Below are 56414 nucleotides of genomic sequence, written 5' to 3'. Positions count from 1 at the left end.
GGTATTCCGCAGTCCATCGCCAGTTTCGCCGCCTCGTTCGGCGCGACGATTGGCCAGAATGGCTGTGCCGGTCTGTACCCGGCGATGTTGGCGGTGATGGTTGCGCCGACTGTCGGCATCAACCCGCTGGACCCTTTGTGGATCGCGACGCTGGTGGCGATTGTGACGCTGAGTTCGGCCGGTGTGGCTGGCGTGGGCGGTGGCGCGACGTTTGCTGCGTTGATCGTGTTGCCGGCGATGGGCTTGCCGGTGTCACTGGTGGCGTTGCTGATTTCGGTTGAGCCGCTGATTGATATGGGCCGTACGGCGTTGAACGTGAGTGGTTCGATAACGGCCGGTGCGATCACCAGCCAGATCATGCAGCAGACCGATAAAGAACGGCTGGATGCGGACGAACATGCGGAGTTGGCTCATGCTTAAATTTTTTAGCGTCTGATCTGGCCTCATCGCCAGCAGGCTGGCTCCTACAGGGGTTTTGCGTGTTCACACAATCCGTGTTTCACCTCAAACTGTGGGAGCCAGCCTGCTGGCGATGCTTTTAGGCCTTTTCCCAAACTTCAAAGTTGTACGCTGGTTTGTCGCCTTCCGCCGGATTCGGCACGTTCGACACCAACGTCCACTCTTTCAAATCAAACTCCGGAAACCACGCATCCCCTTCCGGGCTCAGCGCCACGCGCGTCAAATACAGCCGATCAGCCTGCGCCATCCCCTGCGCATACAATTGCGCGCCGCCAATCAGCATCAGCTCATCGACGCCCTGTTCCCGCGCCCACTCTTCAGCGCGAACAATGGCAGCCTCCAGCGACGGATAAACCTCCGCACCTTCCAACAGCAGATCCGTCTGACGGCTGACCACGATGTTCAAGCGGCCCGGCAACGGGCGACCGAGGGAATCCCAGGTCTTGCGACCCATGATGATCGGCTTGCCGAGGGTGGTGGCCTTGAAGTATTTGAAGTCCCCCGGCAAGTGCCAGGGCATGCTGTTGTCGACGCCGATCACACGGTTTTCACCGAGGGCTGCAATCAGGCTGAGGGGGAGTGATTTAGTCATGCCGGCGAGGATACCAGAGCCTCCCGTACCCCGATAAGCGCCACAGCGGTTATGCTCACCGTTCAATTGAGCGACGGGATGCCGCGTGACTGAACTGACTCCACTGCAAAACCTCTGGCTGACCGAGACGGTGCGCCTGCGTGAAGAACACGCCGGCCCCCTGGATGATCTGGAAGCCAACCGACTGGCCCGCAGCGCCGGTGGTGATCTGCCGACACGCATTCAACGCCGTGCTCTGTGGCTGGCCGAGCGCGACGGGCTGACCAGCGCCCTCAAACATTGGCTGCAAGGTGCGCGGCTGGCGCTGTTGGTGCTGGCTGTTCTCGCCGTCGCCAGCGGCGCCGGCCTGGCGATCGCCGCAATGGGCGACGGACAAACCCCGGTGAATGTGTTCTGGGCCTTGGGCAGTCTGCTCGGGTTGAACCTGATTCTGCTGCTGAGTTGGGCGCTGGGCCTGGTGTTTGCCGGTGAACACGGCACCACCCTCGGCCGCTTATGGTTATGGCTCAGCGAAAAACTCGCTCGCGATGCCAAAGCCGCACAACTGGCCCCAGCCCTGCTGCTTTTGCTGCAACGACAGAAACTCAATCGCTGGGCGGTCGGCGTACTGGTCAACGGTTTGTGGTTGCTGGCGATGCTCAGCGCTCTGGTGATGCTCTTGATACTGATGGCGACCCGGCGTTACGGCTTCGTCTGGGAAACCACACTCCTGGGCGGCGATACCTTCGTCGCCATGACCCAGGCCCTCGGCGCCCTGCCGGCCATGCTGGGTTTCAACGTTCCGACCGTGGAAATGATCCGCGCCAGCGGCGATGCCGCGCTCAACATCGAAAGCGCCCGTCAGGCCTGGGCTACATGGCTGGTCGGCGTGCTGGTGGTCTACGGCGTGTTGCCGCGACTGTTGCTGGCGCTGTTTTGCCTGTGGCGCTGGAAAACCGGGCAAGCGGCATTGCGTCTGGATTTGAACCTGCCCGGTTACGCTCAACTGCGCGAACGGCTGATGCCGACCAGTGAACGCCTGGGCATCAGCGACGCGGCGCCAGAGCAATTGCATCGTATTGAAAGCGGTGTCAGCGACCTGCAAAGCGATGGCGCGTTGTTGGTCGCCATCGAGCTGGACGATCAACGCCCCTGGCCGCCGCAATTACCGAAAACCGTGGGCAACGCCGGGATCCTCGACAGTCGCGAATCGCGGCACAAACTCCTCGAACAGCTGAGCCGTTTCCCCCCGGCCCGACTGGCCATCGCTTGCGATCCGCGACGTTCGCCGGACCGCGGCAGTCTGGCACTGATCGCCGAACTGGCGCGCAACGCCAGCGCCACCCGCGTGTGGCTGCTGCAAGCTCCGCCGGGTGAAGCGCTGGATGCCGAAAGGCTGGGCGACTGGCACGTGGCGCTGCAACAGCTGGACCTGCCGTTCGCCGATTGCGCGCCATTGAACTGGCTGGAGAGCGGTCATGACTAATTCCTGGAAAGCGCCGTTGAAGCTCGCGGTAGTCGGCCACACCAACGTCGGCAAAACCTCGTTGCTGCGAACGCTGACCCGCGATGTCGGTTTCGGTGAGGTGTCCCATCGCCCCAGCACCACACGACACGTCGAAGGCGCACGGTTGTCGGTGGACGGCGAGCCGTTGCTCGATCTCTACGACACCCCCGGTCTGGAAGACGCGATCGCCCTGCTCGACTACCTCGAGCGTCTGGAACGCCCCGGCGAACGCCTTGACGGTCCGGCGCGTCTGGCGCGCTTTCTTGAGGGCAGCGAAGCCCGGCAGCGTTTCGAACAGGAAGCCAAGGTGCTGCGGCAACTGCTGACCTGCGACGCCGGTCTCTATGTGATCGACGCCCGGGAACCGGTGCTGGCCAAGTACCGCGACGAACTGGAAGTGTTGGCCAGCTGCGGCAAACCGCTGCTGCCGGTGCTGAATTTCGTCAGCAGCGCCAACCACCGCGAGCCGGATTGGCGCGAAGCGTTGGCACGTCTGGGTTTGCATGCGCTGGTGCGCTTCGACAGCGTCGCGCCGCCGGAAGATGGCGAACGGCGACTCTATGAGAGCCTCGCGCTGCTGCTGGAAAACGCCCGCCCGCAACTGGAACGCCTGATCGCCGATCAGCAAGCCCAACGCCAGGCCCGGCAACAGAGTGCGGCGCGGCTGATTGCCGAATTATTGATCGACTGCGCCGCGTGCCGACGCAGCGTGGTCAGCGAAGCCGAGCAAGAACAGCAAGCCATCAACGAACTGCGCAAAGCGGTTCGACAACGGGAACAACGCTGCGTCGAAGCGCTGCTCAAGCTCTATGCCTTCCGTCCACAGGACGCGGCGGCCAGTGATCTGCCGCTGCTCGATGGCCGCTGGGGTGACGACCTGTTCAACCCGGAAACCCTGAAACAGCTCGGCGTGCGAGTCGGTGGCGGTATCGCGGCCGGTGCGGCAGCCGGGGCCGGGGTCGACTTGTTGGTGGGCGGGCTGACCCTTGGCGCTGCGGCGCTCGCCGGCGCAATTGCCGGCGGCGCCCTGCAAACCGCGCGCAGTTATGGCAGCCGCTTGCTGGGCAAGATCAAAGGCCAGCGAGAGCTGACCGTCGATGACAGCGTGCTGCGGCTATTGGCATTGCGTCAGCGGCAACTGCTGCAAGCGCTCAATGCGCGTGGACATGCGGCGATGGACAGCATTCAGGTCGCCACACCCCAGGACAAATCCTGGCGCGAAGGCAAACTGCCCGAGGCACTGAACAAGGCTCGGGCGCATCCGCAGTGGTCGTCGCTTAATCCGCATCCGAAGTTGAATCAGGCGGAACGGCAGGAGCAGGTTGAGGTGTTGGCGCAGCAGCTCTGAACCTGATTGTTCCCACTCTCCCGCGTGGGAACGATCAAAAGCCGAGCTTCAAAAATTCTCGCACCAGCGACGCGACTCGTCGCCGATCCGTGCGATCAGCACGCCCGTCGTTGTCCACATCCGAACTCAATATCAGCTCGAAATCCCCATCGTTATCAAGATCACGGGCAGCTGCTTTATAGGCAATCGTCTGCCCTTCATGAAAATGCAGTCGCACCGTTTCCGGCGTGCCATCACCGCCTGGATTTTCCGAGAAGATCCGTAAGTGGCGCTCCTCGCCTTGCCCCTCGTTGTACCAGGCACACTTCAAATACGTCTTGCCGAAGATCTTGAGCCACCGAAGTTCAGCGTCCGTTGCCTCACGCTGTAAATGATCACCTTCAGAAAACCGGTAACGCACGATTCCGTCCTGCCCTGGACCGATCGGCGCTTGGGCGATCACGTTCAAGTAACGCGTCCTCGCGCTCACTTCCATTTGAACTTCAGGTAAGTGGCGCTCAGCAACGACACCAAACCACGGTCCAGTGCATCAATATCGCCATCGTTATCCACATCAAAGTGGATCGACCAGTCCAGAGTGCCGTTGTTATCCGTGTCGTAGGCAGACGCGGTGTAAGCCAGCGTCTTGTCAGTCGGTTTCCCATTGCCTTCGTGAAAGTGCAGACGCACGGTATCCGGGCTGCCATCTTCGGCAAAATCCTCGGCGAAGATCTTCAGATAGCGTTTTGTGGAAGCACCGGGATTGAACCAGTTGAGTTTGAGACAGGCATTGGCGAAGGTTTTCAGCAGACGCTGGTCCACACTGTTTTCCCTGCCGTCATTGGTGACATCGCCCATTTTGTAATCGACGTTGCCATCGGCGTCGAAATCCAGTGCAAAGGCTTTGTTGACCAGGACATCTTCGCCAGGCGTACAAGCAGATTCATAGAACTGCAGCAAAACAGAATCCGGCCGACCGTTGCCGACCCGATCCTGAACGGTAACTTTCAAATAGCGCATGAGCATTCCTTGGCAATTAAAGAAGCTCAAACACTAGCGGCTCGAAAACCTCGTAGCCATGGCTCGACTTCGCCGTGACGAGTAAGGAATTTCGCTAAGCATCCGTCGCAAAAGACGTCTCCGTTGCAGGAGACTTGCTCTTGGCCAACACCGTCGATGCTTTTGCCTTCAACACTTGAAGGTCGATCACCGGCACCCACATGTCCTTCGCCTGCTCATCCCACTGGCGCATCCGCAAACTGACCGCACACAACGGATCCTTCTCGAAGGCTTCAGCCTCGGCTGCGGTCATCACCCCGCCCTGATACTCCAGAGTGCGGCGACTGGCTTCACTCAAGCGCTCGTAGTACCCAGGCTCTTTCAGCGTCAGGTAGCGCTTGGCCTGAACGTGATATTCCACCAGCCGCGCCATGCGTTCGCTGAAACCTGCGCACCGCAAATAGTCGGCGCCCAACCGCTCGTGACTGACCACGCCGAAGCCGCCCATGTTCTCGGCGCTCTCTGCACAGATATGTCCGATGTCATGGAAGAACGCGGCCAGCACCACTTCGTCATCGAAGCCCTCGGCCATGGCCAGTTCGGCGGCCTGGGACATGTGCTCGATTTGCGACACCGGTTCGCCGATGTAATCGCTGTCGCCAAAGCGCTCGTACAGACCGAACACCTCGGCGATCACTTGCTCAGTGCGGTCCATCAACGCTCTCCCAACAACGTCGCCACGTTGCGTTCAGCCATCGCCGGCCCGACGCTCATGCCGACACCGGTGTGCATCAGTGCCACGCTCACACCCGGCATCGGACGCAGGAACGAGAACGGCGCCGGTCCCCGTGAACCATAGACGCCCTGCCAGCGTTCGACCACTTGCACCTTGCAGCCCAACGTCTGCTCGGCCAGTTCAATCATCCAGTTGTCCACTTGCTCGGCATTGAACGGCGACGGGTCGCGGCCGTAATGGTGTGAGTCGCCGATGATCAATTCACCGTGAGGCGTTGGGCTGATCAGCAGGTGAATGCCGTTTTCGTGCAGATGAGGTTCATCAAGCAGAATCTGCGCCTGCACCGCCGCGGCTTCCGGCAGATCGGAGAACGCGCCGTAGTGCACGCAGCTCAAACCGGTGAGCAACGCGTGTTGCAGGTTGAGGTTGATTTGCGGTCGAGCGCGGAGCATTTGCAGGCGGCAGATTTGCGGGTTGAGTTCGGCAATCGGCTCGGCCAGCAAGGTCTGATAGTCGTGACCGGAACAGACCATGATCTGCCCGGCACTGAAGGATCCCGCGGTGCTGTGCAAGCGGCCAGGCTCGATGTCGCGCACGAGTGTGGAGAAGTGAAACGCGACGCCGAGCTCGCGGCGCAGGTAGTCGATCAACGCCGGAATCGCTTCGCGGGAATACAGCTGCTGATCGTCCATGCCGTGCAACGCGGCGCGGTGATGGCTGAATTGGCCGCGGTACAAATCGCGCAATGCAGCGCCGCGTAGCAGGTCGACGCGGTAACCGTGTTCCACGGCGCGACCGGCGCAGAAGGCTTCCAGCAGCTGTTCTTCGGCTTCGGTGCGGGCAAACAGGTACGAGCCGTTGCGCTTGAGTTGCAGGCCGGCGAGTTGTGCCCATTGGCCCCATATTTCGCGACTGGCTTTGGCCAGTTCGAGCATCGGGCCCGGTGGTTGGCCGGTGACCAATGCCTGACCGAAGTTGCGTACCGATGCGCCTAAGGGCGTTTCGCTGCGCTCGAAAACGGTGACTTTCAGACCGCGCTTGGCGGCGGCATAAGCGTGGGACAGGCCGAGGATGCCGGCGCCGACGATCAGCATGTCGTTGTGGTGTGTCATTGAGTTTTGTCCTGAACTCTGTGGCGAGGGGATTTATCCCCGTTGGGCTGCGAAGCGGCCCCAAAACCTGCAACCGAGGTGTATCAGGTACACCGAAGACAACGGTTTTGCGACTGCTTCGCAGCCGAACGGGGATAAATCCCCTCGCCACAAGGTGTGAGTCAGTTACTTGGCGGCCACTTTCTCGGACTTGCCGTCATAGCGCTTGCGCCACTCGGTCAGGATTTCATCGCGATTCTTCGATGCCCAGGCGAAGTCGTTCTTGATCAAACGCTGCTCATAATCTGCCGGCAATTCAGTCTGCGGCTTGGCGATACCCGGTTGCGCGAGCACGGCGAAGTTCTCTTTATAAAGCTCCATCGCCGCCGGGCTGGCGGAGAAGTCAGCCAGTTTCTTCGCGGCCTCTTCGTGCGGCGTGCCCTTGATCACAGCCGTCGCTTCGATCTCCCAGCCCAGGCCTTCTTTCGGCAAGATGATGTCCAGCGGCGCGCCCTGGCGTTTCAACTGAACGGCCGGGTATTCAAAGGAAATGCCGATCGGGAATTCGCCGGCCGCCGCCAATTTGCACGGCTTGGAACCGGAGTGAACGTACTGGCCGATGTTTTGGTGCAGGTCGTCCATGTACTGCCAGCCCTGCTTCTCGCCGAAGGTTTGCAGCCAGGCGCTGACGTCGAGGAAACCGGTGCCGGACGAGGCCGGGTTGGGCATGACGATCTTGCCTTTGTACTCAGGCTTGGTCAGGTCCTGCCAGCTCACGGGCTTGCTCAGGCCCTGCTTTTCGGCTTCGACGGTGTTGAAGCAAATGGTCGCGGCCCAGACGTCCATGCCGACCCAGGCTGGCGGGTTAGCGGCGTCGCGGTAGTTGCCGCCGATCTTGCCCAGGTCCTTCGGCGCGTAGCTTTGCAGCATGCCTTGCTGATCAAGAATTGCCAGGCTCGAGGCCGCCAGACCCCAGACCGCATCAGCCTGCGGGCGGGCTTTTTCGGCCAGCAGTTTGGCGGTGATGATGCCGGTGGAATCGCGCACCCACTTGATCTCGACGTCCGGGTTGGCCTTTTCGAAGGCTTCTTTATAGGTCTTGAGTTGTTCGGCTTCGAGGGCGGTGTACACCATCAACTCGGTTTTCGCCGCGAAGGCGTTCAGGCTGAAAGCGGTGAGGACAGCAGCGGCCAGGGCCAGGGGCTTGAACATGATCTTTTCCTGTTTTGAGTTGAGGGGCTTTCGGTTTTAGGAGCAGCGAATCAATTGCCAGGCGCGGTCTGCCGCCAGGCCTGGGAGCGACGCAGCAAACCGCGCGAGGCCCAGGCCAGCAGCAGGGACACGCCCGCCGAGGTGAACAGAATCAGGGTCGACATCGCTGCCGCGCCGCCGACGTTGCCGGCGTCGTCCATGTTCAGCACTGCCACCGCCGCGAGGATGGTGTCGGGGCTGTAGAGGAAGATCGCCGCCGAAACGGTGGTCATGGCCGAGACGAACAGGTAGCGCACGATGTCCAGCAGCGCCGGCAGGCAGATCGGCACGGTGACGCGCAGGTAATGCCGATACAGCGGCGCCTTGAGCGACAGCGCGGCGGCTTCGAACTCGGCGTCGAGTTGCCGCAGTGCGGTGGTCGCGGTCATTTGCGCGGTGGTCAAATAGTGAGCAATGGTGCAGACCACCAGCAGGGTCATGGTCCCGTAGAGCACATGCAGCGGGTTGCCGGTGAGGTTGAAGAAGAAGACGTAACCCAGGCCCAGCACCAGACCCGGCACCGCCATCGGTACGAAACTGAGCATGCGCAGTGTCAGATTCAGCCCGCGCTGGCCCTTGGTTTTTTCCATCAGGTACGCGCCGGTGAAGATCAGCACGCTGCCGATCAACGCCGTGCACAACGCCATCTTCACGCTGTTGCCATAGGCCAGCCAGCCGCCGCCCGCCGTGTCGTTGAACTGGTAATGGTTGAGCGAGAGCGACAGGTTGTACGGCCAGAACTTCACTAATGACGAATACACCGCCATGCCGAACACCAGCAGCAACACCGCGCAGATCAGCAGCACGATCGCCAGGTAGCAGCCGTCTCGCAATTTCGACGGCACCGGTTGAAACACTTGCGCCCGACCGCTCATGGAGTCGCCTTGACGCCGACGCAGCCAAGCGTCGACACCGAAGCTGAACAGCGCTGGCAGCAGCAGGACCATGCCGATCAACGCGCCGCGACCGAATTGTTGCTGGCCAACCACGGCTTTGTAGGCTTCCAGCGCCAGCACTTGATAATCGCCACCGACCACCACGGGCACGCCGAAGTCGGTGATGGTCAAAGTGAACACCAGACAGAACGCCGCGAACACAGCCTGACGGGTTGCCGGCCAAGTGATGCTGCGAAAGGCCTTCGCCGGACTCGCGCCCATGCTGGAGGCCGCATCGAACAGTCGCGCATCCGCCAGGGACAGCGCCGACAGCAGAATCATCAAGGCGTGTGGGAAGGTGTAGATGACCTCACCGAGAACAATCCCCCAGAAGCCGTAGATATTGTCCGAGAGCAAACCGCGCAGCATGCCTTGGTTGCCGAACAGATAAACCAGCGCAATACCCGGCAACATTGATGGCGCCATCAGTGGCAACAGCGACATGCCGCGCCAGATGCCTTTGCCTGGAATCAATGTGCGTTGCAGGGCGTAGGCAAACAGGTAGGCCAGCGGTACGACAATCGCTGCGACGCTGAGGGAAACCTTCAGGCTGTTGCCGAGCAACCAGTGGAAATTGGCACTGGTCACCAATTCACGGGCGGCCACCAGACCGCCGCCCTGCCCGGCTTCCGAGCTGAAACCGCGCCAGAAGATCGCCAGCAACGGCATCAGTACCGCGACGCCGAGCAACACCAGCAACAGGACCTTGCCGCCGACCACGAACACCCGGTCGCCGATTTCGGCACGGGAGGTCTGCCGAACCTGCTTGTGCGGTATCGGCAGCGCGAGGTTCGCGCTCATCAGGCAAACACCTGCAGGCTGCGCGGCGGCAAGGCGACCATGATCTGCTGGGCGCCGAGGCGCGGCATGGCTTCCGGTGCCAGTTCCGCGAGCAATGCGTGGCCTGGCAGTTGATCGAGTTCGAAGCTCATGCGGCAACGGTTGCCGAGGAAGGTGATTTCACGAACCTTGGCCGGGAACAGGTTTTCTTCATGCACGGGCGGATTGACGTTGATCGCTTCCGGGCGGCAGAACAAACGTCCGGACGCGGTTTTGGCGCTGCCGTCGGCCAGGCGCATGTTCATCCCGCCAACTTGAGCATGGCTGTCGCTGCTGCGCTGGAATGGCAGCCAGTTTCCCTGGCCGACGAACTCCGCCACAAACGGTGTCGCCGGGCGGTCGTAGATCTCCTGTGGCGTGGCGTATTGCTCGACCTTGCCGTTGTTCATCACGGCGATGCGGTCGGCCATCAGCATGGCTTCGTCCTGATTGTGGGTGACCATCAGGGTGGTGATGCCGAGGTTGCGCTGCAGTTGGCGCAGTTCGGTGCACAGATGCTCGCGAACCCGGGCGTCGAGGGCCGACATCGGTTCGTCCAGCAGCAGCAACGAAGGCGCCGGCGCCAGGGCCCGAGCCAGTGCGACGCGCTGCTGTTGGCCGCCGGACAATTGGCCGGGGTACTTTTTCTCACTGCCGATCAGGCCGACAAGCTCCAGCATCTGACCGACACGCTTGCGCACTTCATCGCGACCACTGCCGGCGAGGCCGTAGGCGATGTTCGCTTCGACGGTGAGATTGGGAAACAGCGCGTAGGACTGGAACAGAATGCCGTAGTCCCGAGCCTGGGGCGCCAGGTTGGAAACATCGCGATCACCGAGGTACAACTCGCCGCTGTCCTGTTTCTCAAGACCGGCGATACAGCGCAGCAAGGTGGTTTTGCCACAACCCGACGGACCCAGCAAACACACCAGTTCACCGGCCGCCACGTCGAGGGAAACGTTATCCAGCGCGGTAAAGGCGCCGAAGCGTTTCTGCACGCCGCGCACTTTCATCGGGGCGCCGGGGTTGGTCAGGGCAGTTGCGATCGAGTGGTTCATGGACAGGCCTCATCAAGCAGATGAAGGCCATCCTGGACTTGTAATGCGTCCGTCATGTGGCAGTGAGGCAAAAACGGCTGATAGTGGTATTCAGGGATTTTGGTTGAAGTCATGCGGTGCCTGAACTGACGCCATCGCGGGCAAGCCTTGCTCCTACAGTTGACCGCATTCCCCTGTGGGAGCGAGCCTGCTCGCGATGAAGCCAGCACAAGCAATAGAGATATCAGGCCGGGGCCATTTCCTGCGCCAACCCCAGAAACGCCGCTGGCAGCCGCGCGCCTTTTCGCTCTTTGAGGCAGTACAAATACTCGGGAATCTGCGGCGCATTCTCGATGGTCAGCACGCGCAGTTGCGGATCATGCGGTACTTCCTGTCGGGCAATGATGCTGATGCCGATGTTGCGCAACACCGCCTCACGGATCGACTCACGGCTGCCAATCTCCAGCAGCGGACCGAAACTCACCCCGGCGCTGGCCAGCAATTCCTCGGTCAGGCGTCGAGTGGTCGAACCCGACTCGCGCATCAACAACGTATGCCCGGCCAATGCACTGAGCGGTACATGGTCGTGAACCGCCAGCGGATGATTGCGATGCACCGCCAGCACCAGCGGATCGCTGCCGAGCACCCGGCGAATCAGCCGCGCATCCTCCAGTAATTGCGAAGACGCCGCGACATCCACCCGGTAATCCTCCAGCGCTTCAAGCACCTGCTGGGAGTTGCCGATTTCCACCGACACTTCAACTTGCGGCAAGCGCTCGCGAAAGGTCTTCACCAGATCGAGGATGTAGTAAGGCGCCGTGGCCGCAATGCGCAACGTGCCTTGGACCTGGCCGCTGTTACGCAGGAAAAACTCGATGTCGGCTTCCTGCTGCAACAGCGTCTTGACCATCGGCAGCAACCGCGCGCCTTCATCGCTGACGCTGAGGCGGCGACCGCCACGGTAGAACAGCTCAACCGAATACTGACTTTCCAGATTGCGAATCTGCGTGGTCACGGTGGGTTGGCTCAGGCCGAGTTTTTTCGCCGCCAGGGTAATGCTGCCCAGGCGGGCAACCATGTAAAACGCCTTTAGCTCGGCACTCAGCACACCCTTTCCTCATCGCTTATTTGCGCAGCAGGCGCAAACCGTTAAACACCACCAACAGGCTCACGCCCATGTCGGCGAACACCGCCATCCACATGGTGGCGATCCCGGCGAAGGTTACCCCAAGAAAGATCGCTTTGATGACCAATGCCAGGGCAATGTTCTGTTTGAGGATGCGTGCGGTTTGCCGGGACAGCCGGATGAAGGCCGGGATCTTGCGCAGATCGTCGTCCATCAGGGCGACATCAGCGGTTTCGATGGCGGTATCGGTACCGGCCGCTGCCATGGCAAAACCGATCTCGGCTCGCGCCAGCGCCGGAGCATCGTTGATGCCGTCGCCGACCATGCCGACGTTATGGCCCTGTGCATAAAGGGCGTCGATGGCTTGCAGCTTGTCAGTCGGCAGCAAATCGCCCTTGGCCTCGTCGATGCCGACTTGCGCGGCAATCGCCTGAGCGGTGTGGACGTTGTCGCCGGTCAGCATCAGGGTCTTGATGCCCAGATCGTGTAGTTGCTGGATCGCCTCGCGGCTGGACTCTTTCACGGTGTCGGCCACGGCGAACAGCGCCAATGGGCCGGATTTGTCGAGCAGCAGCACCACGGACTTGCCCTGTTTCTCCAGTGCGAACAGCTTTTCTTCCAGTTCGGGCGAGCACAGGTTCAGTTCTTCCACTAACCGGTGGTTGCCCAAGTGGTAAACCTGACCATTGATTTCGCCGCGCACACCGCGACCGGCCAGCGCCTCAAAGTTATCCACAATCAGCGGTGCGAGTTGTTTATCCACAGCCGCGTTGGCAATGGCCAAGGACACCGGGTGATCGGAGCGACCGGCCAGCGCTACTGCAATCGCCGGGGCTGATTCGTCCGCGGTCGGATCAAGCGACAGGTAATCGGTCTGCACCGGTTTGCCGTGTGTGATCGTGCCGGTCTTGTCCAAGGCCAGGTAATCGAGCTTGTAACCACCCTCCAGATAGACGCCGCCCTTCACCAGAATACCTTTGCGCGCCGCCGCCGCGAGGCCGCTGACGATGGTCACCGGGGTGGAAATCACCAGCGCGCATGGGCACGCAACCACTAACAACACCAACGCCCGGTAGATCCAGTCGAACCACAGCGCACCCATAAACAGTGGCGGAATCACCGCCACCGCGAGCGCCAGAATGAACACTGCGGGCGTATAGATTTTCGAGAAGCTGTCGACAAAACGCTGGGTCGGTGCCCGCGCGCCCTGGGCCTGTTCCACGGCGTGGATGATTCGTGCCAGGGTCGAGTTGTTGGCCGCTGCGGTTACCGTGTATTCCAGGGAACCGGCCTGGTTGATGGTGCCGGCGAAAACTTTATCGCCGATGGTCTTCTCCACTGGCAGGCTTTCACCGGTGATCGGCGCCTGATCGATGGTCGAACTGCCCGACACCACTTCACCGTCCAGACCGATCCGCTCACCCGGACGCACTCGAACACGTGCGCCCAACTCGATGGTTTTAACGTCCAGCTCGATCCAACTGCCGTCGGCCTGCTGCACCGTGGCCTGTTCCGGGGTCATCTGCATCAGGCCGCCGATAGCGTTGCGCGCCCGGTCCAGGGATTTGGCCTCGATCAACTCGGCCACGGTGAACAGGAACATCACCATCGCTGCTTCCGGCCACTGACCGATCAGGATCGCGCCGGTCACCGCGATGCTCATCAGTGCGTTGATGTTCAGGTTGAGGTTTTTAAGTGCGATCCAGCCCTTTTTATAGGTGCCGAGGCCGCCGCTGAGGATCGAAATCAACGCGATGACTGCTACAACCCAGTTCGGCGCAGCGTTGGTGAAGTGGATCACTTCGGCGACCAGTGCGCCAACACCGGACAGCGCCAGGGGCCACCAGGGCTTTTTCTCGGGGGCCGGCGCTGGCGGTTCAGCGCCCTGCTCCAGCGGCTCGGCCTGCATGCCGAGGGACTTGATCGCGTCGATGATCGGCGCGGTGTTCGGCAGGTCATGGGTGACGCCCAACACGCGGTTGATCAGGTTGAATTCCAGTTGCTGCACGCCGACGAGTTTGCCGAGTTTGTTCTCGATCAGCGTCTGCTCGGTCGGGCAATCCATGGCGTCGATGCGAAAACTGCTCAGCCGCGCGCCAGCCGTTGGGGTTTCGCTGAGTTTGATCAGCGAAGGTGCCGCCACTTTGGACGAACAGCAGGATTCCCCGTGGCCGCCGTGGTCATGCTTCTTCTGCACAGGCTGCAGCTTGTGATCGTGATCATGCCCGTCTTCGGGTTTGTGCGTGTGAAGGGAATCGCTCATTGGGTCGCGTCCATAAAGGTGCCTGTTGCCAAGTAAAGACCCTGTAGCCACTATAGGGTCAAGCACCCTTTTGGAGATTGCCGTCATGAAGATCGGAGAACTGGCCAAACTCACCGACTGCGCCGTGGAAACCATTCGCTACTACGAGCGCGAAAACCTGTTGCCGGAACCGGCCCGCAGCGACGGCAACTACCGCGTCTACACCCAGGCCCATGCCGAGCGTCTGACTTTCATCCGCAACTGCCGCACCCTCGACATGACCCTGGAAGAAATCCGCAGCCTGCTGGCCCTGCGCGACAGCCCGCAGGATCAGTGTGAAAGCGTGAATGCGCTGATCGACGAACACATTCATCACGTCAAGGCGCGGATTGATGGGTTGATGGCGTTGCAGACACAACTGCTCAACCTGCGCCAACGTTGCAGCGAAGGGCCGGATATCGATCAGTGCGGGATTTTGCAGCGGTTGGAGGTGAGTGGCGGGGTTGTGGCGACGGAGGTTGCGCATTCCCATGTTGGCCGCAGTCACGGCCACTGAAAACACCACAAAACCCTGTAGGAGCCGAGCTTGCTCGCGATGGCGGCAGCACATTCAACATTGATGTGTCTGACAAACCGCTATCGCGAGCAAGCTCGGCTCCTACAGGGTCAGCGGTAGTTCTTTAGACCGCCATCGGCGCGGTCATTGGGGCGTGGTGCTCGTAGCCTTCCAGCGAGAAATCGCTCGGCTCGATCAACTCCAGCCATTCCGGCTGATACACACCGGTCTTGGCAAATTCCGGCACACGATCACTGATCACCAGTTTCGGCATCGGGAACGGCTCACGCTTGAGCTGTTCGTTCAGCATGTCCAAGTGGTTTTCATAGACGTGGGCATCACCGATGAAATAGGTGAACCAGCGCGGTGTGTAGCCGGTCAGGCGACCGATCAGGCTCAGCAGCGCGGCGCCTTCGGTGAGGTTGAACGGCGTGCCCAGACCCAAATCATTGGAGCGGATGTACAGAGTCAAAGAGATCTCTTTGGTCTCCACATTCGGGTGGAACTGGTACAACAAATGGCACGGCGGCAAAGCCATTTCATCAAGTTGGGCAACGTTCCAGCCGTGGAACAGAATGCGGCGGCTGCCCGGGTCTTTGATGATGGTGTCGACGCACTGGCGGATCTGGTCGATCGCCTTGTACAGCACCACGTAGGCCTGACCGTCCTCTTCGCCTTCGGCGATCTGGCGATAACCTTGGCTCAGGGTCTGTTCGATGGCGGCTTGATTGCTGACCGGGATCTGCTTGTACGCCGGCCATTTGCGCCATTGCACGCCGTAGATCTCGCCGAGGTCGTCTTCGCCCTGACGGAACGGGTTGGCCAGCCACTGGGCGTTTTCGTTGGCGTTCTGGTCCCAGACCTTGCAGCCCAGCGCACGGAACTCGGCGGCGTTGTTCACCCCGCGCAGAAAACCACACATCTCGCCGATGGCCGATTTGAAGGCCATTTTGCGGGTGGTGATCGCCGGGAAACCTTCCTTCAGGTCATAACGCAGCATCGCGCCAGGGAAGCTGATGGTGTTCACACCAGTGCGGTTGGCCTGCTTGGTGCCGTTCTTGATGACGTGGGCGACCAGTTCGAGATATTGCTTCATGAGTTACCTGTGTCCTTGAACCCGGGGCCGTCGCCCCGGGGTTCGAATTTATACAGCCGCCGCTGGAGCCGCCGGTGCACGGCGATACGCCAACCAGATCAGGAACAGACCGCCGAGGATCATCGGTACGCACAGTACCTGACCCATGGTCAGCCAGTTCCAGGCCAGATAGCCCAGTTGCGCGTCCGGTACGCGGACGAATTCGACGATGAAACGGAAGATGCCATAGAACAGCGCGAACATCCCGGACACCGCCATGGTTGGCCGCGGCTTGCGCGAGAACAACCAGAGAATAGCGAACAGCGCCACGCCTTCGAGCGCGAACTGGTACAGCTGCGACGGGTGACGCGCCAGTTGCTCTGGATCGGTCGGAAAGACCATCGCCCAAGGCACATCGGTGGCCTTGCCCCACAACTCGGCGTTGATGAAGTTGCCGATACGTCCGGCGCCCAGACCGATCGGCACCATCGGTGCGACGAAGTCCATCAGCTGGAAGAACGACTTGCCGTTCTTTTTACCGAACCACAACGCGGCCAACATCACGCCGATGAACCCGCCGTGGAACGACATGCCGCCCTTCCATACTTCAAAAATCAGCAGCGGGTTGGCGAGGTAAGCGTGCAGATCGTAGAACAGCACATAGCCCAAGCGGCCGCCGAGAATGACCCCCATCGACATCCAGAACACCATGTCAGAGAGCTTCTCTTTGCTCCAGGTCGGGTCGAAGCGGTTCAGTCTGCGCGATGCCAGCAGCCAGGCGCCGCCGATGCCGATCAGGTACATCAAGCCGTACCAGTGGATTTTCAGCGGACCGATGGCCAATGCCACCGGGTCGATCTGCGGGTAAGGCAGCATTGCGACTCCTCGTTAGAGTTGAAACTTTCAAAATTCCCGGGCGACGCTGTCACCTCAGGATTAAGCCAGGATTGCGTTGCAAGTCAGAGTAGAAAATTCAAACCCACGCAGAACAGCAAAGCGGCGAACAGTCTTTTCAGGACCTTCGGCGACAGGCTGTGGGCCAGTCGTGCGCCGAGTCGGGCGAAGAACATGCTGGTCAGGGCGATCCCCAGCAACGCCGGCAAATAAATAAAACCGAGACTATGGGCCGGCAGCAATGGATCGTGCCAGCCCAGAATCATGAAAAATAATGCGCTGGACAAGGCAATCGGCAGGCCACAGGCGGATGAAGTCGCCACGGCTTGCTGCATCGGTACGCTGCGCCAGGTCAGGAACGGCACCGTCAGCGAGCCGCCGCCAATCCCGAAAATCGCCGAGGCCCAGCCAATCACAGTGCCGGCCACGGTCAGACCGACTTTACCCGGCACCGTTCGGCTGGCCTTGGGTTTGACGTCCAGCGCCAGCTGCGCAGCGATAACCAGCGCGAAGACGCCAATGATTTTCTGCAGGTTGGGCCCGGAGATCGCTTCAGCCGTCAGCGCGCCGAAACCGGCACCGATGAGAATACCGAGGGTCATCCAGGCAAAAATCGGCCAACGTACGGCGCCGCGGCGATGGTGCTCGCGAATCGCATTGACCGACGTAAAGATGATCGTCGCCAGCGAGGTGCCGACTGCCAGATGCGTCAGGATCGAGGCATCAAATCCCTGCAAGGTGAAACTGAACACCAGCACCGGGACAATGATGATCCCGCCGCCTACCCCGAACAGCCCGGCCAGCACGCCCGCACAGGCGCCCAGCGCCAGATAGAGCAGAAATTCCATGGCCACATCCCCAAGCATCCCGATTCAGGAGCGGCATGGTAACGGATGCATGGCCTCGGGCTCCACTGTGGATGGCGATGGATCGATGAACGATGTCTGCGTAGAGTGAGTAAAAAACACACAAGGACTACCTTATGTGCCTGATTGTTTTCGCCTGGCGACCGGGTCACGCCCTGCCGCTGATCGTGGCGGCCAACCGCGACGAATTCTACGCCCGGCCCAGCCTGCCCCTGGCGCAATGGCCCGAAGCACCGCACGTGCATGCCGGTCGCGATCTGGAGGCTGGGGGCACCTGGCTCGGGGTTGGCGCCAATGGACGCTTCGCCGCACTGACCAATATCCGCGACCCGCATCAGCCGCCCGCACGCAAGTCACGAGGGGAGCTGGTGGCGCGATTCCTTAGCGGGGATATGCCGATAGATGACTATTTGAGCGATGTTGTTGCACGTTCGCTGGAATACGCCGGATTTAACCTGCTGATCGGCAATGCCAACGAACTGTGGCACTTCAATGCCCGGGAGACTGAGGCGGTGATGCTGCCACCGGGGGTTTATGGGTTGTCGAACGCGGGGCTGGATACGCCGTGGCCGAAACTGCTCAAGGCACGGGCAGCGCTGGAGGAAGTGCTGGACGATCCGCAGCCCCAGGCTTTATTGGCGTTGCTGAATGATCCGCAGGTGGCGCCATTTGCCGAATTGCCGGATACCGGGGTCGGGTTGGCCACCGAGACATTGCTGTCGAGTGTGTTTATTGCCAGTCCGACTTATGGGACGCGAGCGAGTACGGCGCTGATTGTTCAGGCGGATGGGACGCGGTGGATGGTTGAGCGGAGTTTTGGGCCGTATGGCGGGCATTTGGGGGAGGTAGAGATCAGGGTTTAGATTGGTGTTGTCAGGGCCGGCCCCATCGCGAGCAGGCTCGCTCCCACAGGGGATTTGCGTCGATCACAAATCAAATGTGGGAGCGAGCCTGCTCGCGATGAGGCCATCAGCCTTTTAGAGAGTCTTCGCCGAAGCCGGATTAATCATCCGCGCCAACCCAAGGTTCTTCAGCGCCAGTTGCAGCGAGCTGTGGATAACTTGCGGGTTATCGATGGTCATCAACTCGGCGAGCAATTCCTTGGCCTTGCTCAGGTTGATCTGACGCAGCATCCACTTCACTTTCGGCAAGTTGGTGGCGTTCATCGACAGGCTGTCGAAACCCATCGCCATCAACAGCACCGCCGCCGCCGGGTCACCGGCCATCTCACCGCAGATGCTCACTGGCTTGCCTTCGGCATGAGCGTCACGCACCACACTCTGAAGGGCTTGCAGCACCGCTGGGTGCAGGTAGTCGTAAAGGTCGGCTACCCGCGGGTTGTTTCGATCCACCGCCAACAAGTACTGGGTCAGGTCGTTGGAGCCGACCGACAGGAAGTCCACTTGCCGCGCCAGTTCCTTGGTCTGATAAACCGCCGCCGGAATTTCGATCATCACGCCGATCGGCGGCATAGGCACGTCGCAGCCTTCGTCGCGGACTTCGCCCCAGGCCCGGTGAATCAGGTGCAGGGCCTCTTCCAGTTCGTGAGTGCCGGAGATCATCGGCAGCAGGATCCGCAGGTTGTTCAAGCCTTCGCTGGCCTTGAGCATGGCGCGGGTCTGCACCAGGAAAATTTCCGGGTGGTCGAGCGTGACGCGAATGCCGCGCCAGCCTAGGAACGGGTTGTCTTCCTTGATCGGGAAGTACGACAGCGACTTGTCGCCGCCGATGTCCAGGCTGCGCATGGTCACCGGTTGCGGGTGGAACGCGGCGAGTTGCTCGCGGTAGATCGCCAACTGCTCCTTTTCGCTCGGGAACCTCTGGTTGATCATGAACGGCACTTCGGTGCGGTACAGACCGACGCCTTCAGCGCCACGCTTCTGCGCTCGCGCCACGTCCGCCAGCAGGCCGGTGTTGACCCACAGCGGCATGCGGTGGCCATCGAGGGTCACGCACGGCAAGTCCCGCAGTGCGTCCAGCCCGAGGGCCAGTTGTTTCTCTTCCTCGACCACTTCGGCGAACTGCTTGCGCAGCACTTCGCTGGGGTTGGTATAGACCTCGCCGTGGTAGCCATCGACGATCATCTGGATGCCGTCGACCTTGGAATACGGCAAGTCGACCAGGCCCATCACCGTCGGGATACCCATGGCTCGCGCCAGGATCGCCACGTGGGAGTTGCCGGAACCGAGTACCGAGACCAGACCGACCAGCTTGCCTTCCGGCACCTCGCCGAGCATTGCCGGCGTCAGTTCTTCGCTGATCAGGATGGTGTTGTCGGGGTAGACCAGGGTCTGCTGACGCTCTTCCTGCAGATAAGCCAGCAAGCGCCGACCAAGGTCTTTGACGTCGGAGGCGCGCTCACGCAGGTAGGCGTCGTCCATCAATTCGAAGCGGTTGACGTGCTCGGTGACCACCTGACGCAACGCGCCCTGGGCCCACTGACCGGTCTTGATCACGGTGGTGATTTCACTGCCAAGCGAGGCATCGTCGAGCATCATCAAATAGACATCGAACAGCGCGCGCTCTTCCGGACGCAACTGGTTCGCGAGCTTGGCGGACAAGGCGCGCATGTCGGCGCGCACGCCTTCGATGGCGGTCTTGAACAGCCCGAGCTCGGCGGTGATGTCGGTGATGGTTTTGTCGGGCACCACGTCCAGATCGGCCGGCGGCAGCATGACCACCGCGGTACCGACCGCCGCACCCGGCGAACCCGGTACGCCGATGAACTTGGCTTCCTGAATGCCTTTGCCCTGACGGCCCAGGCCCCGGATCGAACCGGTGGCTTCGGCGTGGGCGATAACGCCGGCGAGCTGCGCGCTCATGGTCACGAGGAAGGCTTCTTCACCTTCGTCGAACTGGCGACGTTCTTTTTGCTGAATGACCAACACGCCGACGACGCGGCGGTGGTGAATGATCGGCGCCCCGAGGAATGAGGCGTAGCGCTCTTCACCGGTCTCGGCGAAGTAGCGGTAGCGCGGGTGATCCGCGGCGTTTTCGAGGTTCAGGGGTTCTTCACGCGTGCCGACCAGGCCGACCAGACCTTCGTTGGGTGCCATGCTGACTTTGCCGATCGAGCGCTTGTTCAAGCCCTCGGTGGCCATCAGCACGAAGCGGTTGGTCTCAGGGTCAAGCAGATAGACCGAGCAGACCTGGCTGCCCATGGCCTCTTTGACGCGCAACACAATAATCCCCAACGCCGCCTTGAGATCCTTGGCGGAGTTAACTTCCTGGACGATCTTGCGCAGCGTATTGAGCATGGCTCGGGGTCGAACTCCGTCGTCAGTCGCGCGATAAAAGGCGCGGGGCAAGCTCTTTGAGAGCGCGTCGATACACTTCGCGCTTGAATGTCACCACCTGGCCCAACGGATACCAATAACTGACCCAGCGCCAGCCATCGAATTCCGGTTTACCGGTCAAATCCATCCGCACCCGCTGCTCGTTGGAGACCAGGCGCAGGAGAAACCATTTCTGTTTCTGGCCGATGCACAGCGGTTGGCTGTGCGTCCTGACCAGACGTTGCGGCAAACGATAGCGCAACCAGCCCCGGGTGCAGGCGAGAATTTCAACATCTTCGCGCTCCAGGCCCACTTCTTCGTTCAACTCGCGGTACAAGGCGTCTTCCGGCGTCTCCTGGGGGTTGATCCCGCCCTGTGGAAACTGCCAGGCATCTTGATTGATACGGCGAGCCCATAGCACCTGTCCGGCATCATTCGTGAGAATGATCCCGACATTGGGGCGGAAACCATCGGGGTCGATCACGGCAACAACCTCGCAAACGCATGTCGCCGCATTGTTCCACAAAGGTTGTGAAAGCAGCAACGAGCCGGTCTACCTTATGTGCACTCTTGTGAAAAGTCCGTATTCTGGACGCCTTTCTACAGACTTTTCAGCGAGTAACTGCAATGCGGCTGGCTTTATTCGACTTGGACAACACGCTCTTGGGCGGTGACAGTGACCACGCCTGGGGCGATTACCTGTGCGAACGCGGCTTCCTCGACGCCGTCGCCTACAAGGCGCGCAACGATGAGTTCTATCAGGATTACCTGGCCGGCAAGCTGGATAACGACGCTTACCTGAATTTCTGCCTGGAAGTGCTCGGCCGCACCGAGATGGCTACACTGGATCAATGGCATCTGGATTACATGCGCGATTGCATTGAGCCGATTATGTTGCCCAAGGCTATCGAACTGCTGGCCAAGCACCGCGAGGCGGGTGACAAACTGGTGATCATCACCGCCACCAACCGTTTTGTTACCGGGCCGATTGCCCAGCGTCTGGGCGTCGAAACCCTGATCGCCACGGAATGTGAAATGGTTGATGGCCGCTACACCGGGCGCAGCACCGACGTCCCGTGCTTCCGTGAAGGCAAGGTGACGCGGTTGAATCGTTGGCTGGAAGAGACCGGGTATTCGTTGGAGGGCAGCTATTTCTATAGCGACTCGATGAATGATTTTCCGCTGCTGCAGCAGGTGACGCATCCGGTTGCGGTCGATCCGGACCCGAATCTGCGTGCTGAAGCCGAGAAGCGTGGCTGGCCGGTCATTACTCTGCGCGACTGACATCGCCATCGCGGGCAAGCCTTGCTCCTACAGGTTTGGTGTCGTGCCGAAACTCGACGACCGACACGGTCCTGTAGGAGCAAGGCTTGCCCGCGATGGGGTCAACCCGGTTTCAAGCCTTAAACAGGCTTGGCACCCATCAACCCCGCAATGGCGATAAAGCAGACAAAACTGAACAACGCCAAGGCAAAGGTAAATTTCCCATTGCCCGCTGTCGGTGCCTTGCGCAGTTTGTTAAGCCGCACCAGCAACCAGAACCAGCCCAACGCCGCCACGGTGTAAAGCACACTGGACGCCAGCAACCACGTCTGCCCCAACGGCCAGCCCACCAGATGCACCATCCACCATCCCGTGAATGGCATGCTCAGCAATGCCAGGCCCATCAGCAGCCAGATAAACACCCGCGGACGTTGCAACGTGCGCGCGTGAGCCGTTGCGTCACCGTTGCGTCGCGTGCGCCAGACCCAGATCGCCAGACCCAGTGCGCTGACCAGCAGCAACACCGTCGCCACCATATGAGCGACTTTCAGGGCGGTTAACGTTTCCATTGTTCGATTTCCTTATGGTCTGGCCATCAGCGTAGCCGCTCAGCCGAGAAACAGTTGATAGGCTGGGTTGTCACTTTCGTCCCAGTACGGGTAGCCGATTTCTTCCAGCGCTGCGGGCACCAGGTGGCGTTCATCGTGAGGCACTTGCAGGCCCGCGACCACACGACCATCCGCCGCGCCATGGTTGCGGTAGTGGAACATCGAGATGTTCCAGCGCCCGCCGAGCTTGTTGAGGAAGTTGAACAGCGCACCCGGACGCTCCGGGAATTCGAAGCGCAGAATCACTTCATCCACCACATGAGCCGCGCGGCCGCCGACCATGTGGCGGATGTGCAACTTGGCCAACTCGTTGTCGGTCAGGTCGAGCACCGGGAAACCCTGCTCGGTCAGGCTGGACAGCAGCGCGCTGCGCGGATCGTTTTCCGGGTGCGTTTGCACGCCAACAAAGATGTGCGCCTCGCTGCCGGTGTTGTAGCGGTAGTTGAATTCAGTGATCTGGCGCTTGCCGATGGCTTCACAGAACGCCTTGAAGCTGCCCGGCTTCTCGGGGATGGTCACGGCAATGATGGCTTCGCGACCCTCGCCCAGTTCAGCGCGCTCGGCGACATGGCGCAGGCGGTCGAAGTTGACGTTGGCGCCGGAGTCGATGGCCACAAAGGTGTGACCGGTGACGCCGCGCTGCTCGACGTACTTCTTGATCCCGGCCACGCCCAAGGCGCCGGCAGGTTCGGTGATCGAGCGGGTATCGTCGTAGATGTCCTTGATCGCCGCGCAGATTTCATCGGTGCTGACGGTGATCACTTCATCGACATAGTCTTTGCAGATATCAAAGGTGTGCTGACCAATCTGCGCCACAGCGACGCCGTCGGCGAAGAGGCCCACGGTCGGCAGGATCACACGCTCGCCAGCCGCCATGGCGGCTTGCAGGCAATTGGAATCGTCCGGCTCGACGCCGATGATTTTGATTTCAGGTCGTAAGTACTTCACGTACGCCGCGATCCCGGCGATCAATCCGCCACCGCCCACCGGGACGAAGATCGCGTCCAGACGGCCAGGGTGCTGGCGCAGAATCTCCATTGCCACCGTGCCCTGCCCGGCAATGGTGTGGGGATCGTCGTAAGGGTGGATGTAGACGTAGCCTTTTTCGTCGACCAGTTTCAGCGAGTAGGCCAGGGCTTCCGGGAACGAATCCCCGTGCAGCACCACTTTGCCGCCACGGGAACGCACGCCTTCGACTTTGATTTCCGGGGTGGTCTTGGGCATCACGATGGTCGCTTTCACACCCAATACTTTCGCCGCCAGGGCCAGGCCTTGCGCGTGGTTGCCCGCGGAAGCAGTGACGACACCGCGAGCGCGCTCTTCATCGGAAAGCTGCGTGAGCTTGTTGTAGGCGCCGCGAATCTTGAACGAGAACACCGGCTGCAAGTCTTCGCGCTTAAGCAAAATACTGTTGCCCAGCCGCTCGGAGAGCTGGCGGGCAGTCTGCAATGGGGTTTCTACGGCAACGTCATAAACGCGCGAGGTGAGGATCTTTTTGACGTACTGTTCGAGCATCGGAAAGCATCACTGAGCGGGTTGGGCAGGGCCAAGGAGTCTAACCCGGCTTTCGGCCGGGCGACCACACTAAACAGGTGGTTTTAGACCGATTCAGGAAGAGGATATACATTGTGGCGAGGGGATTTATCCCCGTCCGGCGGCGCAGCCGTCGCAAGACCAGAGAATACGGTAGAGCCCAAAGGAATGCTGGGGAGTGCTTCGCACTCCAACGGGGATAAATCCCCTCGCCACAGGAGGTTTTAGCCCGGCATGGGGCTATAATGCCGGCCTTTCCGTTCTCCCCTTGCCCGCTTCGGAGCCCGCATGACCCAGGATCAACTCAAACAGGCAGTGGCTCAGGCCGCCGTCGACTTCATCCTCCCGAAACTCGACGACAAGAGCATCGTCGGGGTCGGCACCGGCTCCACCGCCAACTGCTTTATTGATGCACTGGCCAAGCACAAGGGTGCGTTCGACGGCGCGGTCGCCAGTTCCGAAGCCACCGCTGCCCGCCTCAAGGGCCACGGCATTCCGGTGTATGAACTGAACACCGTCAGCGACCTGGAGTTCTACATCGATGGCGCCGATGAAAGCGACGAGCACCTGAACCTGATCAAGGGCGGCGGCGCAGCCCTGACCCGCGAGAAGATTGTGGCGGCCGTGGCCAAGACCTTCATCTGCATCGCCGACGCCAGCAAACTGGTGCCGGTGCTCGGCGCATTCCCGCTGCCGGTGGAAGTGATCCCGATGGCCCGCAGCCACGTCGCCCGCGAACTGGTGAAGCTCGGTGGCGACCCGGTCTATCGTGAAGGCGTGCTGACCGACAACGGCAACATCATCCTCGACGTGTTCAACATGCAGATCACCAACCCGGTGGAGCTGGAGACGCAGATCAACGCCATCGTCGGCGTGGTCACCAACGGTTTGTTCGCGGCACGTCCGGCGGACTTGCTGCTGCTGGGCACTAGCGAAGGCGTGAAAACCCTGCGCGCCCAATAATCAGACACGCAGATAAACCTGTGGGAGCGAGCCTGCTCGCGATGAGGCCGTGTCAGTCGATAGAGATGTTGACTGAAAGACCGCTATCGCGAGCAGGCTCGCTCCCGCATTGGTTTTAGGGTGTTGGTCAGGGTTGTGCTGGTTTTTTGAAGACGTAGAACAGGTTCGGCTCGCTCACCAGGTACATCGTACCGTCGTCATCCATGGCGATCCCTTCCGCTTGTGGCACCGTCTTCTGCAACCCCTGACGCCCCTTGCTCAATGACATGGTGCTCAGCGGTCGCCCGTCCACATCGAGTTCCAGAATCAGTCGCGACTCATCCGACAACGCCAGCAAATGGCCGCTGCGCTCGTCGTATTGCAGGCTGGACAGGTCGCGTACAAACATCCCGGCATCGCGCTTGGGGTTGTTTATTACGTGCACCGCGTAGGATTTTTCCGGATTGTAATGCGGAAAGCCATGCACTTCGTAGATCAGCATCGGGTCGCGTTCCTTGGCGACAAACAACCGCTTGCCCACCGAGTCGTAAGCCAGGCCTTCGAAGCCCTTGTTGCCGCTCATGTGCACACCAAGGGTCATCTGCTCGGCATCCGCGGCGTCGAGGAACGTTGTGTCGTTCTCCAGATGAATCTTGATCAACCGCTGCTGACGCTCGTCAGTGATCACGTAAGTGTCGGCGCTGATGAATTCCACGGCTTCAGGATCGCCAAACCCGACCAGCGCAATGCGTCGAACAATCTGGCCGTCCAGCGACAGTTCGATCAGCTCTGAGTTTTTGTTGGTGACGGTGAACAGGCTTTTGCGCACCGGATCGAAGGTCAACGCCGAAACATCGTCGTCCAGCCCGACAATGACTCGCGCCTCAATCGCCACCTGGTACTGATCCAGCGCGATGGACTGACCGTTCACTGGCTGCCAAAGAGTGTGCAGGTTGAACCAGCCGCGCTCGAACAGGCGCAGGTACTGGCCGGCCGCAACCAGTGCGATCAACGCAATGACCGACAGGATCAGAATCAGGGGTTTGGGGCGGGCAAGTCGGCGCATTCGGGCAAGCTCGGAATCAGGACGGGGGGATGAAATACCACGACAGTCTGAATTGAAGCTTAATGGCCACTGGCCGCGGTCCCGCAGGTGTACCCCAACAGGGGACCGCGCGCCACCCTCACGGCGGGCTTATTTCTGCTTTTCGAAGCGGTAGAACAGGTTCGGCTCGCTCACCAGATACAGCGTGCCCGCATCGTCCATGGTCACGCCTTCGGCGCGAGGAATGGTCTTCTTCAAACCATTGAAGCCGCCCAGCAACGTCATGAAGCTGACCTGTTCACCCTTCTCGTCCAGTTCCAGCAACAAATGGGAGTCGGCAGACAGCACCAGGGTGTGGCCAGTGCGCGGGTCGATAGCCAGCGCCGAGAGGTTGCGGATGTCCAGTTCATCACTGGTGAGTTTTTGCTTGTCGCCAGTGAGTGTCTGGCCATCGTTGCTTTTCCAGGTGAACAACGCCGGTGGACGCTCTTCACCCAGCAACATTTGCTGATTGCGCGAATCCCAGACGATGGCTTCGAACGCCTTGTTCTGGTCCTTCGAAGGGCCGAGGTCGTATTTCGGGAAGTCGGCGAAGTTCAGCTCGCGGGTATCGGCATCGACCTTGACGATGGAGAGCATGTGTTCGCGCTCATCGACGATGGCCAGCAGACCGTTGCCCATTACAGTCACCCCTTCCGGGTTGCTCCAGCCCACCAGCGGCATCTTGCGCAGCACGTCACCCTGCAATGTCAGTTCGACCAGGAACGGTTTATTGCCCATGACTGAAAACAGGGTTTTGGACTGCGGGTCGTAGGCCAGGTCCGACGCTTCGTCCTTCTCCATGCCCGGCAGCACTTTGGCATCGATCACTGCCCGGTAATCCGGAAGCCAGATGCTCTCCTGGCGTTCGGCGGGGCTTTCGAAACGTTCCAGCACCCAGAGCATGCCTCGGTCATCCCAATGCATCGCAAACGCGAGGCCATACGCGGCGGCGGCCACCAGCAAAAGCCAGGAATACCAACGCATGACAAAGCGTGAGCGGCGGGCAGTTTTAAGCTTGGACAGTGGTTGGGTGACCATCGAGGGATGCGTTCCAGAAATTCAGGCTAAGGGTAATAGCACAATTGGGACCGGCTAAGACGCCGCAAGTCCCGGAATTATCCGGACAAGATGTGAAAAAAACGGGAAATGGCGGGAAAGCCTTGTGCGGGCACCCTGACCTGTAGGAGCAAAGCTTGCTCGCGATGAACGATGACTCGTTGTGTCAGATACACCGCCATCGCGGGCAAGCCATGCTCCTACAAGGGAATCAGCGCTTCTGGATCAGCGGACGCTGCTGGTGAAGCTGCTGGCGCCTGGCAATTCAATCACCAGTTCGTCACCGACATTCAGCGGACCAACGCCCACCGGCGTGCCCGTCAGGATCACGTCACCGGCCTGCAGCGAGAAGCAGCCGGCCATGTGCTGGATCATCGGCACGATCGGGTTGAGCATCGCGCTGCTGTTGCCGTCCTGGCGCACTACGCCGTTGATGGTCAGGCGGATGCCGATGTCGGTCAGGTCAGCAAACGTGCTGCCGGACACGAACGGTGCAATCACCGCTGCACCGTCGAAGGACTTGGCGATTTCCCACGGCAGGCCCTTGGCTTTCAGCTCGGCCTGCTTGTCGCGCAGGGTCAGGTCCAGGGCCGGAGCGAAGCCGGAGATAGCATCGAGCACTTCTTCAACGCTTGGTTTGGTCGACAAAGGCTTGCCGATCAACACCGCGATTTCCGCTTCGTAATGCACTGAACCGCGTTCGGTCGGAATGCTGAAACCACCTTCCAGCGGCACTACGCAACTGCCCGGTTTAATGAACAGTAGCGGCTCTGAAGGCACCGGGTTGTCCAGTTCCTTGGCGTGTTCGGCGTAGTTACGGCCGATGCACACCACTTTCCCCAGCGGGAAGTGAATACGCGTACCGTCGACATACTGGTGCTGATAGCTCATTACCGACTCCTGTTCCGTGCTCTTTAAGTTCGAAGAATCAAACAGCGAAAATTTTGCCCGGGTTCATGATGCCGTTCGGGTCGAACACCGCTTTGACGGCTTTCATGTACTCGATCTCGACCGGCGAGCGGCTGTAGGTCAAGTAATCACGCTTGGTCATGCCCACGCCATGTTCGGCGGAAATCGAACCGTTGTACTTCTCGACGGTTTCGAACACCCACTTATTGACGGTCGCGCACTTGGCGAAAAACTCGTCCTTGCTCAGGTTTTCCGGCTTGAGGATGTTCAAGTGCAAGTTGCCGTCGCCGATGTGGCCGAACCAGACGATTTCGAAATCCGGGTAGTGTTCGCCGACGATCGCGTCGATTTCCTTCAGGAACGCCGGGACTTTCGACACAGTGACCGAAATGTCGTTCTTGTACGGCGTCCAGTGGGAAATGGTTTCGGAGATGTATTCGCGCAGCTTCCAGAGGTTTTGCAACTGGGTTTCGCTTTGGCTCATCACGCCGTCCAGCACCCAGCCCTGCTCGACGCAGTGCTCGAAGGTTTCCAGGGCGTGGTTGGCCACTTCTTCGGTGGTCGCTTCGAATTCCAGCAGCGCGTAAAACGGGCAATCTGTTTCAAATGGCGCGGGTACATCGCCCCGGCCCATGACCTTGGCCAAGGCTTTATCGGAGAAGAATTCGAAAGCGGTCAGGTCGAGCTTGCTCTGGAACGCGTGCAATACCGGCATGATCGAGTCGAAATCGGCCGTGCCGAGGACCATGGCGGTGAGGTTTTTCGGGGCACGGTCCAGACGCATGGTGGCCTCGACCACAAAACCGAGGGTGCCTTCAGCGCCAATAAACAGCTGACGCAGGTCGTAGCCGGTGGCGTTCTTGATCAGGTCTTTGTTCAGTTCCAGCAAATCGCCTTTGCCGGTGACGACTTTCATGCCCGCCACCCAGTTGCGGGTCATGCCGTAGCGGATCACCTTGATCCCGCCGGCATTGGTGCCGATATTGCCACCAATCTGGCTCGAACCTGCCGAGGCGAAGTCCACCGGGTAGTACAGGCCTTTTTCTTCGGCGACGTTCTGCAGGTGTTCGGTGACCACGCCCGGCTGGCAGACCGCGGTGCGGTCGGTCATGTTCACGTCGAGGATCTGGTTCATGTAGTCGAAGGACACAACGACTTCGCCATTGGCAGCCACGGCAGCGGCGGACAGCCCGGTGCGACCACCAGACGGCACCAGCGCAATTTTGTGTTCATTGGCCCAACGGACAATGGCCTGGACCTGTTCGGTGGTCTTGGGGAACACGATGGCGGTCGGGGCCGGGGCGAAATGCTTGGTCCAATCCTTACCGTAAGCATTCAGGGAGTCGGCGTCGGTCAGTACCTTGCCAGGCTCAACCAAGGTCTTCAGCTCATCAATCAGCGCAGGATTGGTCATCGACAGAACTCTCGAACAATTCATGGTCATCCTGAGAACGCTTCACGTCGCAGGAATGAGTGTTTAGCGGGGTGCATATGCTAGCATACCGACCCCGCAGGATAGTGCCCAAAGGCTGTTCTGCGGCGACGGCTGTCATGCCGCTCGGGTCAGCGTCTGCTGGCTACTTCCCTGCCATTTTTCTCCGGGATACAGGTTTACGCAGATGAGCAAGACTTCTCTCGATAAGAGCAAGATCAAGTTCCTTCTTCTCGAAGGCGTCCACCAATCGGCTGTCGACGTCCTCAAGTCGGCGGGCTACACCAGCATCGAGTACCTCACAGGTTCTCTGCCGGAAGCCCAGCTGAAGGAAAAGATCGCTGATGCGCACTTCATCGGCATTCGCTCCCGCACTCAACTGACCGAAGAGATCTTCGATCAGGCGAAGAAACTGGTCGCTGTCGGCTGTTTCTGCATCGGCACCAACCAGGTTGACCTCAATGCTGCCCGCGAACGCGGCATCGCAGTGTTCAACGCTCCGTACTCCAACACTCGCTCCGTTGCCGAGCTGGTGCTGGCCGAAGCGATCCTGTTGCTGCGCGGCATCCCTGAGAAGAACGCTTCCTGCCACCGTGGCGGCTGGATCAAGAGCGCAGCCAACTCCTTCGAAATCCGTGGCAAGAAGCTCGGCATCGTCGGTTACGGCTCGATCGGTACGCAACTGTCGGTCCTGGCTGAAGGCCTGGGCATGCAGGTGTACTTCTACGACACCGTGACCAAGCTGCCATTGGGCAACGCGACTCAGGTCGGTAACCTGACCGAGTTGCTGGGCATGTCCGACATCGTCACCCTGCACGTTCCGGAAACCGCTGCGACCCAGTGGATGATCGGCGAGAAAGAAATCCGTGCGATCAAGAAAGGCGGCATTCTGATCAACGCGGCTCGCGGCACTGTAGTTGAACTGCAAGCGCTGGCGGACGCGATCAAGGACAAGCACCTGATCGGCGCGGCCATCGACGTATTCCCGGTGGAGCCGCGCTCCAACGAAGAAGAGTTCGAAAGCCCGCTGCGTGGCCTGGACAACGTGATCCTGACCCCGCACATCGGCGGTTCCACCGCTGAAGCGCAAGCCAACATCGGTCTGGAAGTGGCTGAAAAACTGGTCAAGTACAGCGACAACGGTACCTCGGTATCGTCGGTGAACTTCCCGGAAGTGGCCCTGCCGGCTCACCCTGGCAAACACCGTCTGCTGCACATCCACGAGAACATTCCGGGTGTGATGAGCGAGATCAACAAGGTCTTCGCCGAAAACGGTATCAACATTTCCGGTCAGTTCCTGCAGACCAACGAGAAAGTCGGCTACGTCGTGATCGACGTCGACGCCGATTACTCGGAAATTGCCCAAGAGAAGCTGCAGCACATCAACGGCACCATTCGTTGCCGCGTGTTGTTCTGATAGTGACTTGAGCGACAAAAAGGGAGACCCTCGGGTCTCCCTTTTTCATGCCGGTGGAAAAGTTACTTCACATTCACGGTGATTTTCTCCGACACGATCGGCGGATCGAACGGCATGTGGCCGCTATCGCCCAGTTCCAGCTGCAAGGTGTGTTTGCCCGGTGTCAGCTTTACTTCAGCCTGGGTCTGCGCCTTGCCGAAATGCAGGTGGTTGGCATCGTTGGGGATCGGCACACCGGCGGCCGGCAGTTCATCGACATCGATCAGCAAGTGGTGATGGCCGGTGTTCTTGGTCACATCGCCGGCTGGCGCAAGCGCAATGTTCTCGACCGCGAACTTGACGACGACGGTTTGCGGAACCGTGGCACCGTCCGCAGGAGTAACGATGGACACTTCTGCACCTTTGGGAGCCGGTGTAGCAGCCGTTGCCAGCATCGAAGCTCCCATCAACAGGCCAGCCAATGCTGCTCGTGACATAAAGGTTTTCATTCTCTTCTCCAGTTTTTCCGTAAAATCCGTGTGGCCATGACAACTTCACGGCCAATCGTTGTCGAAGGCACTCGACAACCATAGCAAAGCGAGCCTGAACAAAGCGTCGCGATAATGAATTCAAAGGAGTGACCATGCGTTTTCTGCCTGGCCTGATCTGCCTGCTACCCCTTATGAGCCCTTTGGCTCATGCCGAACTGATTGACGATGTAAACGACCGAGGCGAATTGCGTATTGCCCTTGAGGCTAATACACCGCCCTTCAATTTCAAGGAAGACGGCAAACTCACCGGGTTCGAAGTCGAACTGGGGCAAATGCTGGCCAACGAACTGGATGTGCGGGCCGACTTCGTCGTTACCGATTCCAGCGATCTGTTGCAAGGTGTTGAAACCGGCAAGTACGACGTCGCCATCAACCACATAGCAGTGACCCCGGACCTCGAGGATCGTTTCGACTTCAGCGAACCTTACATTCACACTGATGCGCAATTGATCGCGCAGAAGGAAGAGCCACGTTCGATTCTGCTGGTGCAATCGCTGACCGAAGAAAAGCCAAAAGACAGCTCGCCGGTTAGCCTGGCGATTCCGTTTCAGAAGGGTAACCCGGCGTTTCATGCCAGCCTGGAGAACGCGCTACAGCGGATCAAGGCGGATGGGCGATTGGAGGCACTGGAACAGAAGTGGTTGGGGGCGGATACGAGTGTGGCGCCGAAACCCTGAAATCGCTGGAACCTGTAGGAGCTGAGCTTGCTCGCGATGGCGGTCGAACATTCAACATTGATGTTGACTGGTATGGCCTCATCGCGAGCAAGCTCAGCTCCTACAATGGTTTTGTGTAGGGCGTTAGTTCAGGGTTGCCAGGACTGCCGCCGCTTGCGGCAACTCCAGCTCACTGAAGACTTGCACGCCATGGCGCCTGAGCAACGCCGCAGTCACACCTTCACCACTCACCTTCACACCACTGAACGTCCCGTCATAGGTCAACAGATTCCCGCAAGACGGGCTGTTGGCCTTGAGCACGGCAATGCGGATGCCGTGCTTTTGCACCAGTTCCAACGCCTGATAAGCCCCCGAGAGAAACTCGGCGCTGACGTCCTCGCCCTCGGTGGTGATCACTGAGGCGTGGCCATCAAGCACTTCAGCACCCTGCCCACCCGGAATTTCCGCCGCGGCTCTCGGCGTCGGCAACCCGCCAGCAACCTCCGGACACAACGGCACCACCCGACCTTCATCAAGCCACTGCTGAAGCTGATCGAACGGCCCACTCGCCCCGCCGTCGTAACGTACGCGGTGGCCCAGCAGACAGCGGCTTACCAGAATTTTTTGCATGATCAGAACGGCTCGTTGCCACGCCGCCGGAACCAGCCGGTCAACGACAGGCGATCCCGGGTCGCGGGCAGGACTTCATGGGGCACTTCACCCGACAGAAACACCACCAGGCATCCGCCGGTGGGCACCACTTCATGTTCGACGCCTTCACCCAGGTACATACGCAACTGACCGCCATGCTCGGGCAGCCAGGCGTCATTGAGATAGACCACCGCCGACACCATGCGCCGGTCGTCGTCGCGGAAACGGTCGACATGTTTGAGGTAGAACGCGCCGGGCGGGTACAGCGCGAAATGGCTTTCGAAATCTTCCAGGCCCAGAAACAAACCGCGATTCATCGCCTCGCGCAGGCTGTCCATCAAATCCAGATAGCTGTCGCACGCCAACGCCTGGCCGGGCTCGATCCACTGGATATGGTCGCCGCGAATCCCCTCGCGAATCTCGGATGTTGCCCCTCGACCCACCGCGGCCGGGGCCAATTCGCCCTCGGCAGCACGTTTATGGCACTCGGCCGCCAGTTCCTGGGTCAGACCCAGAGGAAGGAAAATATTCTGCTGCGACCAGCCATGTTCGGCCAGGTCGTCGACGATACGTAACAGCAGCGGGTGATCAGAGGGTATTCGCATGCCGCGCATAGTATTCCTGTGCCTGAAAATCCGACAGAGCCGCGCAGCGGGTTGATACGAATTCTCGACAAGGACGAATGCCACACGGAGAATAGTCGCCTGCTGACAGGAGTCCCTATGCGCCGTTTGCTTTTTTCACTGTTGATGTTCTGTGTATTGCCCGCTTGGGCAGACGGCCACGACCAGTTGTACAAGGTCGCCGGTTGGCCAGAACAACGCGCGCATTTCAACGACGCTCTCTCGGCCGCTCAGCAGCGGTACCAGAACAGCCTGCCGCCGGCAGTGTTCCAGGCGCTGGTGAATAACAGCAATCAGCGCTTTGCCCCCCAGGCCGTCGACCAACGCGCCGAAGCGCAATTGCGCAAGACCCTCGCCGATCCGAAACCTGCGCTGACATTCTTTCAGTCACCCTTGGGCAAGAAAATCGTGGCCGCCGAATTGCTCGCGACCCGTCGCGATCAGCTGGCAAAAAACGCCAAGGGTTTGCCCAAGATCCAGGCCAGCGACAGCCGCATGCTGATCATCGGCCATCTGGCCCAGGCCTTGCCCGCTCGCGAGGCTGGCGCTGAAGTCAGCCTGGCGATTGCCGGCGTTGCGGCCGACAGCCTCAGTTCGATGATCCCCGGCCTGCTTGGCGGTGGTCAGGCTCAAGGCATGTTGAACGGTCAGCGTCAGCGCTTGATGGACCAGATCGGCAGCGACCTGAACAACACGCTGTTGTATGTCTATCGCGACCTGTCGGATGAAGAACTGGAAGAGTTCGCGACCTTCGCCGAGTCTGCCGAGGGCAAGGCTTATTATCAGGCCGCGTTGGCGGCGATTCGCGCGGGGCTGGCGGTGGGGCAGGATACGCCGGGCCTCACCCAATAATCTTCGGTGCCTGACAGATCGCTATCGCGAGCAGGCTCGCTCCCACAGTGAGCGAGTTGTTCAGACGTACTCGGTCTAATGTGGGAGCGAGCCTGCTCGCGATGAGGCCATCACAGACGCCTAAAGATTCCTGCCCTTGATCCGCTTCGTCAAAAACCCGAAATACTCCCGCCGCAACGCCAGCGTCTCATTCGCCAGGTGATGCCGTGCCTCAGGCAACATCAGCACCTGTGGCCGATCGAACTTGCCCCGCAATACTTCAAGGTTATGTTCCCAGTCCACGGTCATGTCCGCCTGCCCCTGCACAATCAGCGGTCGCCGCATGCTGTACGGTGCGGCTTCGATGCGTTTGATCCAGCGCGCCAGCGCACCGACCCAGGCGGTCGGCAAACGTAGCGGCTGCAATGGATCGGCTTGCAGAAAGGGCAGAAAATCCGGGTCGTTGGAGTTCTCGCTGAAGCGCCGGGCGATGGCTTTGACGAAAGGCTTGAGCAGGTAATAGCTGAGTTGCGACCAGCCCCAGGCCCGCGGCCTTACCAACGGCGACAACAGAATGACCTGGCCCTGGGCCGGACTACTGGCGCCCTGATTGAGCACATGATCGATCACGATCGCGCCGCCAGTGCTTTGCCCGCACAGGTGCCACGGCTGCGGCAGATCCAGGGATTGCGCTTCGGTAAACAACCCTTGCAGCGTGTCCTGATACTCGGTGAAATCCTTGATGCTGGCCCGTTCGCCACTGGACAACCCGTGCCCCGGCAAGTCGCAGGCAATCACCGCGAAATTCTGATCCAGCGCCCATTCGATCACATGCCGGTAAAGCCCGGTGTGATCGTAAAAACCGTGGAACAAAAACAGCGTCGCCTTCGCCCGCTCGGGCCACCAGACATGGCTGACCACGTCATAACCATCGACCGCGAAACGCCCAAGGCCACTGCGCACGTTGCGACCCGCAAAATCCAGCCCGTAGAAACGCTGGTAAGCCAGCGCTTCCACCGACAGCGGCTGCCAGTCGGCCAGCGGTTGCAGGCTGGCACGCAGATGATCGGAGTCGAAAGTGGCAGGCATGAGCAATTCCAGAACGCGAAACGGACTTTATGGGCCTGCGATATTCATCTGTCGGGGCAAGCATGGCAAGCTAGCGCACCTTCGAGGACTGAAATCCATGCGCTCGCCCTTCCGCGCCACACTGCTTGCCAGCCTGCTCGCCCTCGTGTGTGCCGGCGTGCTGTGGGCTGCCTACGACTGGTTTCAGGGCCGCTACCTGCGAGCATTCAGCGAGCACACCGCGGTGTTCTCCGGTGACCCGCTGCGCCTGCCCGATCATCTCGCCGGCCCCGGCGCCATCCGCCTCGTGCACTTCTGGGACCCGGCCTGCCCGTGCAACGTCGGTAACCAACAACACCTGAGCGAACTGGTTGAGCATTATGTACCGCAAGGCGTGGAGTTTTATGCGGTACAAAAGCCTGGCAGCCACGGGCAGTTACCGAGCACCTTGAGCAGCCTGAAAAGCATCGCCGTCCTGCCAGGCTCCGAACAGATCCCCGCGAGCCCGGCCGTGGCGATCTGGGATCGCAACGGCAAACTGGCGTATTTCGGCCCGTACAGCGAAGGCCTGACCTGCAATTCGAACAACAGCTTTATCGAACCGATTCTGCAAGCGCTGAACGAAGGGCGCGCGGTGAATGCTACTCACACACTGGCAGTGGGTTGTTACTGCCCGTGGCCAAACAAAACAATAATAGATAACTAATGCAATATGCCCACCTTAAGTCAGGATGGGCAAAATTGCTCTACGAAGATCTATGATAGGTATTAGACAATATTTTTAAAATCCAAATAACGTCTTAATGGTTCAGGAATCTCTACAGAGCCATCAGCTTTTTGAAAGTTTTCCAAAATCGCGATCATCGTTCTTCCTAGTGCTGAAGCGGTTCCATTGAGAGTATGAACATACTGATTTTTCTTCAGAAGAGGATCCTTATATTTAATATTAAGGCGCCGCGATTGATAGTCAGTACAATTACTTGCTGACGTTATTTCACCATATTCCCCGGCAGTGCCTTTACCCGGCATCCAGGCCTCGATATCATATTTTCTATACGCCGGTGCCCCCAAGTCGCCAGTGCAATTTAGTACGACTCTATACGGAATACCTAGCTCGGTATAAATCTCTTCCTGCAATGCAAGAATTTTCTCATGATATTCAGCGCTATCCTCGGGCAGGCACAATACAAATAATTCTAATTTTTCAAATTGATGGACCCTGTAAAGGCCTTTGCTAGACTTACCGGAAGCCCCAGCTTCTCGCCTGAAACAATGGCTTTCGGCAATATAAAGCAGTGGGAGTCGAGCAAAATCAATTACCTCATCAGAATGCATACCGGCAATACATATTTCGGCTGTAGCGATAAGACTTTTGTCTAAGCCACCCAACTCGTATGTATTACTTTCGTCCCCCTTGGGAGAAAACCCTACGCCTTCCATTATATGATTGTAAGATATGTCCGGCGTCTGCAAAGGTGTGAAGCCGGCCTTTAATGCCTTGTTGAAAATATAGCTCTTCAGCGCGTGCTGGAGGAACACTGCTTGATTTTTAAGAAAATAAAACTTTGAACCTGCGACTTTTGCACCCGAGTCAAAATCAAGCAAGTCAAGATCACGCCCCAATTCAAGATGATCCTTACTGGGAAAGGAGAATTTTGGAATTTCCCCACTTACTCGGACAGTTAAGTTGTCTTCATCGCTGAGGCCAATTGGCACATCTGACGAAGTCCAATTTGGTAACTGGCGGATACACGATGAAAATTCCGCATCAAGTAAATTAAACCTCTCCTTAGCCTTTATAATGGCACCTTTTAATGTCATCGCACTCATCGCGACGGACGGTGGAATTTCCGCTGTCAAGGCACTATCTCTGGGCCCTTTCGAAAGAGCATTTAACTGACCTTGCATATCCTCAAGTTCTCGCTTTTGCGATTTAACGTCCTCATAGAGAGAAATAATACGGTCCAAATCGATTCTTATATTTCTTGCCGACAAATTGGATTTCATCGACTGATAGTTTTCCTGCAGCTGTTTTATATCTATCATATTAAATACCTGCCGCTTCCGGACACTTCGAGTTTTCTTCAATAAAAATATCTGCTTTCGACGCACCTACATCTAATGGAAACTCCGATATCAAAGCCACTTTATAGTCAGCTTAGCAATAACTCGCAATGCTATTTTTGTAGTACGATTCGCTAATTAACGAAGGAAATCTCCTATAACCACATCACCTCAACCACATTAATCCGCTACTCACCCAGGAATATGCTGCCGCTTCATTATTCCTAGACCAGCGGCCTCGAAGCTATAGATCATATTCTTCCGCCTACAACTTGCTAATTTATCCGCACACTTTTGACTCAACTCTTTTATATATTCGCAGTACGAACCAGAAACCAGCCTTTACGTGGGAGTCGTACTAATTATGCGCAGGGGATATTACGGACCTTGGCCAGTCGACCCCACGAAGTAGCAAAGACGTTGAAATACGAATCCCTCCTACGGGCGATGGGCCAATTCGACAAGCTGTGTTAAACAGTGGCGCCAGGGAACTGCAGCCACTCATAACAACAAGGAACCCCCATGAAACGTAGCCTAACCGCCCTAGCCCTGCTGATTGTTGCGCTCGCCGCAGGTGCAGGTTGGTACGTCTACAGCAAGCAGCCGACACGCCAGGGCATGGTGGAACTGCAACACCTGCAAGGTTCGGTTACCGTGCGCTACGACGAGCGCGGCATCCCGCACATCCGCGCCGAGAACGAAACCGACCTGTACCGCGCGCTCGGGTACGTGCATGCCCAGGATCGGCTGTTTCAGATGGAAGCCCTGCGCCGCCTCGCCCGCGGCGAGCTGGCCGAGGTGCTGGGCCCGAAACTGCTCGACACCGACAAGCTGATGCGCAGCTTGCGCATTTGCGAACGCGCCGACACCTACCTGGCGAACATGGACAAACAGTCGCCAGCCTTTATCGCCATGCAAGCCTATCTGGACGGCATCAACCAGTATCAGGACAGCCATCCAAAACCCGCGGAGTTTGATGTACTGGGCATTCCCAAACGCCCGTTCACTGCCCAGGACACCATCAGCATCACCGGTTACATGGCCTACAGTTTTGCCGCCGCGTTTCGCACCGAACCGTTGCTGACCTACGTGCGCGATCAGTTGGGCGCCAACTACCTGAACGTCTTCGATCTCGACTGGCAGCCCAAGGGCGTGCTGGCGAAAAACCGCAGCGGTGCCATGCCACCCTTCGCCAGTACCGACTGGAAAGACCTCAACGCCCTCGCCCGCCTCAGCGAACAGGCACTGGCCGACAACGGCTTGCCGCAGTTCGAGGGCAGCAATGCCTGGGCCGTCTCCGGCAGTCGTACCAAAAGCGGCAAACCGCTGTTGGCCGGCGACCCGCATATCCGTTTTTCCGCGCCGTCGGTGTGGTATGAAGCGCAGCTCTCGGCGCCGGGTTTTGAGCTCTATGGTCACTATCAGGCATTGATGCCGTTCGCCTCCCTCGGGATGAACCGCGACTTCGGCTGGAGCATCACCATGTTCCAGAACGACGACCTCGACCTGATCGCCGAGAAGGTCAACCCGGACAACCCCAATCAGGTCTGGTATCGCGGCAAATGGGTGGACATGCTGACCAGCGAACAGCAGATCGCGGTCAAGGGCCAGGCGCCGGTGACACTGGTGCTGCGCCAGTCGCCCCACGGGCCGATCGTCAACGATGCGCTGGGCAGCAGCGTCGGTAAAACCCCGATCGCCATGTGGTGGGGTTTTCTCGAAAGCCAGAATCCGATCCTTGAGGGCTTCTACCAGCTCAACCGCGCCGACACCCTGGCCAAGGCGCGCAGTGCCTCCGCAAAGGTTCAGGCGCCGGGTCTGAACATCGTCTGGGCCAACGCCAAGGGCGACATCGGCTGGTGGGCAGCGGCGCAACTGCCAAAACGTCCGGCGGGTGTGCGTCCGGGGTTCATTCTCGACGGCAGCACTGCCGAGGCGGACAAGGAGGGTTTTTACCCGTTCAGCGCCAACCCGCAGGAAGAGAACCCGGCACGCGGTTACATCGTCTCGGCCAACTTCCAGCCAGTGTCGCCGACCGGCATGGAGATTCCCGGTTACTACAACCTGGCCGATCGAGGTCAGCAGCTCAATCGCCAGCTCAGCGACAAAACCATCAAGTGGGATCTGGACGCCAGCCAGAAGCTGCAACTGGGCACCACCACCGCTTACGGCCCGCGCTTGCTGGCGCCGTTGTTGCCGGTACTGCGTGAGGTGGTAAGTGATCCCGCCGAGCTCAAACTGGTTGAGCAACTGGCCCAGTGGAAAGGCGACTACCCGCTCGATTCCACCAGCGCCACGCTGTTCAACCAGTTCCTGTTCAACCTGGCTGACGCGACGATGCACGATGAACTGGGCAATGATTTCTTCGAGACTCTGCTGTCGACTCGGGTGATTGATTCCGCTCTGCCTCGCCTGGCCGCGACGGCCGATTCACCGTGGTGGGACAACCGCAACAGCCTCGGCAAGGAAACCCGCGCCGATACGGTCAAGATTGCCTGGCAGGCGAGCATTGCTCACCTCAAGACCACCCTCGGCGCCGATTTCGCGCAATGGCAGTGGGGCAAGGCGCACACGCTGACCCATGGTCATCCGCTGGGGCAGCAAAAGCCGCTGGACCGGATCTTCAACGTCGGCCCGTTCGCGGCACCTGGCACTCACGAAGTACCGAACAACCTCTCGGCCAAAATCGGCCCGGCGCCGTGGCCAGTAACTTATGGTCCCTCGACCCGTCGCCTGATCGACTTCGCCGACCCGACCCACAGCCTGACCGTCAACCCGGTCGGCCAGAGTGGCGTGCCGTTCGACAGCCACTATGACGATCAGGCTGAAGCGTATATCGAAGGGATCTACTACCAGGCGCATCTCAACGACGAAGAAGTCACCGCCAATACGCGCAGTACGTTGAAGCTGTTGCCGGCGCGTACTGCGCAATAGATTTTTGTTGGCCGGGCTGGCGCCTTCGCGAGCAGGCTCGCTCCCACATTGGAATGCATTCTCCTGTGGGAGCGAGCCGGCTCCGGGCGGCGTTCCGACGATGAGGCCCTGACAAGCGACAAAAATGTCAGGTCAAACCATCGCCGCAAAGTTCAGCCTGAATTGCTGCGGCGTCACGCCCAGCCTGCGGTTGAACACACTGCGCATGTGCTGGGCATCGCGAAATCCGCACTGATAGGCCACGGTCTTCAGCGGCGAATGGGTGCTTTCAAGCAACACCCGCGCCGCGTCCACCCTGGCCCGTTCGACGAATTCCGCCGGGGTGACTTTCGCCTCTTTGGCAAACACCCGTGAAAAGTTGCGGGCGCTCATGTTGGCGGCGTTGGCCAGGTCGGCAATTGCCAGGTCGCCCGTCAGGTTGGCCAACACGTAAAGCTGCACCAACGCCACCGCCGAAGTGGGCTCGGCGTGTGGCGTGAGGAATGGGCTGAACTGTGACTGCCCGCCCGAGCGCTGAGTAAACACCACCAGTCGCTTTGCCACACTCAGCGCTACGTCCGGTCCGTGATCCCTGGCCAGCAAGTACAACGACAGATCAATCCCCGCCGTGACACCCGCCGAGGTGTAGAGCTCGCCGTCCTCCACGTAAAGACGATCCGCCTCGACCTGAGTCGACGGGCACAACTGCGCCAGCGCGGCGGCGTCGTCCCAGTGGGTGGTCACCGTTCGTCCTTCCAGCAATCCGGCCCGGGCGAGCATGAACGCGCCGTTGCAGATCGAACCAAAGCGTTGCGCCTGCGCGCAGGCATCGCGCAGCCAGGCATCAAATGCCGCACCGAAATCCATGAACGGCAACTGCGGTCCACCGGCCACCAGCAGCAAGTCATAAGCCTCCAGCGCTTCACTGAAATGCCGATGGGCATTGAGTGACAAACCGTTGGAACACGCCATCACCCCGCGCTCGACGCCGATCACCTCCAGTCGATAGTGATCTGCCGGCTCAAGGAAACGATTCGCTTCGCAAAACACATCCATGGGACCGGTGACGTCCAGGGACTGGACACCGGCGAAGACCACGATGGCAACGGTTTTACTCATGGCTCAATTGCCTCTATGGATCACACTTACCTGTGGCGAGGGGATTTATCCCCGTTGGAGTGCGCAGCGCTCCCAGACTTTTTGGGGCCGCTACGCAGCCCAACGGGGCGGTGCGACGTTTCGCTAAATCCCCTCACCACAAAAGCTTATTCGCCGAGACCAAACTTAGCCAATCCGCGCGTAACAAGCGAGGTTGGCGCGATATGCATGCTCATTGGCAAGGATCACAGCCATGGATCGATTGTCCGGTTTCGGCGGCGCGGACAGACTGAACCCATTAGCGCCGCCACGGCGTTCCCCATGAGGACAGCACCATGAGCAGCATCATCGCCGGTATCAAAATCCCCGACAGCGCGTTGGCCAAGGCCACCACGGAATACATTCGCGATGTCGAATCAGACCTGCTGTATCACCACTCACGCCGGGTGTTTCTGTTCGGTGCCTTGAGCGGTGAACGCAAGCAACTGGCCTACAACCCGGAACTGTTGTACGTCGGCGCAATGTTCCATGACTTGGGTCTGGTTGAAGGTCATCGCACTGACGATGAACGCTTCGAGGTCGATAGTGCCAACGCTGCCAAAGCGTTCCTCAAGCCCTACGGTTTGTCCGACGACGATATCGAGCAAGTGTGGCTATCGATTGCCCTGCACACCACACCGGGCGTGCCGCAACATCTGCGGCCTAATGTGGCGCTGGTCACGGCCGGGGTCGAAATGGATGTGTTGGGCATCGATTACGCGGCGTTCCCCAGCGCGCAACGCGAAGAAGTGGTGCATGCCCACCCGCGTGGCGAAGGGTTCAAGGAATGCATTCTGTGTGCGTTCGCCAATGGCTTCAAACACAAGCCGAACACCACGTTCGGCACCGTGAACGCGGATGTGCTGATCGACAGCGAGCCGGGGTTCAAGCCGATGAACTTCGTCGAGATCATCCGCAAATCCCCTTGGGTGGCTTGACCCTTTGTGGGAGCGAGCCTGCTCGCGATGCAGGCAACTCGGTGCAACCAAGATACCGAGGTGATGCTATCGCGAGCAGGCTCGCTCCCACAGGGATTAGGGTTGGCCGCGCAGCGGTGGTCAACCCGGCATCAGGATCAAGCCGCTTCTGGCGCCTGAGCGCGACGCGCGTCCGGTTGTTTCCAGGAGTCTGCAGCGCTTTCTTCGATCGCCTGCTGAATCGCACGCTTGCGACTTTCTTCGGCACGACGGCTGAAGAACCAGACCAGGAAGGTCATCAGCGATACCGCCAGCAGAATCAGACTGGCCACGGCGTTGATCTCCGGTTTGACCCCCAGACGCACCGCCGAGAACACTTCCATCGGCAGGGTCGTCGAACCCGGACCGGACACGAAGCTCGCCAATACCAGGTCATCCAGGGACAGGGCAAACGACATCATGCCGCCGGCACCCAGCGATGGCGCGATCATCGGGATGGTGATCAGGAAAAACACCTTCCACGGCCGCGCGCCAAGGTCCATGGCCGCTTCTTCGATGGACAGGTCCAGCTCACGCAAACGCGCCGACACCACCACCGCTACATACGCCGCACAGAACGTGGTGTGGGCGATCCAGATGGTGATGATCCCGCGTTCCTGCGGCCAACCGATCATCTGCGCCATGGCCACGAACAGCAGCAACAGCGACAGACCGGTGATCACTTCAGGCATCACCAGCGGCGCGGTGACCAAGCCACCGAACAGCGTGCGCCCCTTGAAGTGGGTGATACGGGTCAGCACGAATGCCGCCAACGTCCCCAGCGCTACCGCCGCCACCGCCGTGTAGCAGGCGATTTCCAGCGAGCGCACCACCGAGCCCATCAGTTGGGTGTTGTCCATCAAGCCGACGTACCACTTGATCGACCAACCGCCCCACACCGTCACCAGTTTCGAGGCGTTGAACGAGTAGATCACCAGGATCAGCATCGGCGCGTAGATGAACAGCAAACCCGCAACCAGCATGAAACTTGAGAAACGGAAGCGCTTCATTCTTTACCCTCCATTTCTTTGGCCTGACTGCGGTTGAACAGGATGATCGGCACAATCAGGATCGCCAGCATCACCACCGCCAGGGCAGACGCCACCGGCCAGTCACGGTTGTTGAAGAACTCTTGCCAGAGCACTTTACCGATCATCAGGGTTTCCGGACCGCCGAGCAGTTCCGGGATCACGAACTCGCCCACCACCGGAATGAACACCAGCATGCAGCCCGCGACGATGCCGTTCTTGGACAGCGGAATGGTGATCTTCCAGAAGCTGTTGAACGTGCTCGAACCCAGGTCGGACGCGGCTTCCAGCAGACTGTTGTCGTGCTTCACCAGGTTGGCGTAGAGCGGCAGGATCATGAACGGCAGGTACGAGTAAACGACGCCGATGTACACCGCGAGGTTGGTGTTGAGGATCTGCAGCGGTTCGTCGATCCAGCCCATGGTCATCAGGAAACCGTTGAGCAAACCGTTGTTGCTGAGGATGCCCATCCACGCGTAAACGCGGATCAGGATCGCGGTCCAGGTCGGCATCATGATCAGCAGCACCAGCACCGTTTGCATCTCTTTGCGGGCACTGGCGATGGCGTAGGCCATCGGGTAGCCGATCAGCAAACAGAGGACGGTGCTGATCAGCGCCATCTTCAACGAGCCGAGGTAGGCAGCGATGTACAACTCGTCGCCGGCCAGCATCGCGTAGTTGCCCAGGTTAAGCAGCACCTGGAGCTTCTGGTCGATGAAGCTGTAGATCTCGGTGTACGGCGGAATGGCCACGTCGGCTTCGGCGAAGCTGATCTTCAGGACGATGAAGAACGGCAACATGAAGAACAGGAACAACCAAATGAAAGGAACCCCGATGACCAACTGGCGGCCACCGGGAATTATTCGATTGAGGCGGCGTTTGAATTTGCGCATGTTCATGAGCGAAGTACCACGCCGCTGTCGTCTTCCCAATACACGTAAACCTGGTCACCCCAGGTTGGACGCTGGCCGCGGCGCTCGGCGTTGGCGACGAAAGACTGGACGATCTTGCCGCTCGGCAGTTCGACGTAGAACACCGAGTGACCGCCGAGGTAGGCGATGTCGTGCACCTTGCCGCTGGACCAGTTGTATTCGCAGGTCGGCATGGTCGGCGTCACCAGCAGTTTTTCCGGACGGATCGCGTAGGTCACGGACTTGTCCTGCACCGAGGTGCTGATGCCGTGGCCCACGTAAATCTGGCGGTCCAGGTCCTTGCAGGTGATGATCGCGTGGCCTTCGGCATCGTCGATCACTTCGCCGTCGAAGATGTTGACGTTGCCGATGAACTCGCAGACCAGGCGGCTGGTCGGGGTTTCGTAGATGTCGATCGGGCTGCCGATCTGGGCGATCCAGCCCAGGTGCATGATCGCGATGCGCTCGGCCATGGTCATGGCCTCTTCCTGGTCGTGGGTCACCATGACGCAGGTTACGCCGACCCGCTCGATGATCTCGACAAGCTCAAGCTGCATTTGCGAACGCAGCTTCTTGTCCAGAGCCCCCATCGGTTCGTCGAGCAGCAACAGCTTCGGTCGCTTGGCCAAAGAACGCGCCAGGGCCACACGCTGACGTTGGCCACCGGACAACTGATGCGGTTTGCGCTTGGCGTATTGCGTCATCTGAACCAGCTTAAGCATGTCGGCTACGCGAGCATCGACTTCAGCTGCGGGGATTTTGTCCTGCTTGAGGCCGAACGCGATGTTCTGCGCCACGGTCATGTGCGGGAACAAGGCGTAGGACTGGAACATCATGTTGATCGGCCGCTCGTACGGCGGCATGTCGGTGATGTCTACGCCATCGAGGAAAATGCGCCCCTCCGTGGGCCGTTCAAAACCTGCGAGCATGCGCAGCAACGTGGATTTGCCCGATCCCGAACCGCCGAGCAGGGCGAAAATCTCGCCTTTCTTGATTTCCAGGGACACATCGTCCACGGCAATCGTCTCGTCGAACTTCTTCGTGACCCGGTCGATTTTGACCAACACCTGTTTAGGTGTTTGGTCGCCCTCGAGGGCTTTCTTATAGGCGCCGGAGGCAACTGCCATTTACGAAACTCCCAGAAAAAAAGAGTGCAGTTCGCTCAAGGTGAGCCAACCTTGGATAATTTGAGCCTTTGTAGCTATTTACCCGACTTGACCTTGGTCCAGCTGCGGGTCATCAAACGTTGAATGTTTGGTGGTAACTCGATAGACACGTAAGTCTTGTCGAGGACGGCTTGCGGTGGATAAACCGATTCGTCGGTGCGAATGGACTGTTCCATCAGTGTGTCCGACCCTGGGTTAGGGTTGGCGTAGCCCACGTAATCACTGACCTGGGCGATCACCTCGGGTTTCAGCAAATAGTTGATGAAGGCATGGGCTTCCTTGACGTTGGCCGCATCCTTGGGGATCGCCAGCATGTCGAACCAGAGCGCGCCGCCCTCTTTCGGAATCGAGTAGGCGATGTTCATGCCTTTGCCGGCTTCAGCCGCGCGGGCCTTGGCCTGGAACATGTCGCCGGAAAAACCGATCGCCACGCAGATGTCGCCGTTGGCCAGGTCCGCGATGTATTTGGACGAGTGGAAATAGGTCACGTAAGGCCGCACCGCGATCAACTTTGCTTCGGCCTTTTTGTAGTCTTCGGGGTTGGTGCTGTTGGCGTTCAGGCCCATGTAGTTGAGGACCGTGGGCATCATTTCATCAGCGGAGTCGAGGAACGCTACGCCGCAGCTGTGCAGTTTCTTGATGTTTTGCGGCTCGAACACCACATCCCAGGAATCGATCTTGTCGAGGCCCAGTACAGCCTTCACTTTGTCGACGTTGTAGCCAATGCCGTTGGTGCCCCACAGGTACGGCACGGCGTACAGGTTGCCCGGATCGTTTTGCTCCAGGCGCTTGAGCAATACGGGGTCGAGGTTCGAGTAGTTCGGCAACTTCGACTTGTCGAGTTTCTGGAACGCACCGGCCTTGATCTGCTTGCCAAGGAAGTGGTTGGACGGCACGACCACGTCATAACCGGTACGCCCGGCCAGCAACTTGCCTTCCAGGGTTTCGTTAGAGTCGAAGACGTCATACACGGGTTTGATGCCGGTCTCTTTCTGGAAGTCGGCCAGGGTGGTCTCGCCGATGTAATCCGACCAGTTATAAATATGCACAGTGCCAGCAGCCTGGACACTAACGGCAAGCGTCAGTCCGGCGCCGACCAGCAATGCATTGCGTAACAAAGAAAAAATAGGCACGTGGAGGTCCTCTAAAATTAGTTGGGCCCAAGTTGCCCCGCGTTACATGACAACCATGGCTGCCTGGCAACAAAACCGGCGCGCAACTTACCCTCGAAAAACCGTTCCAGCAAAACTTTTATGCAGTTGCACCTGTGGGAGCGAGCCTGCTCGCGATGGTCGTCAACGATAACGATGGGTGCCTGACACCCAGCGGCGCTCTCAGGTTCATCGCGAGCAGGCTCGCTCCTACAGGTTAATTACTTACTTACCGGATTTGATCTTGGTCCAGCTGCGAGTCATGATCCGCTGGGTCGCGGCCGGCAAGTCGGCAATCGCGTACAGCTTGGCCAGCACGTCCGCTGGCGGATAGATGCCTGGGTCAGCGGTGATTTCTTTATCGACCAATGCGGTGGCGGCCGCGTTACCGTTCGGGAAGCGTACGGCGTTGGTGATTTCAGCCATGATTTCCGGCTTCTGCAGGAAGGTCATGAACTTGTAGGCGCCTTCGACGTTTTCGGCATCTTTAGGGATGGCGACCATGTCGTAGAAGCTGCCCGCACCTTCTTTCGGAATGTTGTAGCTGACTTTCACCTTGTCACCGGCTTCAGCCGCGCGGGACTTGGCCTGGTAGATGTCACCCGAGTAACCCACGGCTACGCAGATGTTGCCGTTGGCCAGGTCAGAGATGTACTTGGACGAGTGGAAGTAGCCCACCGAAGGACGAATCTTCAGGAACAGTGCTTCGGCTTCGGCCAGTTGTTTTTTGTCCTGGCTGTCGGTTGGATAGCCCAGGTAGTGCAACGCCACCGGAATCATCTCGGTTGGCGAATCGAGGAAACTGATACCGCACGACTTCAACTTGGCGGCGTTTTCAGGTTTGAACAGCAGGTCCCAGGAATTCGTTGGCGCATCGGCACCCAGTGCAGCCTTGACCTTCTCGGCATTGAAGCCGATACCGATCGAACCCCACATGTACGGGAAAGCGTGTTCGTTGCCCGGGTCACTCACCGATACAGCTTTAAGCAGGTCAGGGTTCAGGTTCTTCCAGTTAGGCAGCTTGGACTTGTCGAGCTTCTGGTAAACGCCGGCCTTGATCTGCTTGGCCAGGAAGTTGTTCGACGGTACGACGATGTCGTAGCCGGACTTGCCTGCCAGCAGCTTGGCTTCCAGGGTTTCGTTACTGTCGAATACGTCGTAGACAACCTTGATCCCCGACTCGGCTTCGAACTTCTTGACGGTATCCGGTGCGATGTAATCGGACCAGTTGTACACGTGAAGAACCTTGTCGTCCGCCTGAACTGCGCCCGCCATCACGCCCATCAGGGACATGGCGAGGAGGGTCTTGCCAGCTATCTTCATACCTAATGCCTTCATGGGTAATGCTCCAATTATTCTTTTTAACCACGTTCTTGTTAACCAAGAGCCAGCGGCCTATTCCTGGGCAACTAAAACAACCGGTAGTCTGGCAAGATCCAAGGCAGGCTTTCAAGGAAAGACCAATCCTTTGTTTGCGCTGAGCGAAATGCGAACTTCGCACCCCGCTCAGAGCCTAGCACTTAGCCCTGCAATGCACTCAGGGTCAGGTCCAGACACTTGCGTGCCTTGGTCACCAACTCATCGATTTCAGCCGGTGTAATCACCAGTGGCGGAGCGATGATCATGGTGTCGCCGACGGCGCGCATGATCAGGCCGTTTTCGAAGCAGAACGTGCGGCAAATCATGCCGGCGCCCTTGCCTTCGAAACGCTTGCGAGTGGCCTTGTCCTGCACCAGCTCGATCGCCCCCAGCAGGCCCACCCCACGCACTTCACCCACCAACGGGTGATCGTTCAGTTCCCGAAGACGCTTTTGCAAATAGGGTGCCGTTTCTGCATGGACGCGCTCGATAATTTTTTCTTCGCGCAGGATGCGGATGTTCTCCAGTGCCACCGCAGCAGCCACCGGGTGCCCGGAATAGGTGAAACCGTGGTTGAAATCGCCGCCTTCGTTGAGCACCGCCACCACTTCGTCACGCACGATCAGGCCACCCATAGGGATGTAGCCGGATGTCAGGCCTTTGGCGATGGTCATCATGTCGGGTTTGAGGTCGTAGAAATCGCTACCGAACCACTCACCGGTACGGCCGAAACCACAGATCACTTCGTCTGCAACGAAGAGGATGTCGTACTTGGCAAGGATTTCCTTGATGCGCGGCCAGTAGGTGTCTGGCGGAATGATCACGCCGCCAGCACCCTGGATCGGCTCGGCAATAAACGCACCGACGTTGTCCACGCCGACTTCCAGAATCTTCTCTTCCAGCTGATTGGCCGCCCGGATACCGAACTCTTCCGGCGTCATCTCGCCGCCTTCAGCGAACCAGTACGGCTGCGCGATGTGGACGATGCCCGGAATCGGCAAGTCGCCTTGTTCGTGCATGTACGTCATGCCACCCAGGCTCGCGCCGGCCACGGTTGAACCGTGATAACCGTTCTTGCGGCTGATGATGACTTTCTTCTTCGGCTGGCCTTTGATCGCCCAGTAGTGACGAACCATGCGCAGCATGGTGTCGTTGCCTTCGGAGCCGGAACCGGTGAAGAACACGTGGTTCATGCCTTGCGGCGCGATGTCGGAGATGGCCTTGGCCAGTTCCAGCACCGGCGGGTGAGCCGTCTGGAAGAACAGGTTGTAGTAAGGCAGTTCGCGCATTTGTTTGCTGGCGGCATCGGCCAGTTCATCGCGACCGTAGCCGATGGCTACGCACCACAGGCCGGCCATGCCGTCGAGGATCTTGTTGCCTTCGCTGTCCCAGAGGTAAACGCCCTTGGCGTTGGTGATGATCCGCGGGCCTTTCTCTTTCAGCTGTTTGAAGTCGCTGAACGGGGCCAGGTGGTGATCGTTGCTCAGGGTTTGCCATTCACGGGTTTGCGGGTTGTTGCTGGTCATGCGAATTCTCCTAAGATTTCAGTGAGAGCGTCGCCAACATCAGCGGCGCCCGGCGCATCAGACGGCGAAGAGCAGGAATTCCCGCTCCCACGAACTGATCACGCGCTTGAAGTTTTCATGCTCGGCCCGCTTGACCGCGACGTAGCCAGTGATGAATTTCTTGCCCAGGTATTTCTCGATGGTCGCGCTGTGTTCCATACGTTCCAGCGCGTCTTCGATGGTCAGTGGCAGGCGCAGGTTGCGGCGTTCATAGCCACGCCCCACCACCGGCGCACTCGGGTTCAAGCCTTCGACCATGCCGATGTAACCGCAGAGCAGGCTCGCGGCAATCGCCAGGTACGGGTTGGCGTCGGCGCCCGGCAGGCGGTTTTCCACCCGACGGTTTTGCGGCCCGGCATCCGGAACCCGCAGGCCCACGGTGCGGTTCTCTTCGCCCCACTCCACGTTCACCGGTGCCGAGGTGTCCGGCAGGAAGCGGCGGAACGAGTTGACGTTCGGGGCGAACAGCGGCAACAGCTCGGGGATCAGTTTCTGCAATCCACCGATGTGGTGCAGGAACAGCTGGCTCATGCTCCCGTCTTCGTTGGAGAAGACGTTCTTACCGGTCTCGATGTCGATGATGCTCTGATGCAAGTGCATCGCGCTGCCCGGCTCGCCGGTCATCGGCTTGGCCATGAACGTCGCCGCCACGTTGTGCTTGAGCGCGGCTTCGCGCATGGTCCGTTTGAACACCAGGATCTGGTCGGCCAGGGACAGGGCATCGCCGTGACGGAAGTTGATCTCCATCTGCGCCGTGCCGTCCTCGTGGATCAGCGTGTCGAGGTCCAGCTCCTGCAATTCGCACCAGTCGTAAACGTCTTCGAACAACGGATCGAATTCGTTCGCTGCTTCAATCGAGAACGACTGGCGACCGGTTTCCGGGCGACCGGAGCGGCCAACCGGCGGTTGCAGCGGGAAGTCCGGGTCTTCGCAGCGCTTGGTCAGGTAGAACTCCATTTCTGGCGCCACGATCGGCTGCCAGCCCTTGTCGGAATAGAGTTTCAGCACCTTTTTGAGCACGTTGCGCGGCGACAGCTCGATCGGGTTGCCTTGCTTGTCGTAGGTGTCGTGGATCACCTGAGCGGTGGGCTCGATGGCCCAAGGCACCAGGAATACCGCGTTCTGGTCGGGACGGCAGATCATGTCGATGTCGGCCGGGTCGAGCAGTTCGTAATAGATGTCGTCTTCGACATAGTCGCCGGTCACGGTCTGCAACAGAACGCTCTCGGGCAGGCGCATGCCTTTCTCGGCAATGAACTTGTTGGTCGGCGAAATCTTGCCCCGGGTGATCCCGGTCAAGTCGGCGATCATGCATTCGACTTCTGTGATCTTGTGGTCTTTCAACCAATCGGTGAGCTGGTCGAGGTTGTTACTCATAAATGCCTCTTAGGCTTGGTTTCCTGACTCTTATAAGTCAGGCGTTGTTTGACGCATCGGCGTCGCGTTGTAATGCGTGCTTACGGCAGGCATCGCCAAATGCCTGGAAGATCGCAAGGTAATCCGGGTTTGAGCTTACCTGCCATTCGGGATGCCATTGCACTCCTAAAGCAAAACCCTTGCCCTGCGGGACCGAGACAGCCTCGATCAACCCGTCAGGCGCCAAGGCCTCGACGCAAAGGCCCGGCGCCAGACGTTCAACGCCCTGACCATGAATCGAATTGACCTGTATCTCGCTCGCCAGGCCCAGGCCTGCGAGCACACCACCCGGTTGAATGTGCACAGGGTGACTTGGCGCATACTGTCCTTCAAGCGGTAGGCTATCGTCTTCACGGTGATCCATGAAGGGACCGGCTTTGTGAACTTTTTGATGCAGGCTACCGCCGAACGCCACATTCATTTCCTGGAAGCCGCGGCAAATACCGAGTACGGGAATACCGGCCTCGACGGCGGCGCGGATCAACGGGAGGGTGTTGGCATCGCGTGCAGAATCATGAGCAGTGCCCGGCGCGCTGGCTGGGCCGCTATAGTGAAACGGTTCTATATTGGAAGGAGAGCCTGTAAAGAGGATGCCATCCAGACCGTCCAGAATATCGGACGGTGCCAGCAAATCGGCCAGGGACGGAAGAATCACCGGCAGGCCTTTGGCCGCTGAAGCCACGGCGCGGACGTACTTGTCGCCACTGATGTGATAAGCATGCAGACCGATCTGCTTAGAGCAGGCGGTGACGCCGATTAACGGCAGGCGAGACATGAAGCACCCCGGTATTATTGGTGTTATGGGTTTGAATCGAGCTTAGCCTTGTTCATTTTTTTACACAACACCCCCGTAAAAAATACAACACGGCCCGCTCAAGCCCGCAGGCGCTAAATGGCTCAAAGGCATAAAAACGCCCCAAAGTGCCTCAAAAAAGCCCCAAGGGTGCTTTTTTAGGGCAAAAAAGGCCTCGCTTGACTTCGGCATGCCGTTCGGGTTGACTGGAATCCGAAGAGATCAATGATTGATATTTTTAACAACAAAGGTGTTGCATCATGTCGGTACCCCCGCGTGCCGTTCAGCTTAACGAAGCGAACGCGTTCCTTAAGGAACATCCTGAGGTTCTGTACGTTGACCTTCTGATTGCGGATATGAATGGTGTGGTGCGCGGCAAGCGCATTGAACGCACCAGCCTCCATAAGGTTTACGAGAAAGGCATCAACCTGCCGGCCTCTCTATTTGCTCTGGATATCAATGGCTCGACGGTGGAAAGCACCGGCCTGGGCCTGGACATCGGCGATGCTGACCGAATCTGCTATCCAATCCCTGACACCCTGTGCAACGAGCCTTGGCAGAAGCGCCCTACCGCGCAACTGTTAATGACCATGCACGAACTTGAAGGTGAACCTTTCTTCGCGGATCCCCGTGAAGTTCTGCGACAAGTTGTTGCCAAGTTCGACGAGATGGGCCTGACCATCTGCGCCGCGTTCGAACTGGAGTTCTACCTGATTGACCAGGAGAACGTGAACGGTCGCCCACAACCGCCTCGCTCGCCGATCTCCGGCAAACGCCCGCATTCGACACAGGTTTACCTGATCGACGACCTCGACGAATACGTCGACTGCCTCCAGGACATTCTGGAAGGTGCGAAAGAGCAAGGCATCCCTGCCGACGCGATCGTCAAGGAAAGTGCCCCGGCGCAGTTCGAAGTGAACCTGCACCACGTGGCCGACCCGATCAAGGCCTGCGACTACGCGGTCCTGCTAAAACGCCTGATCAAAAACATCGCCTACGACCATGAAATGGACACCACGTTCATGGCCAAGCCTTACCCGGGCCAGGCGGGCAACGGTCTGCATGTCCACATCTCGATTCTCGATAAAGATGGCAAAAACATTTTTGCCAGTGAGGATCCCGAGCAGAACGCCGCACTGCGTCACGCGATCGGCGGTGTGCTCGAGACCCTACCGGCGCAGATGGCTTTCCTCTGCCCGAACGTCAACTCCTACCGTCGTTTCGGCGCACAGTTCTACGTGCCGAATGCTCCGTGCTGGGGCCTGGACAACCGTACTGTTGCGGTCCGTGTGCCGACCGGTTCCGCCGACGCGGTCCGTCTGGAACACCGTGTTGCCGGCGCCGATGCCAACCCGTACCTGCTGATGGCTTCGGTTCTGGCAGGCGTGCACCACGGCCTGACCAACAAGATCGAGCCGGGCGCACCCGTGGAAGGCAACTCCTACGAGCAGAACGAGCAAAGCCTGCCGAACAACCTGCGCGATGCATTGCGCGAGCTGGACGACAGCGAAGTCATGGCCAAGTACATCGATCCGAAATACATCGATATCTTCGTCGCGTGTAAAGAGAGCGAGCTGGAGGAGTTCGAACACTCCATCTCCGACCTCGAGTACAACTGGTACCTGCATACCGTGTAAGCGGTTGCAGTAAAACAACGCCGCCGGCCTTACAGCTTGCGGCGTTTTTTTATGGGTTCATAAAGTTGACCGAGTTGGATTCATCGCGAGCAGGCTCGCTCCCACAGGGGGACTTTCTGTGTAAGCAGAATGTATGTTCACTGCAGATCAACTGTGGGAGCGAGCCTGCTCGCGATGGCGTCCTGGCAGACAACACACACCCCTGCTCGTACAATGCCCGCTGCCCCGCAGGAGACTTCGATGACCCGACTCGCCACCCCACGCAAACCCCGCGCTCGCAGCCAGGCCCGGATCGATTCAATACTCGATGCCGCCCGCACGCTGCTGGCCGCCGAGGGCGTGGCCAGTCTGTCGATCTATAGCGTCGCCGAACGCGCGGAGATCCCGCCCTCCTCCGTCTACCACTTCTTTGCCAGCGTCCCGGCGCTGCTCGAAGCCCTGACGGCCGACGTCCACGCTGCGTTCCGTGCCTGTCTGCAAGCGCCCATCGACCATGAAGCCCTCAACGGCTGGCGCGATCTGTCGCGACTGGTGGAACAACGCATGCTCGCGATCTACAGCGAAGACGCCGCCGCCCGCCAGCTCATTCTTGCCCAGCATGGGCTGACCGAAGTCACCCAGGCCGACCGTCAGCACGACATCGAACTCGGCGACCTGATGCATAAACTCTTCGATCATCACTTCGAGTTGCCGAAGCTTCCGACCGATGTCGATGTGTTCGCGCTGGCCATGGAGCTCGGCGACCGCGTCTATGCGCGCTCGGTGCAACAACACGGACAGATCACCCCACGCATGGCTGAGGAAGGGATGCGGGTATTCGACGCCTACCTGGGCCTGTATTTGCCGCCCTACCTGTCCAAGCGCGACGCATAACGCAACGAGGTATTCATGGCGAACGTTCCAGACAACTACCATGGCGTGTGGCAGCGACGCCTGATCAAGTTCCAGTCGGGGCGCGTCGACAGTGAAACGGCCGTGTACTGGCTGCAAACCCCGCGTTTGTTTGCCGACCTGCGCATTCCGCCTGCCCCGCTTCCAGCCTTGCCACTGGAACAGCTGAATCACGCTGATTTGCTGACCCTGAGCGAGCAAAAAGGCTTCGCCGGCGTAACCGAGGTCAACGGCGACATTTGCCAGTGGCACCGCAAACTCGACTACCAGCCCGTCAGCACTGAAGAAGACATCGGGCGCATGCATTTTGAAACCAGCGAACGCCTGATCGAAACCGCACTGGACGACAGCTACTACGAGATCTGGGAGCGGCTGCCGGACTCTCGCGGCACCTGTCGCGGTCAGTGGTTGCAGGCGATCGATGATCCGGCGCGCGTTGCCTGCCTGGTGCTGGCCGGTGACTACTTTCTGTTCGCCGCCAGCCGCGCCGTTGCGCTGCCACCTGGTGGACATCTGCGCGAACACATCGACTTGGCCACCGCACAGGAACGGCTCGCCTGCGAACTTTCCTTTGGCCGTCACCACGCCGGACAAACCCCGTGGCACATCGACTATTCCACACTGCCGATGCAGGTCGGCCAGCCACTGTTGCCGGCAGACATCGATCCAAACGCCAGTGAGTTATTCAGCGACCCACGCCTGCTGTCTTCACTCGGCACCTGCGCGCCCGCCGCCGGTTGGCGCTGCGCACCCGAGCCCTGAACACCCGCGCACAAAAAACCCCGAAGGGTTCAAACCCTTCGGGGTTGTGTGCAATGCACGCGCTTACAACTTGGCGATCGACACCTCGGTGGATTTCACAAACGCGATCACTTCGCTGCCGACCACCAGTTCCAACTCTTTCACCGAGCGAGTGGTGATCACCGAGGTGACGATGCCGGAAGCGGTCTGCACGTCGATTTCGGACAGCACGTCGCCGAGTACGATTTCCTTGATGGAGCCTTTGAACTGGTTGCGAACGTTGATGGCTTTGATCGTCATGATGTTGATTCCTGTCGTTGGATAAGGCTTGAGTTATTGAGCCCAACGCAATTGCGTAGGCAATGGTGAAACAGGTTCCGGTGCCGGCGGTTCGCCGGGCAACGCCAGCACGCGATTGAGGACTTCGGTTTCCAGCGCCGCCAGCCGATGGGAGCCACGAACCCGGGGGCGCGGCAGCTCATCGTGCAGGTCGAGGCCGACTTCGCCCTCTTCGATCAGGATCACCCGATCGGCAATCGCCACCGCTTCACTGACATCGTGGGTGACCAGCAACACGGTGAAACCGTGCTTCTGCCAGAGCCGTTCGATCAGCTGCTGCATTTCAATTCGGGTCAGTGCATCCAGCGCGCCCAGCGGTTCGTCCAGCAACAGCAAACGCGGTTGATGGATCAGCGCGCGGGCCAGGGCCACACGCTGCTTTTGTCCGCCGGACAAGGCGGCCGGCCATTCATTGGCGCGGTCGGCCAGACCGACCGACTCCAAGGCTTCCAGCGCTTGTGGCCGCCAATTGCCCTTGAGCCCGAGACCGACGTTGTCGATGACCTTTTTCCATGGCAGCAGGCGTGCTTCCTGGAACATCAATCGGGTGTCTTCCCGCGCCTCACTCAGCGGTGCGGAGCCGGCGAGCAGTTCACCGCCCGTGGGTTTGTCGAGACCGGCGAGCAAGCGCAGCAAGGTACTTTTGCCGCAACCGCTACGACCGACCACGGCGACAAACTGACCGGCCGGGATGTGCAGGTCGATCTCGCGCAGCACTTGCCGCGCGCCGAAGGTTTTTTGCAGCTTGCGCACTGCCAGCGGAATCCCGCGCAGCAGGCGTGGAGGTTGTTGAGCCGTCATGCCGCACCTCCTTTAACAACCTGATAGGCCGGGTGCCAGCGCAACCACACGCGTTCAAGTCCACGGGCCGCGAGGTCGGCGAGTTTGCCGAGTACCGCGTACATCAGAATTGCCAATACCACTACGTCGGTCTGCAAGAACTCCCGGGCATTCATTGCCAGGTAGCCGATGCCG

General features: G+C 59.3%; 54 protein-coding genes (2 of these 54 cut by a window edge). 16 read left to right on the top strand and 38 right to left on the bottom strand.

Translation table 11 applies throughout. The features are described from left to right. A protein-coding gene (locus ACYZUA_RS04115) for an L-cystine transporter (RefSeq protein ID WP_461962176.1) crosses the window boundary here: on the top strand, window positions 1-420 show its end. Its footprint begins 972 nt before the window's first position; 420 of the gene's 1392 nt are visible here — the last part of the coding sequence; its start codon lies beyond the left edge, outside the window; the stop codon is at window positions 418-420. 118 nt (window positions 421-538) lie between these two features. On the opposite strand, the gene ACYZUA_RS04110 is transcribed toward ACYZUA_RS04115, so the two are convergent. Beyond that, a complete protein-coding gene (locus tag ACYZUA_RS04110) occupies window positions 539-1051 on the bottom strand; it encodes a dihydrofolate reductase (protein ID WP_461962175.1) in 513 nt (170 codons plus the stop codon). 85 nt (window positions 1052-1136) lie between these two features. Between ACYZUA_RS04110 and ACYZUA_RS04105 the strand changes: the two genes are divergently transcribed. Next, window positions 1137-2516, top strand: a complete 1380-nt coding sequence (locus ACYZUA_RS04105) for a DUF2868 domain-containing protein (RefSeq protein ID WP_461962174.1) — start codon at window positions 1137-1139, stop codon at window positions 2514-2516. Further along, complete coding sequence (locus tag ACYZUA_RS04100; protein WP_461962173.1) at window positions 2509-3885, top strand: GTPase/DUF3482 domain-containing protein; 1377 nt, start codon at window positions 2509-2511, stop codon at window positions 3883-3885. Before ACYZUA_RS04105 ends, ACYZUA_RS04100 begins: the two co-directional genes overlap by 8 nt. 34 nt (window positions 3886-3919) lie before the next feature. On the opposite strand, the gene ACYZUA_RS04095 is transcribed toward ACYZUA_RS04100, so the two are convergent. The 9 genes from ACYZUA_RS04095 to ACYZUA_RS04055 all read right to left on the bottom strand — a co-directional run bounded on the left by ACYZUA_RS04095 (window position 3920) and on the right by ACYZUA_RS04055 (window position 14121). Beyond that, entirely contained in the window at window positions 3920-4327 is a 408-nt protein-coding gene (locus ACYZUA_RS04095; RefSeq protein WP_461963869.1) for a hypothetical protein, read from the bottom strand. 23 nt (window positions 4328-4350) lie between these two features. Further along, on the bottom strand, window positions 4351-4884 hold the full coding sequence (locus ACYZUA_RS04090; RefSeq protein ID WP_461962172.1) for a hypothetical protein: 534 nt from the start codon (window positions 4882-4884) through the stop codon (window positions 4351-4353). Between the two features lie 94 nt (window positions 4885-4978). Beyond that, window positions 4979-5578 carry a phosphonate degradation HD-domain oxygenase gene (locus ACYZUA_RS04085; protein WP_461962171.1) on the bottom strand — a complete coding sequence of 200 codons (600 nt, stop codon included), beginning with the start codon at window positions 5576-5578 and terminating at the stop codon, window positions 4979-4981. Continuing rightward, on the bottom strand, window positions 5578-6711 hold the full coding sequence (locus tag ACYZUA_RS04080) for a TIGR03364 family FAD-dependent oxidoreductase (protein ID WP_461962170.1): 1134 nt from the start codon (window positions 6709-6711) through the stop codon (window positions 5578-5580). The genes ACYZUA_RS04085 and ACYZUA_RS04080 overlap by 1 nt, the downstream gene beginning before the upstream one ends. A gap of 165 nt (window positions 6712-6876) precedes the next feature. Continuing rightward, window positions 6877-7902, bottom strand: coding sequence for a putative 2-aminoethylphosphonate ABC transporter substrate-binding protein (locus tag ACYZUA_RS04075; RefSeq protein WP_461962169.1), 1026 nt, complete (start codon window positions 7900-7902; stop codon window positions 6877-6879). Between the two features lie 50 nt (window positions 7903-7952). Beyond that, entirely contained in the window at window positions 7953-9677 is a 1725-nt protein-coding gene (locus ACYZUA_RS04070) for a putative 2-aminoethylphosphonate ABC transporter permease subunit (RefSeq protein ID WP_461962168.1), read from the bottom strand. Next, entirely contained in the window at window positions 9677-10753 is a 1077-nt protein-coding gene (locus ACYZUA_RS04065) for a putative 2-aminoethylphosphonate ABC transporter ATP-binding protein (RefSeq protein ID WP_461962167.1), read from the bottom strand. The genes ACYZUA_RS04070 and ACYZUA_RS04065 overlap by 1 nt, the downstream gene beginning before the upstream one ends. A gap of 223 nt (window positions 10754-10976) precedes the next feature. Beyond that, the gene (locus ACYZUA_RS04060) at window positions 10977-11840 is read right to left on the bottom strand and encodes a LysR family transcriptional regulator (protein WP_461962166.1); all 864 of its coding nucleotides are present in this window, start codon (window positions 11838-11840) and stop codon (window positions 10977-10979) included. 16 nt (window positions 11841-11856) lie between these two features. Beyond that, window positions 11857-14121: a heavy metal translocating P-type ATPase gene (locus ACYZUA_RS04055; RefSeq protein ID WP_461962165.1), complete on the bottom strand. Its 2265-nt coding sequence runs from the start codon at window positions 14119-14121 to the stop codon at window positions 11857-11859. A gap of 85 nt (window positions 14122-14206) precedes the next feature. Here ACYZUA_RS04055 and cadR point away from each other — a divergent pair, with 85 nt between their 5' ends. Further along, on the top strand, window positions 14207-14656 hold the full coding sequence (cadR, locus tag ACYZUA_RS04050; protein ID WP_461962164.1) for a Cd(II)/Pb(II)-responsive transcriptional regulator: 450 nt from the start codon (window positions 14207-14209) through the stop codon (window positions 14654-14656). 124 nt (window positions 14657-14780) lie between these two features. Here the strand turns inward: cadR and ACYZUA_RS04045 are convergent, their stop codons facing one another. The 3 genes from ACYZUA_RS04045 to ACYZUA_RS04035 all read right to left on the bottom strand — a co-directional run bounded on the left by ACYZUA_RS04045 (window position 14781) and on the right by ACYZUA_RS04035 (window position 17473). Continuing rightward, window positions 14781-15752 carry a thymidylate synthase gene (locus ACYZUA_RS04045; protein WP_033060541.1) on the bottom strand — a complete coding sequence of 324 codons (972 nt, stop codon included), beginning with the start codon at window positions 15750-15752 and terminating at the stop codon, window positions 14781-14783. A 48-nt stretch (window positions 15753-15800) separates the two neighbouring features. Next, on the bottom strand, window positions 15801-16607 hold the full coding sequence (gene lgt, locus ACYZUA_RS04040) for a prolipoprotein diacylglyceryl transferase (RefSeq protein ID WP_461962163.1): 807 nt from the start codon (window positions 16605-16607) through the stop codon (window positions 15801-15803). A gap of 83 nt (window positions 16608-16690) precedes the next feature. Continuing rightward, window positions 16691-17473 carry a sulfite exporter TauE/SafE family protein gene (locus ACYZUA_RS04035; RefSeq protein WP_461962162.1) on the bottom strand — a complete coding sequence of 261 codons (783 nt, stop codon included), beginning with the start codon at window positions 17471-17473 and terminating at the stop codon, window positions 16691-16693. A gap of 134 nt (window positions 17474-17607) precedes the next feature. Here ACYZUA_RS04035 and ACYZUA_RS04030 point away from each other — a divergent pair, with 134 nt between their 5' ends. Next, window positions 17608-18354 (top strand): NRDE family protein, encoded by a 747-nt coding sequence (locus ACYZUA_RS04030; RefSeq protein WP_461962161.1) that lies wholly within the window; start codon window positions 17608-17610, stop codon window positions 18352-18354. A gap of 114 nt (window positions 18355-18468) precedes the next feature. Here the strand turns inward: ACYZUA_RS04030 and ptsP are convergent, their stop codons facing one another. Both ptsP and ACYZUA_RS04020 read right to left on the bottom strand, forming a co-directional pair. Next, on the bottom strand, window positions 18469-20748 hold the full coding sequence (gene ptsP / locus ACYZUA_RS04025) for a phosphoenolpyruvate--protein phosphotransferase (protein ID WP_056738869.1): 2280 nt from the start codon (window positions 20746-20748) through the stop codon (window positions 18469-18471). 22 nt (window positions 20749-20770) lie between these two features. After that, entirely contained in the window at window positions 20771-21250 is a 480-nt protein-coding gene (locus ACYZUA_RS04020; protein ID WP_008150514.1) for an RNA pyrophosphohydrolase, read from the bottom strand. 143 nt (window positions 21251-21393) lie between these two features. Between ACYZUA_RS04020 and ACYZUA_RS04015 the strand changes: the two genes are divergently transcribed. Next, a complete protein-coding gene (locus tag ACYZUA_RS04015; protein WP_461962160.1) occupies window positions 21394-22050 on the top strand; it encodes a histidinol-phosphatase in 657 nt (218 codons plus the stop codon). 119 nt (window positions 22051-22169) lie between these two features. Here ACYZUA_RS04015 and ACYZUA_RS04010 read toward each other — a convergent pair whose 3' ends face one another. Then, entirely contained in the window at window positions 22170-22598 is a 429-nt protein-coding gene (locus ACYZUA_RS04010; protein ID WP_461962159.1) for a DUF2269 domain-containing protein, read from the bottom strand. Window positions 22599-22637: 39 nt separating this feature from the next. Beyond that, entirely contained in the window at window positions 22638-24152 is a 1515-nt protein-coding gene (ilvA, locus tag ACYZUA_RS04005; protein ID WP_461962158.1) for a threonine ammonia-lyase, biosynthetic, read from the bottom strand. A gap of 306 nt (window positions 24153-24458) precedes the next feature. Here ilvA and rpiA point away from each other — a divergent pair, with 306 nt between their 5' ends. Continuing rightward, window positions 24459-25133, top strand: a complete 675-nt coding sequence (gene rpiA / locus ACYZUA_RS04000) for a ribose-5-phosphate isomerase RpiA (protein WP_461962157.1) — start codon at window positions 24459-24461, stop codon at window positions 25131-25133. Between the two features lie 127 nt (window positions 25134-25260). On the opposite strand, the gene ACYZUA_RS03995 is transcribed toward rpiA, so the two are convergent. From ACYZUA_RS03995 to ACYZUA_RS03980, 4 genes are all read right to left on the bottom strand, one after another. Continuing rightward, window positions 25261-26178, bottom strand: coding sequence for an SdiA-regulated domain-containing protein (locus ACYZUA_RS03995; RefSeq protein ID WP_461962156.1), 918 nt, complete (start codon window positions 26176-26178; stop codon window positions 25261-25263). 129 nt (window positions 26179-26307) lie between these two features. Further along, on the bottom strand, window positions 26308-27237 hold the full coding sequence (locus ACYZUA_RS03990; protein ID WP_461962155.1) for an SdiA-regulated domain-containing protein: 930 nt from the start codon (window positions 27235-27237) through the stop codon (window positions 26308-26310). 243 nt (window positions 27238-27480) lie between these two features. After that, window positions 27481-28146, bottom strand: coding sequence for a fumarylacetoacetate hydrolase family protein (locus ACYZUA_RS03985; RefSeq protein WP_461962154.1), 666 nt, complete (start codon window positions 28144-28146; stop codon window positions 27481-27483). 37 nt (window positions 28147-28183) lie between these two features. Then, on the bottom strand, window positions 28184-29578 hold the full coding sequence (locus tag ACYZUA_RS03980) for an FAD-binding oxidoreductase (RefSeq protein ID WP_461963867.1): 1395 nt from the start codon (window positions 29576-29578) through the stop codon (window positions 28184-28186). 205 nt (window positions 29579-29783) lie between these two features. Between ACYZUA_RS03980 and serA the strand changes: the two genes are divergently transcribed. Further along, window positions 29784-31013 (top strand): phosphoglycerate dehydrogenase, encoded by a 1230-nt coding sequence (gene serA / locus ACYZUA_RS03975; protein ID WP_046045168.1) that lies wholly within the window; start codon window positions 29784-29786, stop codon window positions 31011-31013. Between the two features lie 62 nt (window positions 31014-31075). On the opposite strand, the gene ACYZUA_RS03970 is transcribed toward serA, so the two are convergent. Then, the gene (locus ACYZUA_RS03970) at window positions 31076-31501 is read right to left on the bottom strand and encodes a DUF4399 domain-containing protein (protein WP_461962153.1); all 426 of its coding nucleotides are present in this window, start codon (window positions 31499-31501) and stop codon (window positions 31076-31078) included. 134 nt (window positions 31502-31635) lie between these two features. Here ACYZUA_RS03970 and ACYZUA_RS03965 point away from each other — a divergent pair, with 134 nt between their 5' ends. Continuing rightward, window positions 31636-32220: a transporter substrate-binding domain-containing protein gene (locus ACYZUA_RS03965; RefSeq protein ID WP_461962152.1), complete on the top strand. Its 585-nt coding sequence runs from the start codon at window positions 31636-31638 to the stop codon at window positions 32218-32220. Between the two features lie 123 nt (window positions 32221-32343). Here ACYZUA_RS03965 and ACYZUA_RS03960 read toward each other — a convergent pair whose 3' ends face one another. Continuing rightward, window positions 32344-32829, bottom strand: coding sequence for a 2-thiouracil desulfurase family protein (locus ACYZUA_RS03960; protein ID WP_461962151.1), 486 nt, complete (start codon window positions 32827-32829; stop codon window positions 32344-32346). A gap of 2 nt (window positions 32830-32831) precedes the next feature. After that, on the bottom strand, window positions 32832-33464 hold the full coding sequence (locus tag ACYZUA_RS03955) for a 2OG-Fe(II) oxygenase (RefSeq protein WP_461962150.1): 633 nt from the start codon (window positions 33462-33464) through the stop codon (window positions 32832-32834). 108 nt (window positions 33465-33572) lie between these two features. Here ACYZUA_RS03955 and ACYZUA_RS03950 point away from each other — a divergent pair, with 108 nt between their 5' ends. Continuing rightward, entirely contained in the window at window positions 33573-34325 is a 753-nt protein-coding gene (locus tag ACYZUA_RS03950) for a DUF2059 domain-containing protein (RefSeq protein WP_461962149.1), read from the top strand. 120 nt (window positions 34326-34445) lie between these two features. Here ACYZUA_RS03950 and bipL read toward each other — a convergent pair whose 3' ends face one another. Continuing rightward, the gene (gene bipL, locus ACYZUA_RS03945) at window positions 34446-35393 is read right to left on the bottom strand and encodes a phospholipase BipL (protein ID WP_461962148.1); all 948 of its coding nucleotides are present in this window, start codon (window positions 35391-35393) and stop codon (window positions 34446-34448) included. Window positions 35394-35490: 97 nt separating this feature from the next. On the opposite strand from bipL, the gene ACYZUA_RS03940 reads away from it, so the two are divergent. Next, on the top strand, window positions 35491-36078 hold the full coding sequence (locus ACYZUA_RS03940; RefSeq protein WP_461962147.1) for a DUF6436 domain-containing protein: 588 nt from the start codon (window positions 35491-35493) through the stop codon (window positions 36076-36078). 62 nt (window positions 36079-36140) lie between these two features. Here the strand turns inward: ACYZUA_RS03940 and serS are convergent, their stop codons facing one another. Then, entirely contained in the window at window positions 36141-37379 is a 1239-nt protein-coding gene (gene serS / locus ACYZUA_RS03935) for a serine--tRNA ligase (RefSeq protein WP_461962146.1), read from the bottom strand. 579 nt (window positions 37380-37958) lie between these two features. Here serS and ACYZUA_RS03930 point away from each other — a divergent pair. Further along, window positions 37959-40370 (top strand): penicillin acylase family protein, encoded by a 2412-nt coding sequence (locus ACYZUA_RS03930; protein ID WP_461962145.1) that lies wholly within the window; start codon window positions 37959-37961, stop codon window positions 40368-40370. A 132-nt stretch (window positions 40371-40502) separates the two neighbouring features. Here the strand turns inward: ACYZUA_RS03930 and ACYZUA_RS03925 are convergent, their stop codons facing one another. Further along, the gene (locus ACYZUA_RS03925) at window positions 40503-41468 is read right to left on the bottom strand and encodes a GlxA family transcriptional regulator (protein WP_461962144.1); all 966 of its coding nucleotides are present in this window, start codon (window positions 41466-41468) and stop codon (window positions 40503-40505) included. 314 nt (window positions 41469-41782) lie between these two features. Between ACYZUA_RS03925 and ACYZUA_RS03920 the strand changes: the two genes are divergently transcribed. Next, the gene (locus tag ACYZUA_RS03920) at window positions 41783-42424 is read left to right on the top strand and encodes an HD domain-containing protein (protein WP_461962143.1); all 642 of its coding nucleotides are present in this window, start codon (window positions 41783-41785) and stop codon (window positions 42422-42424) included. A 137-nt stretch (window positions 42425-42561) separates the two neighbouring features. On the opposite strand, the gene ACYZUA_RS03915 is transcribed toward ACYZUA_RS03920, so the two are convergent. The 8 genes from ACYZUA_RS03915 to ACYZUA_RS03880 all read right to left on the bottom strand — a co-directional run bounded on the left by ACYZUA_RS03915 (window position 42562) and on the right by ACYZUA_RS03880 (window position 51813). Then, window positions 42562-43452 (bottom strand): ABC transporter permease subunit, encoded by an 891-nt coding sequence (locus ACYZUA_RS03915; protein WP_461962142.1) that lies wholly within the window; start codon window positions 43450-43452, stop codon window positions 42562-42564. Further along, a complete protein-coding gene (locus ACYZUA_RS03910) occupies window positions 43449-44330 on the bottom strand; it encodes an ABC transporter permease subunit (RefSeq protein WP_461963865.1) in 882 nt (293 codons plus the stop codon). The genes ACYZUA_RS03915 and ACYZUA_RS03910 overlap by 4 nt, the downstream gene beginning before the upstream one ends. Before the next feature lie 35 nt (window positions 44331-44365). Beyond that, complete coding sequence (locus tag ACYZUA_RS03905) at window positions 44366-45508, bottom strand: ABC transporter ATP-binding protein (protein WP_461962141.1); 1143 nt, start codon at window positions 45506-45508, stop codon at window positions 44366-44368. Window positions 45509-45582: 74 nt separating this feature from the next. Further along, window positions 45583-46680, bottom strand: coding sequence for a polyamine ABC transporter substrate-binding protein (locus tag ACYZUA_RS03900; RefSeq protein ID WP_461962140.1), 1098 nt, complete (start codon window positions 46678-46680; stop codon window positions 45583-45585). A gap of 243 nt (window positions 46681-46923) precedes the next feature. Next, complete coding sequence (locus tag ACYZUA_RS03895) at window positions 46924-48021, bottom strand: polyamine ABC transporter substrate-binding protein (RefSeq protein ID WP_461963863.1); 1098 nt, start codon at window positions 48019-48021, stop codon at window positions 46924-46926. Window positions 48022-48218: 197 nt separating this feature from the next. Beyond that, window positions 48219-49583 (bottom strand): aspartate aminotransferase family protein, encoded by a 1365-nt coding sequence (locus tag ACYZUA_RS03890; protein ID WP_461962139.1) that lies wholly within the window; start codon window positions 49581-49583, stop codon window positions 48219-48221. Between the two features lie 57 nt (window positions 49584-49640). Further along, window positions 49641-50999 (bottom strand): glutamine synthetase family protein, encoded by a 1359-nt coding sequence (locus ACYZUA_RS03885; RefSeq protein WP_461962138.1) that lies wholly within the window; start codon window positions 50997-50999, stop codon window positions 49641-49643. A gap of 37 nt (window positions 51000-51036) precedes the next feature. Continuing rightward, window positions 51037-51813, bottom strand: coding sequence for a gamma-glutamyl-gamma-aminobutyrate hydrolase family protein (locus ACYZUA_RS03880; protein WP_461962137.1), 777 nt, complete (start codon window positions 51811-51813; stop codon window positions 51037-51039). A gap of 278 nt (window positions 51814-52091) precedes the next feature. On the opposite strand from ACYZUA_RS03880, the gene ACYZUA_RS03875 reads away from it, so the two are divergent. From ACYZUA_RS03875 to ACYZUA_RS03865, 3 genes are all read left to right on the top strand, one after another. Then, window positions 52092-53468, top strand: coding sequence for a glutamine synthetase family protein (locus ACYZUA_RS03875; protein WP_008150449.1), 1377 nt, complete (start codon window positions 52092-52094; stop codon window positions 53466-53468). A 240-nt stretch (window positions 53469-53708) separates the two neighbouring features. Continuing rightward, entirely contained in the window at window positions 53709-54341 is a 633-nt protein-coding gene (locus tag ACYZUA_RS03870) for a TetR/AcrR family transcriptional regulator (RefSeq protein ID WP_095127015.1), read from the top strand. 15 nt (window positions 54342-54356) lie between these two features. Next, window positions 54357-55121 carry a hypothetical protein gene (locus ACYZUA_RS03865; RefSeq protein WP_461962136.1) on the top strand — a complete coding sequence of 255 codons (765 nt, stop codon included), beginning with the start codon at window positions 54357-54359 and terminating at the stop codon, window positions 55119-55121. A 63-nt stretch (window positions 55122-55184) separates the two neighbouring features. Here ACYZUA_RS03865 and ACYZUA_RS03860 read toward each other — a convergent pair whose 3' ends face one another. The 3 genes in view from ACYZUA_RS03860 to ssuC are tightly spaced (at most 33 nt apart) and all read right to left on the bottom strand, a layout consistent with a single transcriptional unit that may run on beyond the window. Beyond that, on the bottom strand, window positions 55185-55400 hold the full coding sequence (locus ACYZUA_RS03860) for a TOBE domain-containing protein (RefSeq protein ID WP_003229256.1): 216 nt from the start codon (window positions 55398-55400) through the stop codon (window positions 55185-55187). 33 nt (window positions 55401-55433) lie between these two features. Further along, window positions 55434-56240 (bottom strand): aliphatic sulfonates ABC transporter ATP-binding protein, encoded by an 807-nt coding sequence (gene ssuB / locus ACYZUA_RS03855; protein WP_461962135.1) that lies wholly within the window; start codon window positions 56238-56240, stop codon window positions 55434-55436. Next, window positions 56237-56414: the 3' portion of an aliphatic sulfonate ABC transporter permease SsuC gene (gene ssuC, locus ACYZUA_RS03850; protein ID WP_461962134.1), read on the bottom strand. The gene runs 605 nt beyond the window's last position; the window shows 178 of its 783 coding nt (coding positions 606-783); its start codon lies beyond the right edge, outside the window — the gene reads right to left on this strand; its stop codon occupies window positions 56237-56239. Before ssuC ends, ssuB begins: the two co-directional genes overlap by 4 nt.

Source organism: Pseudomonas sp. LS2P72 (genome assembly GCF_054897865.1).
Note: the sequence above shows the minus strand (reverse complement) of the source record. Positions and strands in the feature narration are given on the sequence as shown.

Bases quoted from the DNA above. Each gene is read 5' to 3' on its own strand.
- ACYZUA_RS04010 (WP_461962159.1), bottom strand. From the start codon at position 22,598: ATGGAAACGTTAACCGCCCTGAAAGTCGCTCATATGGTGGCGACGGTG.
- ACYZUA_RS03905 (WP_461962141.1), bottom strand. From the start codon at position 45,508: ATGGCAGTTGCCTCCGGCGCCTATAAGAAAGCCCTCGAGGGCGACCAA.
- ACYZUA_RS03870 (WP_095127015.1), top strand. From the start codon at position 53,709: ATGACCCGACTCGCCACCCCACGCAAACCCCGCGCTCGCAGCCAGGCC.
- ACYZUA_RS03875 (WP_008150449.1), top strand. From the start codon at position 52,092: ATGTCGGTACCCCCGCGTGCCGTTCAGCTTAACGAAGCGAACGCGTTC.
- ACYZUA_RS04045 (WP_033060541.1), bottom strand. From the start codon at position 15,752: ATGAAGCAATATCTCGAACTGGTCGCCCACGTCATCAAGAACGGCACC.
- ACYZUA_RS03985 (WP_461962154.1), bottom strand. From the start codon at position 28,146: ATGAGCTATCAGCACCAGTATGTCGACGGTACGCGTATTCACTTCCCG.
- ACYZUA_RS04075 (WP_461962169.1), bottom strand. From the start codon at position 7,902: ATGTTCAAGCCCCTGGCCCTGGCCGCTGCTGTCCTCACCGCTTTCAGC.
- ACYZUA_RS03880 (WP_461962137.1), bottom strand. From the start codon at position 51,813: ATGTCTCGCCTGCCGTTAATCGGCGTCACCGCCTGCTCTAAGCAGATC.
- ACYZUA_RS03995 (WP_461962156.1), bottom strand. From the start codon at position 26,178: ATGCGCCGACTTGCCCGCCCCAAACCCCTGATTCTGATCCTGTCGGTC.
- ACYZUA_RS04035 (WP_461962162.1), bottom strand. From the start codon at position 17,473: ATGGAATTTCTGCTCTATCTGGCGCTGGGCGCCTGTGCGGGCGTGCTG.
- ACYZUA_RS03955 (WP_461962150.1), bottom strand. From the start codon at position 33,464: ATGCGCGGCATGCGAATACCCTCTGATCACCCGCTGCTGTTACGTATC.
- lgt (WP_461962163.1), bottom strand. From the start codon at position 16,607: ATGCTGCCTTACCCGCAGATCGACCCGGTGGCATTGGCCATCGGTCCG.
- ACYZUA_RS04015 (WP_461962160.1), top strand. From the start codon at position 21,394: ATGCGGCTGGCTTTATTCGACTTGGACAACACGCTCTTGGGCGGTGAC.
- ACYZUA_RS04100 (WP_461962173.1), top strand. From the start codon at position 2,509: ATGACTAATTCCTGGAAAGCGCCGTTGAAGCTCGCGGTAGTCGGCCAC.
- ACYZUA_RS03865 (WP_461962136.1), top strand. From the start codon at position 54,357: ATGGCGAACGTTCCAGACAACTACCATGGCGTGTGGCAGCGACGCCTG.
- ssuB (WP_461962135.1), bottom strand. From the start codon at position 56,240: ATGACGGCTCAACAACCTCCACGCCTGCTGCGCGGGATTCCGCTGGCA.
- ACYZUA_RS04110 (WP_461962175.1), bottom strand. From the start codon at position 1,051: ATGACTAAATCACTCCCCCTCAGCCTGATTGCAGCCCTCGGTGAAAAC.
- ACYZUA_RS04070 (WP_461962168.1), bottom strand. From the start codon at position 9,677: ATGAGCGCGAACCTCGCGCTGCCGATACCGCACAAGCAGGTTCGGCAG.
- serA (WP_046045168.1), top strand. From the start codon at position 29,784: ATGAGCAAGACTTCTCTCGATAAGAGCAAGATCAAGTTCCTTCTTCTC.
- ACYZUA_RS03895 (WP_461963863.1), bottom strand. From the start codon at position 48,021: ATGAAGATAGCTGGCAAGACCCTCCTCGCCATGTCCCTGATGGGCGTG.
- ACYZUA_RS03890 (WP_461962139.1), bottom strand. From the start codon at position 49,583: ATGACCAGCAACAACCCGCAAACCCGTGAATGGCAAACCCTGAGCAAC.
- ACYZUA_RS04065 (WP_461962167.1), bottom strand. From the start codon at position 10,753: ATGAACCACTCGATCGCAACTGCCCTGACCAACCCCGGCGCCCCGATG.
- ACYZUA_RS03925 (WP_461962144.1), bottom strand. From the start codon at position 41,468: ATGAGTAAAACCGTTGCCATCGTGGTCTTCGCCGGTGTCCAGTCCCTG.
- ptsP (WP_056738869.1), bottom strand. From the start codon at position 20,748: ATGCTCAATACGCTGCGCAAGATCGTCCAGGAAGTTAACTCCGCCAAG.
- ACYZUA_RS03920 (WP_461962143.1), top strand. From the start codon at position 41,783: ATGAGCAGCATCATCGCCGGTATCAAAATCCCCGACAGCGCGTTGGCC.
- rpiA (WP_461962157.1), top strand. From the start codon at position 24,459: ATGACCCAGGATCAACTCAAACAGGCAGTGGCTCAGGCCGCCGTCGAC.
- bipL (WP_461962148.1), bottom strand. From the start codon at position 35,393: ATGCCTGCCACTTTCGACTCCGATCATCTGCGTGCCAGCCTGCAACCG.
- ACYZUA_RS03960 (WP_461962151.1), bottom strand. From the start codon at position 32,829: ATGCAAAAAATTCTGGTAAGCCGCTGTCTGCTGGGCCACCGCGTACGT.
- ACYZUA_RS04055 (WP_461962165.1), bottom strand. From the start codon at position 14,121: ATGAGCGATTCCCTTCACACGCACAAACCCGAAGACGGGCATGATCAC.
- ACYZUA_RS03980 (WP_461963867.1), bottom strand. From the start codon at position 29,578: ATGACCAATCCTGCGCTGATTGATGAGCTGAAGACCTTGGTTGAGCCT.
- ACYZUA_RS04030 (WP_461962161.1), top strand. From the start codon at position 17,608: ATGTGCCTGATTGTTTTCGCCTGGCGACCGGGTCACGCCCTGCCGCTG.
- ACYZUA_RS03940 (WP_461962147.1), top strand. From the start codon at position 35,491: ATGCGCTCGCCCTTCCGCGCCACACTGCTTGCCAGCCTGCTCGCCCTC.
- serS (WP_461962146.1), bottom strand. From the start codon at position 37,379: ATGAAATCCAATTTGTCGGCAAGAAATATAAGAATCGATTTGGACCGT.
- ACYZUA_RS04090 (WP_461962172.1), bottom strand. From the start codon at position 4,884: ATGCGCTATTTGAAAGTTACCGTTCAGGATCGGGTCGGCAACGGTCGG.
- ACYZUA_RS03970 (WP_461962153.1), bottom strand. From the start codon at position 31,501: ATGAAAACCTTTATGTCACGAGCAGCATTGGCTGGCCTGTTGATGGGA.
- ilvA (WP_461962158.1), bottom strand. From the start codon at position 24,152: ATGCTCGAACAGTACGTCAAAAAGATCCTCACCTCGCGCGTTTATGAC.
- ACYZUA_RS03965 (WP_461962152.1), top strand. From the start codon at position 31,636: ATGCGTTTTCTGCCTGGCCTGATCTGCCTGCTACCCCTTATGAGCCCT.
- ACYZUA_RS03915 (WP_461962142.1), bottom strand. From the start codon at position 43,452: ATGAAGCGCTTCCGTTTCTCAAGTTTCATGCTGGTTGCGGGTTTGCTG.
- ACYZUA_RS03860 (WP_003229256.1), bottom strand. From the start codon at position 55,400: ATGACGATCAAAGCCATCAACGTTCGCAACCAGTTCAAAGGCTCCATC.
- ACYZUA_RS03990 (WP_461962155.1), bottom strand. From the start codon at position 27,237: ATGGTCACCCAACCACTGTCCAAGCTTAAAACTGCCCGCCGCTCACGC.
- ACYZUA_RS03930 (WP_461962145.1), top strand. From the start codon at position 37,959: ATGAAACGTAGCCTAACCGCCCTAGCCCTGCTGATTGTTGCGCTCGCC.
- ACYZUA_RS04085 (WP_461962171.1), bottom strand. From the start codon at position 5,578: ATGGACCGCACTGAGCAAGTGATCGCCGAGGTGTTCGGTCTGTACGAG.
- cadR (WP_461962164.1), top strand. From the start codon at position 14,207: ATGAAGATCGGAGAACTGGCCAAACTCACCGACTGCGCCGTGGAAACC.
- ACYZUA_RS04080 (WP_461962170.1), bottom strand. From the start codon at position 6,711: ATGACACACCACAACGACATGCTGATCGTCGGCGCCGGCATCCTCGGC.
- ACYZUA_RS03885 (WP_461962138.1), bottom strand. From the start codon at position 50,999: ATGAGTAACAACCTCGACCAGCTCACCGATTGGTTGAAAGACCACAAG.
- ACYZUA_RS03950 (WP_461962149.1), top strand. From the start codon at position 33,573: ATGCGCCGTTTGCTTTTTTCACTGTTGATGTTCTGTGTATTGCCCGCT.